The following is a 56,804-nucleotide window of genomic DNA, read 5'->3' as shown; positions in this document are numbered from 1 at the left end:
CCAACGAGGTCACCGTGCACGAGGTGGTCGGTGACGTCACCGGCCGTACCTGTGTGCTGGTCGACGACATGATCGACACCGGTGGCACGATCTGCGCCGCCGCCGACGCGCTGTACGAGAACGGTGCGGCCGACGTGATCGTGGCCGCCACCCACGCGGTGCTCTCCGGCCCCGCCGTGGACCGGCTGAAGAACTCGCGGATCAGCGAGGTCATCGTGACCAACTCGCTGCCGATCGAGGAGGAGCGTCGGTTCGACAAGCTGACCATCCTGTCGATCGCCCCGATGGTGGGCCGCGCGATCCGTGAGGTCTTCGAGGACGGTTCGGTCACGAGCCTGTTCGAGGGCCACAGCTGATCCGAAGGTCTTGTCGACATTCGGCACCTTAGCGGGATGCCGAGTCTCGACTGCTCCAACTCGCATACGCCGCCCGTCCGTTCGGCCGGGCGGCGTATGTGTGCCCGCTCGCTCTTCGCGGTATCGTGCCCCGACCGGGGGGCGCGCCATCACTCGTTCGAGTGGTGCTTGTCGCGACCCGATTTCGGGTCGACCGAGAAGAGCGGGTAGGCTAACGGGGTTGCCCGGCGAGGGATGCGCGCTACTTGCTCCGTGATCGACGCGGTAGTTGTGTGTCGTGTACTCCTCCAAGGCTTTTGCAGGGGACCCGGTGCCACTCGGGCACCTACGAACCGGCTCCGGCGATCACCGTCCGCAGTCGATCCGCATCATGGGGACCCCGCCCCGCCATCCGCCACCGCGTCGTTCGAGGAGTACCCGTCGTGTCCGAGGTCCGTATCGTCGCCGAGCCGCGTTCCGAGTTCGGCAAGGGTGCCGCCCGTCGCGCCCGTCGCGCGGGTAAGGTGCCGGCCGTCCTCTACGGTCACGGCTCCGCTCCGCTCCACCTTGCGCTTCCGGGCCACGAGCTCATGCTCGCGCTCAAGACCCCCAACGTGCTGTTCTCGCTGGACATCGACGGCAAGGCGCAGCTCGCCCTGCCCAAGGACGTCCAGCGGCACCCGATCAAGCGGCACCTCGAGCACGTCGACCTCCTGATCGTCCAGAAGGGCGAGACGGTCACGGTCGAGGTTCCGGTCAGCACCGTCGGCGAGATCGCCCCGGGCGGCCTGCTGGAGACCGTCGTCCCGGCGCTCCCCGTCGAGGCCGACGCCACCGCCCTCCCCGGCACCATCGAGATCGACGTGACCGGCCTGGAGCCGGGCGCCTCGGTGCACGCCAAGGACATCAAGCTGCCGAAGGGCACCGCGCTCGCGGGCGACCCCGAGGCCGTCATCCTGCACATCCTCACCCCGTCGGCGCCCGAGCCGACCGCCGAGGAGACCGCGGCCGAAGAGGCCTGAGTCGACACACGCGCAACGAACGCGGGGACAACGGCATCATGAGTGAGTCGCAGGCCCACGCCACCACGGACGACAGTCCCTGGCTGGTCGTGGGCCTCGGCAATCCCGGCCCCGAATACGCCGGGAATCGCCACAACGTCGGGTTCATGGTGGTCGACCTGCTCGCCGAGCGGGATCGGTCGAAATTCAAGGCACACAAGTCGCGCGCCCAGGTGGTGGAGACCCGGATCGGCCCACACCGGGTGGTGCTGGCCAAGCCGATGTCGTTCATGAACCTGTCCGGCGGTCCGGTGACCGCGCTGCGCGACTTCTACAAGATCCCGGTCGCGAACATCGTCGCGGTGCACGACGAGCTGGACGTCGACTACGGCGTGTTGCGGCTCAAGCGCGGCGGTGGCGACAACGGGCACAACGGCCTGAAGTCGATCACCAAGTCGCTCGGGCCCGACTACCTGCGGGTGCGGTTCGGCATCGGGCGACCCCCGGGCCGGATGGACGTCGCGGCGTTCGTGCTCAGGGACTTCTCCGCCACCGAGCGCAAGGAGCTGGGGTTCGAGGTGGACCGGGCGGCCGACGCGTGCGAGGCGCTGGTCCGCGAGGGGCTGGAGCGGGCGCAGAACCGGTTCAACACCTGAGCGAGCCACGACGACGCAGGGCGGCGCCCCCACGGGGAGCCGCCCTTTCGCATGCATACGCCCGCCCGCCCCGGCTACCAGCGTCCGTCGTCGCGGATGCGTACCGGGGCGTGCCCCAGGACCAGCGTGCTGATCGCGGCGTCCATCGACGAGCCGATGAACCACTCGCCGGTGTGGTCGAGGCCGAACACCCGACCGCCCGGGTCGATGGCCAGGTAGGCGCTGCCGCCGTCCTCGTCGCCGAGCGGCGCCAGCGGGGTGCCGAGCGCGCGGCCCACGTCGGTCAGCGTGCGGGGCAGGTGCAGCCCCCGGGTGGGATCGATGGTGAACGGTCGGCGCAGGACGTCCTTGCCCGCGCCGCCGATCGCGAAGTGCAGGGTGCCGAACTCGGCCCAGGCCACCAGCGCCGCCGGGAACACGCTGTGCCGGTGCCCGTCGGGCGACTCGTGGTCGCTGATCTGTCGGGCCCACGTCTCGGCCTGGGTCAGCCGGCGCCGGCCCACGGTCCAGCCGGCCCGCTTGAGTTCGTGCACCACGTCGGAGGAGAACCGGGACACGTCAGCCGCTTTCCGTCGGTGTGACGCCGAAGTGGTCGAGCATCGGCGCGCAGGATCGGCACGGCGGCTGGTAGGTGTCGTGCTGCGGGTCGCCGTCCTCGCGGATCCGGCGCAGCGTCAGCTTGGCCCCCTTGAGCGAGCGGCGCGCCTCCTGCACGGTGAACGGCCGCCGGGCCGCCCGTTTGCTGCGCGCCGCCTCGGCCTCGAAGAGGTGCTCGGAGACCAGTTCGACCTCGGGGCAGCGGCCCCGCCAGCGCTCGCGCGATTCGGGCGGCAGCGCCAGCAGGAAGTCCCGGACCAGCGGATGCGGGTTCGGCACGGTATCGCCCTTGGCGCCCGCCCGGGTGCTGATCCGCTTGCCGATGATCAGCGCGGCGGCCACGGCCGGGAGGATGCTCTCGCGCGTCCCCCGCGGTGTGCCCCGCTCCGGGGTCTCGGGGGCCGGTTCGATCGTCGGATCCACTTCCGCCGTACGTTCCTTCGCCAGTGTCGTCGTCGGGGTACCCGCGGCCACGTGGCGTTCCCTTCTCGTTCATGTGCTGCTTGCCGGGCGGGCCGCTTGTGTCGATGCTGGGATCGTGCCGGCGCCCGGATCGGTGACTGTGCGTGCAACAGCGTGCCAAACGCCTCGGCGTCACGTGCAACCGGGACTCCGCCAAGGATCTTCGCAGGCCGGTCCGACCCCCGCGGATTTCCCGGTTGACCGGCGCCGGGCCGGATCGGGCGCTAGCTTCGTTCGGGTGGGGGTGCCGTGCGGCGGCTGGGCCCGTGCGGCCGGGGGGTGCAGGGGAGTTGACGTTCCGTCATGTCGAATTCCGGGTCTGGTTCCGGATCCGGTCGGCCCATCGGGCTGGCCGTCATCGGGGCCGGCTACTGGGGGCCCAATCTGATCCGCAACGCGCAGGCCACGCCGGCGCTGCGGGTGGAGTGGTTGTGCGACCTCGACGAGGCACGGGCCAGAGCGGTCCTGGGCGAGTACAGCACGGTCCGGGTGAGCGCGTCGTATCGGGACGTGCTCGCGGACCCGGCCGTACAGGCCGTCGCCATCGCGACGCCGGCCGCGACGCACTTCGAACTGGTCGCGGCGGCGCTCGAGGCGGGCAAACACGTCCTGGTCGAGAAGCCGATCACGGCCGCGTACGCCGAGGCGGTCAAGCTGGTCGAACTGGCCGAGCGCACCGGGCTGACCCTGATGTGCGATCACACGTTCTGCTACATGCCGGTGGTCCGGCACATCCGCGAGTCGATCCACGGCGGCGAGTTGGGCGACATCCGCTTCTTCGACTCGGTCCGGATCAACCTCGGCCTGGTGCAGCCCGACGTGGACGTGTTGTGGGACCTCGCGCCCCACGACCTGTCCATCCTCGACTTCATCCTGCCGCCGGGGGTGCGCCCGGTGTCGGTGTCCGCGCACGGCGCGGACCCGCTGGGCACCGGCCGGGCCTGTCTGGCCTACCTCGTGCTGCGGCTGAGCAACGGCGCCATCGCGCACGTGCACGTCAACTGGCTCTCGCCGACCAAGGTCCGCACCACCATCATCGGCGGCTCGCGGCGCACGCTGGTGTGGGACGACACCAACCCGGCGGCCCGGCTCCAGGTGCACGACAAGGGGGTCGACCGGATCGAGGACACCGCGCTCGACCACGACGCCCGCCGGGAGAAGCTGATCTCCTACCGGATGGGCGACGTGGTGTTGCCGGCGCTGCCCGAACGCGAGGCGCTGCGCGCGGTGATGGCCGAGTTCGCCGAGGCGATCGGCGGGGCCCGACCCGCGCTGACCGACGGGCGGGCGGGACTGCGAGTACTGGAACTGCTGGAGGCCGCCTCGCGCAGCCTGGAACTGGGCGGCGTCACCGTCGCCGTGGGGGAACCATCGTGACGAGTGTCGAGATCGCCGGATCGCACTGCCTGGTCACCGGCGGGGCCGGGACCATCGGATCCACCATCGTGGACCGCCTGCTCGACGAGGGCGCGGCGAAGGTGGTCGTGCTCGACAACCTGACCCGGGGTCACCGGGGCAATCTGGCCCGGGCGTTGGCCGACGAGCGGGTCGAGTTGGTGGACGGCGACATCCGCGACCGGGCGCTGCTGGCCCGGCTGACGCCGGGTGTCGACGTACTGTTCCACCTCGCCGCGATCCGGATCACGCAGTGTGTCGAGGAGCCCCGGCTCGCCCTGGAAGTGCTGGTGGACGGCACCTACGACGTGATGGAGGCGGCGGTCGCGGCCGACGTGCGCAAGGTGGTCACGTCCTCCTCCGCGTCGGTGTACGGGCTGGCCGAGCACTTCCCGACCACCGAGCTGCACCACCCGTACGAGAACGACACGCTCTACGGCGCGGCCAAGCTGTTCAACGAGGGCCTGCTGCGCAGCTTCCGGGCGATGTACGGCCTGGACTACGTGGCGCTGCGCTACTTCAACGTCTACGGCCCGCGGATGGACGTACACGGCCTGTACACCGAGGTGTTGATCCGCTGGATGGAGCGGATCGGCAAGGGGGAACCCCCGTTGATCCTCGGCGACGGCCTGCAGACGATGGACTTCGTGTACACCGACGACATCGCGCGCGCCAATCTCCTGGCCGCGCGGGCGGACGCGAGCGGTGAGGTGTTCAACATCGCGTCCGGGAGCGAGACTTCGCTGGGCTCGCTGGCCGAGCGGCTGCTGGCGGTGATGGGCGCCGAGCACCTGGGCATCGAGTACGGGCCGGCCCGGGCCAGCGGCGGGGTGACCCGACGGCTGGCCGATACCACCAAGGCCGCACGGGAGTTGGGCTTCACCGCCGAGGTGGACATCGACGAGGGGCTGCGCCGACTGGTGGCGTGGTGGCGGGACGCGGTCTGAACCGATGGGCGCACCGGGGGAGTTCGGTGCGGCTCGGGCGTGCGGACGCGGAGCTGGGTCAAGGGTTCGGCGCGGACGGGGCTGGGGGAGGACACGATGGGCATGGAACGAATTCCGGTGATGCGGCCCTGGATGGGCGACGAGGAGGCGGCCGCGGCGGCCGACGCGGTGCGCTCCGGGTGGGTGGCCCAGGGGCCTCGGGTGGCGGCCTTCGAGCGGGCCTTCGCGGACCGGCTGGGGGTGCCGGAGGCGATCGCGGTGTCCTCGTGCACCACCGCGCTGCACCTGGCGCTGATCAACGCCGGGGTGGGGCCGGGTGACGAGGTGGTGGTGCCGTCGTTGTCCTTCGTGGCCACCGCCAACGCGGTGCGCTACGTGGGCGCGCGCCCGGTATTCGCCGACGTCGAGCGGGCCACCGGCAACCTGACGCCGGAGACGATCGAGCCGGTGCTGACCTCGGCCACGCGGGCGGTGATCCTGGTCGACCAGGGCGGCATCCCGGCCGACCTGGACGCGGTGCGGGCCCTGGTGGACCGCCGGGGCATCGTGGTGGTGGAGGACGCGGCCTGTGCGGCGGGTTCGACCTACAAGGGCCGGCCGGTCGGCGCGGGGGCGATGTCCGCGACCTTCTCGTTCCACCCGCGCAAGCTGCTGACCACGGGCGAGGGCGGCATGCTCACGCTGGCGCGCGCGGGCCATGCGCCCCGGTTGCGTCGGCTGCGCGAGCACGGGATGAGCGTGAGCGCGGCCGATCGGGACGCGGCGGACCGGGCGGGCGGGGCGCCGGTGGTGGAGAGCTACGACGAACTGGGCTTCAACTACCGGATGACCGACGTGCAGGCGGCGATCGGTCTGGTGCAGCTCGGCAGGCTCGCCGCGATGGTCGAGCGGCGACGGGAGTTGGCGGCCCGATACCGGCAGTCGCTGGCCGATGTGGCCGGCCTGGAGACGGCCGCGGATCCCGCGTACGGGCTGACCAACTTCCAGGCGTTCTGGGTGCTGCTGCCCGAGGACTTCCCGATGTCGCGCGACGAACTGCTCGGCGAGCTGGCCCGGGCCGGCATCTCCGCCCGACGCGGGATCATGGCCGCGCACCTGGAGCCGGCCTACGCCGACGTCGAGCACGTACCGCTGCCCGTCACCGAGCGGCTGACCCGCGACTCGCTGATTCTGCCGCTGTTCCACGAGCTGACCGAGGCGCAGCAGGACCGAGTGGTCGCCGCGGTGCGGGCGGCGGCGGGCGTGCGGGCGGCGGTCTAGTGTCCTTTCGCGATCTGCTCCTCGTCGGCGCCGGGGGGTTCGCCCGGGAGGTGGCCGCCGCACTGCCGGACTTCCGGGCCCCGCGCGGGAGTTCGGGTTGGCGGCTGCTCGGGTTCCTGGACGACGACCCGGCCCGGCAGGACACCGAGGTGGACGGCGTGCCGGTGCTCGGCGGGGCCGACGTGGTGCACAAGTGGCCCGACGCCCTCGTGGTGGTGTGCACCGGCAGCCCTGCGCACTGGTGGAGCCGGTCGCGGGTGGTGGCCCGGCTCGGGCTGCCGGCGGAGCGCTGGGCGACCCTGGTGCACGTGAGCGCGGTGGTCCCGCGGACCTGCGAGGTCGGCCCCGGCGTGGTGCTGATGGCGCAGACGGTGTTGACCACCGGGGTCCGGGTCGGCGCACACGCGCACACCATGCCGCAGGTGGTGTTGACCCACGACGACGACGTGGGCGAGTTCGCCACGCTGGCCGCGGGAGTGCGGCTGGCGGGCGGGGTCTCGGTGGGCCGGGAGGCGTACCTGGGGGCCGGTGCGCTGGTGCGCGAGCACCGGGTGATCGGCGCCCGATCGCTGGTGGGGATGGGCTCGGTCGTGACGCGGGACGTGCCGCCGGCCGAGGTGTGGGCGGGGGTGCCGGCGCGCCGACTGCGCGCGGCGCCGGACCTCGCCGAATCGGAGCGACGAGGTGGGGGAGACACGCATGAGTGCTGAGCCGAGCCGGATCCCGCTGGTGGATCTGGCCGCCGCGCACGCCGAGGTGGCGACCGAGGTGGCAGCCGGCATCGCCCGGGTCCTGGACACCTGCGCGTTCGTGGGCGGGCCCGATGTGGCGGAGTTCGAGGCCGAGTTCGCCGCGTTCACCGGCGCCGCGCACTGTGTGGGCGTGGCCAACGGCACCGACGCGGTGGAACTGGCGCTGCGGGTGCTGGGGGTCGGCGCGGGCGAGGGGGTGGTGCTGCCCGCCAACACGTTCGTGGCGACCGCGGAGGCGGTGGTCCGGGCGGGCGCGCGGCCGGTGTTGGCCGACGTGGACGAGGACCACCTCCTGCTCGACCCGCAGCGGGCCGCCGAGGCGCTGGGCGACTCGTCGGGCCCGCGGGCCCTGCTGCCGGTGCACCTGAACGGGCAACTGGCCCCGATGGGCGCGCTGCGGGCGCTGGCCGCGGCGCGCGGGGCGTTCCTGGTCGAGGACGCCGCGCAGTGCCAGGGCGCCACCCAGGACGGCGTGGCCCCCGGGGCGTGGGGTCCGGACGCGATCGCGGCCACCAGCTTCTACCCGGGCAAGAACCTGGGCGCGTACGGCGACGGCGGCGCGGTGTGCACCGGCAACGAGGAACACGCCCGAATACTGCGCGAGTTGCGCGATCACGGTTCCTCGCGCAAGTACGTGCACACCCGGCTCGGGTTCAACTCGCGCCTGGACACCATCCAGGCCGTGGTGCTGCGCGCGAAGTTGCGCCGGCTCGCCGACTGGAACGTGCGTCGGCGGGCGGCGGCGGCGCGCTACGACACGCTCCTGGCCGGCATCGAGGGCGTACGGCTGCCCCGGACCGCGCCCGGGAACGAGCACGTGTGGCACCTGTACGCGGTCCGGGTGCCCGAGCGGGACAAGGTGCTCGCGCTGCTGAACGAGGCGGGCGTCGGCGCCGGCGTGCACTATCCGGTGCCGGTGCACTTGCAACCCGCGTTCGCCGAACTCGGCCATGCCCGGGGCGACTTCCCGGTCGCCGAGCGGGCCGCCGAGGAACTGCTCTCGCTGCCGCTGTACCCGCAGCTGACCGCCGGGCAGCAGGAGCGTGTCGCGGAGGTGCTCGCGGGAGCGCTGAGCCGGCTGTGACGCCCGGGTCCGAGCGCCGCCGGGCGCGGCCGGTCGCCCCGAGGCCCGACCCGCCGGCGCCCGGCGCGATTTGCTATCTCGGCCACGCGGGCTTCGTGGTCGCGCACGCCGGGGTCTCGCTGCTGATCGACCCGTGGTTCCATCCCGCGTTCCTCGGCTCGTGGTTCCCCTTTCCGGACAACCGCGAACTGCTGCCGGAGGTGGTGGCCGCCCGGCCCGACTTCCTCTACCTCTCGCACCTGCACGAGGACCACTTCGACGAGCGGCTGCTCGACCGGCTGGACCGGGGTGTCACCGTGGTGCTGCCCCGCTACCGGTCCAAGTCGCTGGTCCGGCGGATGACCGCGCTCGGGTTCGGGAAGCAGGTGGTGCTCGGCCACCGCGAGTCGTTCACGCCCGTGCCCGGGCTGACCCTGACGATGTTCCTCGACACCAGCCACAAGGAGGACAGCGGACTGCTCGTCGACCTCGACGGATACCGCTTCCTCGACCTCAACGACTGCAACACCCCGCTCGGTGAACTCCCGGACGGGATCGACCTGTTGTCCGCGCAGTTCTCCGGCGCGATGTGGTATCCGAACGCCTACGCGTACCCCGAGGAGGTGCAGCGCAAGAAGACCGCGGAGGTGCGCTCGGACCTGTTCGACACGCTGGTGCGCAAGGTCCGGCTGACCGGCGCGCGGTCCTATCTGCCCTCGGCCGGCCCACCGGTGTTCCTGGACCCGGAACTGGCCCGGTACAACGACCGCGACGAGACCATCTTCCCGCTGTGGGAGGCGTTCGCGGCCGACTTCGCGGCGGCCTGCCCGAGAGTGCGGGTGATCGAGGCGGCGCCCGGCGACGACCTCGCGGCGCCGACCGGCCCGGTGGCGCACTGGCGCACCGACGCCTATCTGAGCGCCTATCGGGACCGCCGCGAGCGGGAGTGGCGGGCGTACGCCGAGCCGCCCTTCGAGCCGGTGACGCCGGCCGAACTGGACGCCTATTTCGCCCGGTTGCAGAGCTGGAACAGGCGTTTCCTCGGCGCGTGGCGCAAGGACGTGCGGCTGACCTCGGACGGCGGTTCGTGGTCGGTGCGGCTGGGCCGGATCGCGGGCGACATCGTGTTCGAGGACGAACCGGTCGACCCCGCCTACACGATCGAGGTGCCGCAGCGGGCGCTGCGCGCGATCGTGGACGGCGAGGTGGGCTGGGAGGAGGCACTGCTGTCCATGCGGCTCGGCCTGGCCCGCGATCCGGACGTGTTCGACCTGACCCTGATGAGCCTGCTGCGCTACGGCGAACACCCGGCGCAGACCATGCAGATGGTCCGCGAACGCGAATCGGCCGCGCACGGCGAGTCGATCGAGCGGTGCGGGGTGCGGATGCAGCGCTTTTGCCCGCACGCCGGCGAGGACCTGTCGCACGCGGACATCGAGGCGGGGGTGCTGGAGTGCCCCCGACACCACTGGAAGTGGCGGTTGGACACCGGGGAGTGCGTCTCGGGCGGGACGGTGCCGCTGCGCGTCGGCCCGGCCGCCGAGCCCGGTCCGCTCGCGGCCGTCGATCGTGCCGGTCCGCATGTCCCGAATCCGTGACATTCGCCGCCGGGGCCGAAGACATGCGTTCGAGGCGATCCGGTTGACATAACGTGTCGCGCTTATCGGCCATCGACCGCCGCTCCTTGCGCGTCGTCACCCCGGCGAGCTATCTCGTATCACTCTTTCGTCGTAATAGGCAGAAAAGATCATTGATCGCGGTATTGCATCCTTTGTATGTCGATAGCGAAGCGGTAAGCATTCAAAAGGAAAACGTTTTTCTCCGGAACGTCCGGGTTCCGTCACGAGCGTGTCATGACGTGTCGAGTGTCGGTCGCACGGCGGCCACAGGTGCTGCGGTGTGGCCGTCCAAGTCATTCGCGTCCTCGGTCGGGACGCGAGTGGCGCCTGTGATGTCTGGAGGTTGTCCATGAGTACCTGGGGATGGCTCTGCCAAGAAGGCGGTTGTCCGTCGAAGTCGGACGGCGCCCGCCAGCGGTACCGGTCGAAGGACGCGGCACAGGTGGCGGCCAAGGCGCACACCAAGGCCACCGGGCACAAGACGAAGATCATCGAATACAAGTAGGGGCAGGGGGAGCGACGCGAACGGGCCGCAGGGGCCCGGGACGGGCCGGAGCGGCGCGCGGTGGTCGACACCCCCGACCACCGCGCGCCGGCCGCGACGGGCCTACGACACCGCCTGCAACACCGCTACAGCACCTCGATGTTGGGCCCCGCGCCGAGCACCCGACGGCAGTCGAGCACGTAGTCGGCGGTGCGCAACAACTCCGGGTCCACGTCGTCGTGGTCGACGAGCAGGACGACCGCGTCGGCCGCGGCGACCGTCTCCGGCGTCAACTCCACCCGCCGCAACCGCGCGTCCACCACCTGGGACTGCTCCACGTGCGGATCCGCGGCGCTGACCTCGGCGCCCAGGTTCAGCAGCAGCCGGGCCACGTGCGTCGACGGCGACTCCCGGGCGTCGCCGGTGTTCTTCTTGTACGCGAGCCCCACCAACAACACGTGCGAGCCGTTGACCGAGCGCCGCCGGGCGTTGAACGCCGCGGTGAGTCGGCGGATCACGTAGTCGGGCATGTGGTTGTTGACGTCGTTGGCCAACTCCACGAAACGAAAGCTCTGTCCCAGCGCACGCTGCACCCGCCAGGACAGGTACGACGGGTCGATCGGCAGGCAGTGCCCGCCGACCCCGGGACCCGGGGTGAAGCGCAGGAACCCGAACGGCTTGGTGGAGCAGGCGTCGATCGCCTCCCACACGTCGATGCCCAGGTCGTGGGCGAACATCGCGACCTCGTTGACGAGCGCGATGTTCACGTGCCGGAAGGTGTTCTCGATCAGCTTGACCAGTTCGGCCTCCTTGGGCGAGGACACCGGCACCACCCGCTCGACCAGCGAGCCGTAGAAGCCCTCCACCACCGCGAGCGAGGCGGCGTCCACCCCCGAGACCACCTTCGGGGTGTTGACCAGGTTCCAGGTCGGATTGCCCGGGTCGATCCGCTCCGGGCTGTAGCCCAGGTGGAAGTCGCGGCCCGCGGTCAGCCCCGAGCCCTCCTCCAGGATCGGGCCGACCAACTCCTCCGTGGTGCCCGGGTAGGTGGTCGATTCGAGCACCACGCACGCGCCCGGGCGCAGATACCGCGCGAGCGTGCGGGCGCACTCCTCGATGTAGCTCAGGTCCGGTACGCCCTCGCGCAGCGGCGTGGGCACGGTGATCACCGCGATGTCGTAGCCGCCCAGATCCCTCGGCTCGCTCGTGGCGCGGTAGCGGCCCGCGTCCGAGATCGCGCGTACCTCGGCGGCGGGGATGTCCTCGACGTAGGACTCACCCGCCGCCAGCCGCTTGACCCGCTCCCGGTCGACGTCGTAGCCGACCACCTCGTGGCCCACCTGCGCGGCCCGAACCGCCAGCGGCAGTCCCACATATCCCTGACCGGCGATGACAACACGCATCCGAGAATCCCCCTCCTCGCGCAACCGCCCACCCCCGAGCGGCTGGTGATGCAACGTCAGGGGCGGCCGGGCACGTGATCGGCACGCGGCTTGGCCACCACCCAGGACGATACGAGCCCGGCCACCCGTTCGCCGCGGACCACCGATCCGGGAAAGCGCGAGGCCAACTCCGCGCGCCGGGCCGGGAACACCCTCGGCGCGGAGCCGTCGATCCGGGTCCGGACCCGACCGGGCAGCAGGTGCACGGCGGGCAGCGAGGTCTGCGGATCGAGCGGGTGCTCGCGGGCGGCGGTGCGCAGCCAGTAGCGCTCGGCCGAGGCGTGCACGACGTCGGCGAGCCGGGCCCGGTCGGTCGGCGCGGCCAGCCGGTCCAGCAGGCCGTCGCTCACCACCAGGTCGCAACCGCCGTTCCAGGCCAGCGGATCGCCGGCCTCGACGGCCAGCCACGGGGCCGGTTCGGCGGCCCGCTCGGCCGTCGTGATCACCCGCACGTGCGCGGGCCGCACCGGAGCGTGCCACCAGAACTCGGCGGAGCCGCCCAGGTCCACCACGCGCAACCGCTCGATGTCCGGGAACGCCTCGCGGAACCACAACCATCGTCGCGCCCGCACCCCGGCTTCCACCTGGGTACGCGCGGCCCCCGCGCGCACCGACCAGGCCCGGACCAGACGTTGCGGTTGCGACATTGCGAGAGATCCCCCCTGACGGGCCCGCGACCGAGCGCCGCGAACCGCCCCTCAGGTTATGGCCATGACCTCACCCCCACGCGGGAAACCGACGAACCCGAGACGTCCCGGACGCGAACACGAAGAGGCCGCCGGGAACGGGCGAGCGGCCCCGGGGAAGGATCCCGGGGCCGCTCGCGGTCCGTGTCGCGCCGGTCAGGCGCTGGGCCAGACGATGCTCTGGATCTCGCTGTAGGCGGCCAGGCCGTAGGAGCCGCCGTCGCGGCCGACGCCCGACTGCTTGAAGCCGCCGAACGGGGCCTCCATGTTGCGCCCGACGGTGTTCACCCCGACGCCGCCGGAGCGCAGCCGGCGGGCGATGCCGTAGGCGCGGGTGGTGTCCCCGGCGAAGACGTAGGAGATCAGGCCGTAGTCCGAGTCGTTGGCGATCCGGATCGCCTCCTCCTCGTCCCCGTCGAACGGGATCACCGTGACCACCGGGCCGAAGAACTCCTCGCGCGCGATGGTCATCTCGTTGGTCGCGTCCGCGAACAGCGTCGGCGCCACGTAGAAGCCCTTCGCGAAGTCGGGTCGCTCGCCGCCGACCACCAGGCGGGCACCCTCCTCGCGGCCCTTGGCGATCAGCGCCTCCACCCGGCCGCGCTGCACCGCGGAGATGACCGGGGTGACCTGCGTCGCGGGATCCAGCGGGCTGCCCACCTTCAGCCCGTTCGCGTGCTCCGCGAGCCGCTCCACGAGCCGGTCGTAGATGCCGCGCTGGGCGATCACCCGGGTCGGCGCGGTGCAGATCTGGCCCGCGTAGAAGCTCCACACCGTGCCGATGCCGTGCACCGCCGCGTCCAGGTCGGCGTCGTCGAGCACGATGCACGCGCCCTTGCCGCCCAGCTCCATCAGCTGACGCTTGAAGCCACGACCGGCCACCTCGGCGATCCGTGCGCCGACCGCGGTCGAGCCGGTGAAGCTGATCATGTCCACGTGCGGCGAGGCCACCGTCGCCTCGGACACGTCCACCCCCTGGCCGGTGACCACGTTCAGCACACCCGCCGGCAGCCCGGCCTCGGCCAGCGCCTCGGCCATCCGGTACACCGCCAGCGGGTCCTGCGGCGCGGGCTTGACCACGACCGTGTTGCCCATCGCCAGCGCCGGCGCGACCTTGCCCGCGGTGTTCGCCAGCGGGTTGTTGTACGAGGTGATGCAGGTGACCACGCCGACCGGCTGGCGCACCTCCACGGCGCCGAAGATGCCCGCCCGGCTCAGCGCGGTCTCGGGGGTCGGCTGCGGGGCGAGCGGGAACTCGGTCGGCTCCAGCGCGCCCTTGGCGTAGCGCTTGAACCGGGAGTACGTGGTGCCCAGCTGCATCATGCCCGCGACCGAGAGCGTGGCGCCGGTCTCGGCGGAGGCCAGCGGGACCACCTCGCCGCCCATCTTCAGGAACAGGTCCGCGGCCCGGTCCAGGATCCGGGAGCGCTCCTCGGGGGTGGTCCGCGACCAGGTGCCGAACGCCTCGGCCGCCGCCGCGGTCGCCGCGTTCGCCTGCTCCACCGACGCCTCGGGCGCCAGGCCCACGACCTCCTCGGTGGCCGGGTTGATCACCTCGTAGTGACCGCGCTCCGGCTCGACCCATTCGCCGCCGATGTAGAGCTTCTGCTGCGCGCTGCTCATCGTGTCCGTCGTCTCCCCTGGTCCAGCCGCTGCCCGGACTCCCGACGGCCGCCCGCCGGAAATCCGACGACCCGTCAGATTCCTGTTCGCAGGCCATTGGACCCCCTATCAGTCACATTGCCAAGGGGGAGGGGTGGGCGGTACTGGTCACAGTCACACGTTGTCATCGCGGGCGACACCGACCCCTTCGGGCGTAGGGTTGTCGGGGAACCCCGGTCCTTTTCCAAGGTCGGGGCCGTTCGCGTTGCGGAGGATCCAACCGGCCCATGAGTCTGACCGGTCTGCTAGACATCGTCGTCCAGGACCCCGCCGTCGCCGAGGCGGTGCGGGCCGCGTCCGAGGGCCGCGGTACCGCCCTCGACCTCGTCGGACCACCGGCGCTGCGCCCCTTCGTGGTGGCCGCCGTCGCCGCCCGCGCGGATCGACCCGTACTCGCGGTCACCGCCACCACCCGCGAGTGCGAGGACCTCGTCGCGGCTCTCGGGTCGCTGCTGCCCGAGGACTCCGTCGTGGAATACCCCTCGTGGGAGACGCTGCCGCACGAACGGTTGTCCCCGCGCTCGGACACCGTCGGCCGCCGGCTAGCGGTGTTGCGCCGGCTCGCCCACCCGACCTCGGGCGAGCGCGCCGACGCCGGCACCGGCACCCTCAAGGTCGTCGTCGCGCCCATCCGCAGCGTGCTCCAGCCGCAGGTCAAGGGCCTGGGCGAGCTGGAGCCGGTGGCCCTGGTGGCCGGGCAGGAGATCGACCTCGACACCGTGGTCGAGCGCTTGGCCGCAGCTGCCTACGCACGCGTCGACCTGGTGGAGAAGCGCGGCGAGTTCGCCGTGCGCGGCGGCATCCTCGACGTGTTCCCGCCGACCGAGGAGCACCCGCTCCGGGTCGAGTTCTGGGGCGACCAGGTCGAGGAGATCCGCTGGTTCAAGGTCGCCGACCAGCGCTCCCTGGAGACCGCCGAACACGGCCTGTGGGCACCGCCCTGCCGTGAGCTGCTGCTCACCGACGAGGTGCGCGAGCGGGCCCGCGAACTCCTGGTGGAGCATCCGGGGCTGGTCGAGATGCTCGGCAGGATCGCCGAGGGCATCGCGGTGGAGGGCATGGAGTCGCTGGCCCCCGCGCTGGTGGACGACATGGAGCTGCTGCTCGACGTGCTGCCTGCGGGCAGTCACGTGCTGGTCTGCGACCCCGAGCGGGTCCGCACCCGCTCCGCCGACCTGGTAGCCACCAGCCGCGAGTTCCTGGACGCGTCCTGGGCCGCGGCGGCGGGCGGCGGGGAGAGCCCGATCGACCTGGGCGCCGCGTCCCTGTGGAGCCTGGCCGACGTGCGCGAGCACGCCGCCGGGATCGGTGTGCCGTGGTGGTCGCTCAGCCCGTTCGGCGCCGACGCCGACGACTCCGGTACCGAGATCGGCGCGGTCGAGGTCGAGGCCTACCGCGGCGACGCGCAGCGGGTGCTGGCCGAGATCAAGGGCCGACTCGCCGACGACTGGCGCGTGGTACTGGTCACCGAGGGCCACGGACCGGCCGCGCGCTTCGTCGAGACGCTGTCCGGCGAGGGGGTGCCGGCCCGGCTCGACGCAGACCTCGCCGAGGTGCCGGAGACCGGCGTGGTGCACGTGACCACCGGCTGCATCGGACACGGCTTCGCCTCCGAGTCGCTGCGCACCCTGGTGCTGACCGAGGAGGACGTCTCCGGGCAGCGCACCTCGACCAAGGACATGCGCCGGCTGCCCAGCCGACGGCGCAACATGGTCGACCCGCTCCAGCTCAAGCCCGGCGACTTCGTGGTGCACGAGTCGCACGGCGTGGGGCGCTACGTGGAGATGGTCCAGCGCACGGTGCAGGGCGCGCAGCGCGAGTACCTGGTCCTGGAGTACGCCCCCGCCAAGCGCGGCCAACCGGGCGACCGCCTGTTCGTGCCCACCGACCAGTTGGAGCAGGTCACCAAGTACGTCGGCGGCGAGAGCCCGTCGCTGCACCGCCTCGGCGGCGCCGACTGGGCCAAGACCAAGGCCAAGGCGAAGAAGGCGATCAAGGAGATCGCGGGCGACCTGATCAAGCTCTACTCGGCCCGGATGGCCGCGCCCGGACACGCCTTCGGCCCGGACACCCCGTGGCAGCGCGAATTGGAGGACGCCTTCCCCTACGTCGAGACGCCCGACCAGCTCTCCTCGATCGAGGAGGTCAAGGGCGACATGGAGAAGCCGATCCCGATGGACCGGCTGATCTGCGGCGACGTGGGCTACGGCAAGACCGAGATCGCGGTGCGCGCGGCGTTCAAGGCGGTCCAGGACGGCAAGCAGGTGGCCGTCCTGGTGCCCACCACGCTGCTCGTCCAGCAACACTTCTCCACCTTCTCCGAGCGCTACGCGCAGTTCCCGGTGGTGGTGAAGTCGCTGTCCCGGTTCCAGACCGAGACCGAGGCCAAGGCGGTCCTGGAGGGCCTGCGCGAGGGCTCGATCGACATCGTGATCGGCACCCACCGGCTGTTCGCGGCCGAGACGAGGTTCAAGGATCTGGGCCTGGTCATCGTCGACGAGGAGCAGCGCTTCGGCGTCGAGCACAAGGAGCAGTTGAAGAAGCTGCGCGCCAACGTCGACGTGCTGACCATGTCCGCGACCCCGATCCCGCGCACCCTGGAGATGGCGGTCACCGGCATCCGGGAGATGTCCACGATCACCACGCCGCCCGAGGAGCGGCACCCGGTGCTCACCTTCGTCGGGCCGTACGAGGAGAAGCAGATGGGCGCCGCGATCCGGCGCGAACTGCTGCGCGAGGGGCAGGTCTTCTACATCCACAACCGGGTCGAGTCGATCGACCGCGCGGCGGGCCGGATCCGCGAACTGGTGCCCGAGGCCCGGGTGGCCATCGCCCACGGCCAGATGCACGAGAACGCGCTGGAGAAGGTGGTGGTCGACTTCTGGGAGAAGGAGTTCGACGTCCTGGTCTGCACCACGATCGTCGAGTCCGGCATCGACATCTCCAACGCCAACACGCTGATCGTGGAGCGGGCCGACAACTTCGGGTTGTCCCAGCTGCACCAGTTGCGCGGCCGGGTGGGCCGGGGCCGCGAGCGGGCGTACGCGTACTTCCTGTACCCGCCGGAGAAGCCGCTGACCGAGACCGCGCACGAGCGCCTCGCCACCATCGCCCAGCACACCGAGATGGGCGCGGGCATGTTCGTGGCGATGAAGGACCTGGAGATCCGCGGCGCGGGCAACCTGCTCGGCGGCGAACAGTCCGGGCACATCGCGGGCGTCGGGTTCGATCTGTACGTGCGCATGGTGGGCGAGGCGGTCAACCAGTACAAGGAACTCGCGGCGGGCGGCGAGGGCGCGGAGGAGGTCCCGGAGATCCGGGTCGAGCTGCCCATCGACGCGCACGTCCCGCACGACTACGTGCCCGGCGAGCGGCTGCGGCTCGAGGCATACCGGCGGATCGCGGCGATCACCTGCGAGGCGGACATCGACGCGGTGCGGGCCGAACTGGTTGACCGCTACGGGCCGTTGCCGCAGCCGGTGGAGAACCTGCTGGAGGTGGCCCGGTTCCGGGCGCACGTACGCACCGCGGGGATCGCCGACGTCACGCTCCAGGGCAACTTCGTCCGGTTCGGCCCGGTCGAACTGCGCGAGTCGCAGCAGTTGCGGCTCCAGCGGCTCTACCCGAAGACGCTGGTCAAGGCGGCGACCCAGCAGATCCTGGTGCCCAAGCCGATGACCGCCCGGATCGGCGGGCAACCGCTGCGTGACGGGGCGCTGTTGACGTGGGCGCGGGATCTGGTGGACGCGATCCTGCTGGAGCCGATCGCGGCGGCGAAGAAGTAGCCCGAGTCGGCTCCGCGGCTCTCGGACCGGCGTGTCGTCGGCGGTCCGGGAGCCGCGCCGGGTTGTCGGCCGGCGCGGATGATCTTGGCGAATGTGCGGACTTCGGGCGTGCCCACCCGTATCTTTGATCGTTGGTCATGGGTCGCAGTCCGCCGTGGCCGACAGTCGTACCGCCGTACAGCGCCATCGAGCATTGGGAGTTCGTGTGAGTCGCACGTCGCGTTCCGTCCCTGTCGATTCCGCGCACCGCCGGCGGCGGGCCGCGTCCCGGGCCCGGGTGGCCGCGGTGGGGCTGGTGCTGGTCACCGGCTTCGCGCTCTCCGGCTGCTCGGAATCCAAGACGGGCGCGGCCGCCATGGTCGGCGGGGAGCGCATCGAGATCTCGACCCTCAACGCCAAGGTCGACAAGCTGGAGCAGGCGTTCTCCCGGCAGAACCTGCCGCTCAACGGCACCAGTGCCCAACTGGAGGCCAACCAGGCCGAGTTGGTCCAGCTGATCTCGCGTCGGGTGATCGCCGAGGCGGCCGGGCGCAACCACGTCGCCCTGAACGCGACCCAGGTGCTCCAGGCCCGCCGCACGCTGGAGGCTCGGCTCGGCGGCCCGCAGAACCTGGAGGCCCGCCTGGTGCGGATCGGCGTGCTGCCCGCCGAGGTGGACGACTTCGTCCGGACCGAGGCGCTGAAGGCGGAGATCGCCCGGGTGCGCGGGATCGACCTGGGCACCGCCGACGGCCAGGCGCAGCTGGACGCCTACCTGGGCGACGTGGCGGCCTCGATGAAGATCAAGGTGAACCCGAGGTACGGCACCTGGGACTCGGCGAAGCTGACCACCACCGCCGCGACCTACTCGTGGCTGGCCCCGGGCACCCAGCCGGCGGCCGGTTCCGTGGACGCCCAACCCGGGGCGGCGAGCGGCACCTGAGCCGGACCGTAGGCTGGCCGGGTGAGTGATTCGCCTACCGCCGCGCCGCCCGCCCGCCTCGTCCTGCTCGCCGGCACCCACCGGGTCGCCCCCGGCCTGCTGAGCTGGCCCGCCTGGCGCACGCTGCGCGAGGCGGCCAGCACGCCGACCGGGTGCGTGCTGACCGCCGACGCCGACCACCCCCAGCTGCCGTATCTGCGCGAGGCGGGCGTCGAGGTCGACATCGCCGACCTCGACGCGGGCCCGCTCGCGCTCGCCCGGCACCTGCTCGACCGGGCCCGCACGGGCCTGGTCGTGTGGCTCGCGGCGACCGACGACGACCCCGGCCTGGGCCAGGCCCTCGCCCGCGTCGCGGCGGGCGACGAGGGCGGCGAGCCGGTCCCGGAGATCGAACTGCTGCCCGGCGCCTGGGACCTGCCGGGCGCGCGCCTGCTCGACCTGGTCGCGGTGATGGACCGGCTGCGCTCACCCGGCGGCTGCCCGTGGGACGCGAAGCAGACCCACGAGTCGCTGGCCCGCTACCTGGTCGAGGAGACCTACGAGCTGGTCGACGCGATCGACTCGGGGGACCGGGAGCACCTGCGCGAGGAACTGGGCGACGTGCTGATGCAGGTGTTCTTCCACGCCCGGGTCGCCCAGGAGGACGAGGCCGACCCGTTCGGCATCGACGACGTGGCCGGCGGCATCGTGGACAAGCTGATCAGCCGCCACCCGCACGTGTTCGCCGACGTGGAGGCCGACACCCCGGAGGCGGTCGAGGCCAACTGGGACGCGCTCAAGGCCGCGGAGAAGTCGCATCGCGCATCGGCCCTCGACGGCATCGCGATGAGCCAGCCGGCCCTGGCACTGGCGGCGAAGTTCCTGTCCCGCACCGGCAGGGCGGGCCTGACCGTGCCCACCCCGGCGCTGCCGACCGCCGTCGACGCCGACGACTACGCCGGCCCCGAGGCGATCGGCGACCTGCTCCTGGCCGTCACCGAACTGGCCGCCCGTCAGGGTGTCGACGCCGAGACCGCGCTGCGCGCCGCGACCCTGCGCCACGGCGAGCGCGTCCGCGCGGCCGAAGCGGGCTGACGCACACCGACCACGAACGCCCGAGGGCCCGGAACCGAAGCACGGTTCCGGGCCCTCGTCGGTGCGGATCGATCACACGCGGCGGAAGATCAGCGCGCGCTTGACCTCCTGGATCGCCTTGGTGACCTCGATGCCACGCGGGCACGCCTCGGTGCAGTTGAAGGTCGTGCGGCAGCGCCACACGCCCTCCTTCTCGTTCAGGATCTCCAGGCGCTCCTCGGCGCCCTCGTCCCGCGAGTCGAAGATGAACCGGTGCGCGTTGACGATCGCGGCCGGGCCGAAGTACTGCCCGTCGCTCCAGAACACCGGGCACGACGTGGTGCACGCCGCGCACAGGATGCACTTGGTGGTGTCGTCGAACCGCTCGCGGTCCTCGGGCGACTGCAGCCGCTCGCGCGTCGGTTCGTTGCCCGACGTGATCAGGAACGGCATCACGTCCTTGTACGCCTGCATGAACGGGTCCATGTCGACGACGAGGTCCTTCTCCAGCTTCAGACCCTTGATCGCCTCGACCGTGATCGGCTTGGCCATGTCCAAGTCCTTGACCAGGGTCTTGCAGGCCAGCCGGTTGCGCCCGTTGATCCGCATCGCGTCCGAGCCGCAGATGCCGTGTGCGCAGGAGCGGCGGAAGGTGAGCGAGCCGTCCTGCTCCGCCTTGATCTTCATCATGGCGGTCAGGATGCGCTCGGTCGGGTCGGCCTCGACCTTGAAGTCCTGCCAGTACGGCTCCGCGTCGGTCTCCGGGTTGAACCGGCGGATCCGCAGCGTGATCACGATCGGCGTGTGGTCGCGCTCGGCGGCCGTGCTGCCGTGCCCGGTGCCGGGCGCGGTCTCTTCCACTACGGCAGTCATCAGTACTTACGCTCCATCGGCTGGTAGCGGGTGACCACGACCGGCTTGTAGCCCAGGCGGATCGAGTGCTCGCCCTTCGCGTCGACCTCGCGGTACGCCATCGTGTGCTTCATGTAGTTCTCGTCGTCGCGCGCCTGGAAGTCCTCGCGGGCGTGGCCGCCGCGCGACTCCTTGCGGTTTTGCGCGCCGACGACCAAGACCTCGGCGAGGTCGAGCAAGAAGCCCAGCTCGATCGCCTCGAGCAGGTCGGTGTTGTACCGCTTGCCCTTGTCCTGGATGGAGACGTCGAGGTAGCGCTTCTGCAGGCCCTTGATGTCGGAGAGCGCCTGCTTCAGCGTCTCCTCGGTGCGGTAGACGCCGGCGTTGGCGTCCATCGTCTCCTGCATCTCGGCGCGGATCTGGCCGACCCGCTCGGTGCCCGAGCTGTCGCGCAGCCGCTCGATCAGCTCGACGACCGTGGCCTCGGGGGCCTCGGGCAGCTCGACGAAGTCGTGCGTGCTCGCGTACTCGGCGGCGGCGATGCCCGCACGCCGGCCGAACACGTTGATGTCGAGCAGCGAGTTGGTGCCGAGCCGGTTCGAGCCGTGCACGGACACGCAGGCGACCTCGCCGGCCGCGTACAGACCCGGGACCACCGTGGTGTTGTCCGACAGCACCTCGGCCTCGACGTTGGTCGGGATGCCGCCCATCGCGTAGTGCGCGGTCGGGTACACCGGGACCAGTTCGGTGGTCGGCTCGACGCCCAGGTAGGTGCGCGCGAACTCGGTGATGTCCGGCAGCTTCTCCTCGATCTGCTCCGCCGGCAGGTGGGTCAGGTCGAGGTAGACGTAGTCCTTGTTCGGACCGGCGCCGCGACCCTCCAGCACCTCCAGGACCATCGAGCGCGCGACGATGTCGCGCGGCGCGAGGTCCTTGATGGTCGGCGCGTAGCGCTCCATGAAGCGCTCGCCGTCGGCGTTGCGCAGGATGCCGCCCTCGCCGCGGGCGCCCTCGGTGAGCAGGATGCCCAGGCCCGCGAGACCGGTCGGGTGGAACTGGTAGAACTCCATGTCCTCCAGCGGCAGTCCCCGGCGCCACGCGATGCCCATGCCGTCGCCGGTGAGGGTGTGCGCGTTCGAGGTGGTCTTGAAGACCTTGCCGAAGCCGCCGGTCGCGAAGATCACCGACTTGGCCTGGAAGACGTGGATCTCGCCGGTGGCCAGCTCGTACGCGACCACGCCCGAGGTGGACTTGTTGCCCGCCTCGTCCTCGGCCAGGAGCAGGTCCAGGACGTAGAACTCGTTGTAGAACTCGACGTCCTGCTTGACGCAGTTCTGGAACAGCGTCTGGAGGATCATGTGGCCGGTGCGGTCCGCCGCGTAGCAGGAGCGGCGCACGGCCGCCTTGCCGTGGTCGCGGGTGTGCCCGCCGAAGCGGCGCTGGTCGATCCGGCCCTCGGGGGTCCGGGAGAAGGGGAGGCCCATCTTCTCCAGGTCCAGGACGGCGTCGATCGCCTCCTTGCACATGATCTCCGCGGCGTCCTGGTCGGTGAGGTAGTCACCACCCTTGACCGTGTCGAACGTGTGCCACTCCCAGTTGTCCTCCTCGACGTTGGCGAGGGCGGCACACATGCCGCCCTGCGCGGCGCCGGTGTGCGAACGCGTGGGGTACAGCTTGGTCAGTACGGCGGTACGGCTGCGCTTGCTCGACTCCAGGGCCGCGCGCATGCCGGCGCCGCCCGCGCCGACGATGACGGTGTCGTACTTGTGGGTCTGCATGATGCTCGTTCAGTCCTCGGGTGCTGGGATCGGCCGCGGTCAGTTGCCGATGTTGGGGTCGAAGGTGAAGATCACCAGCGTCCCCAGGAAAAGCACGATCAGCGCGGACGTGTACAGCAGCGCCTTGAGCCAGAACCGGGTCTGATCCCGCTCCGCGTAGTCGTTGATGATCGTGCGCAGACCGTTGACACCGTGCAGCTCGGCGAGCCACAGCATGATGAGGTCCCACGACTGCCAGAACGGCGACGCCCAGCGGCCCGCGACGAACGCGAAGCCGATCTTGGACACGCCACCGTCCAGGACGAGCTGGATGAGCAGGTGGCCCAGGACCAGGACGACCAGGAGCACGCCGGACAGCCGCATGAACAGCCAGCCGTACAGCTCGAAGTTGGTCTTGGTCGAACGCGGCGAACGCTTGCTGCGCGGCGACTCGATCGACGGTCCGCCGCCGTGGATCTTGGGTGCGTTTTCGATGGTGGCGGACACTTCAGCTCCCGAAGATGGTCTTGATCGAGTGCTGCAGGATCGGGTAGGCACTGCCGGCCATCAACACGACCCAGACGCCGACGACCGTCCAGAGCATCTGCTTCTGGTAGCGCGGGCCCTTCTCCCAGAAGTCCACCGCGATGATCCGCAGACCATTGAGCGCGTGGAACAGGATGGCCGCGACGAGCCCGTACTCGAGCAGGTTGACGAACGGGTTCTTGTAGATGTCGATCGTCTCGTCGTACGCCTCGGGGGATACGCGAACGAGTGCGGTGTCGAGGACGTGCGCGAACAGGAAGAAGAAGATGAGGACGCCGGTGACTCGATGAGCCACCCAGGACCACATGCCTTCCCGGCCGCGGTAGAGCGTTCCAGCCGGCACGGAAACTACCCTCCGGGTGCGGTACATGAGGGGACACGGCCGGCTGGGAGGGTGTCCGCGTTCGGTGTCGGACCCTCTGGTTGTCGGTCGGCCCGGCCGGGTATCGGTCGCCCGGCCCCGGCCATGGTAGCCACCGATCGGGGGCCCTCTTGTGCCAGGGCGCGCGATGTGATCCATTCCGCATGGCGGAGTGGAACCATCCGGGTGACGTGCGCGTAGCGGGGCACCATTTTCCTGACGCCCCGTCAGCACTCGTATGGGGGAAAGCGGGCCACGCCCGGACGAAAGATCACCGCAAGCACGAACGCGCAGGTCGGTGAGGTGACCCGCCGGTAGGGCTGACATCACATCAGTCGTGCGTATTCATCCGCCGCCTCGGTCCCTACGATGCGACGCATGACGGAGGCTACTGTCGATGGCGGCACGTCTACCGGATCCACCTTCGCTGGCCAATTCCCGCAACCCACGCGGGACCAATGGCAGCGCCTCGTGGCCGGCGTGCTCCGCAAATCGAAGGTGCTGGGCGAGAACGACACGCCCGAGCGCCCCGAAGACCTGCTCGCGACCACCACCTACGACGGCATCACGCTGTCCCCGCTCTACACCGAGGCCGCGGCGCGGCCGGGCCTGCCCGGCCTGAGCCCGTTCGTCCGGGGCTCGCGCGCGGCCGGTCACGCGGCCGACGGCTGGGACGTACGCCAGGCGCACGCCGACACCGATCCGGCGCGGGCCAACGAGAGCGTGCTCGCGGACCTGGAGAACGGGGTCACCTCCGTCTTCCTGTACGTCGGCGCCGACGCCCTGGCCCCGGGCGACCTGGCCCGCACGCTCGACGGTGTGCTGCTCGACCTGGCGCCGGTGGCCCTGGCCACCGGCGCCGACTTCGTTCCGGCCGCCGACGCCCTGCTGGCGGTGTTCCGGGCGAGCGGCGTGGCGCCCGCCGAACTGCGCGGCAACCTCGGCGCCGACCCGATCTCCTTGCACGCGCGCACCGGTTCGGGCGCCGACCTGGGCGCCGCCGCGCAGCTGGCGGCGCGCGCCCACGCGGAGTTCGCCGGGATCCAGGCGATCGTCGCCGACGGCCAGCCGTATCACGAGGCGGGCGGTTCGGACGGGCAGGAACTCGGCGCGGCCACCGCCGCCGGCGTCGCCTACCTGCGCGCGCTCACCGCCGCCGGACTCGACGTGGACACCGCCCTCGGGCTGATCGAGTTCCGCTTCGCCGCCACCGCCGAACAGTTCCCCACCATCGCCAAGCTGCGCGCCGCGCGCCGGCTCTGGGCCCGGGTGGCCCAGGCGTCCGGCGCGTCGCCCGCGGCCGGTGCCCAGCGCCAGCACGCGCTGACCTCGTGGGCGATGACGACCCGGCGCGACCCGTGGGTCAACATGCTGCGCACTACGGTCGCCTCCTTCGCGGCCGGCGTCGGCGGCGCCGACGCGGTCACCGTGCGCTCCTTCGACGCCGCGATCGGGCTGCCCGACGCGTTCTCCCGGCGCATCGCCCGCAACACCCAGGCCCTGCTCCTGGAGGAGTCGCACCTCGCACAGGTGATCGACCCGGCGGGCGGCTCGTGGTTCGTCGAACAACTCACCGACGACCTCGCCCGGGCCGGATGGGCGTTCTTCCAGGAGATCGAGCGGCGGGGCGGCATCGTCGCGGCGCTCGACTCGGGATGGCTCGCCGAGCGCCTCGCCGAGGTGCGCACCGAGCGGGACCGGGCGATCGCGACCCGGACCGACCCGATCACCGGGGTCAGCGAATTCCCGAACCTGACCGAGGCCCCCGTCGTGCGCGAACCCGCGCCCGAGATCCCGGTCTCCGCCGCCGGGCTGCCCCGGGTGCGCTACGCCGAGGCGTACGAGGCGCTGCGCGACCGCTCCGACGCCCTGCTCGCCGCCACCGGCGCCCGGCCGACCGTCTTCCTGGCCACCCTGGGACCGCTCGCGCAGTACACGGCGCGGGCCGGCTTCGCCGCCAACCTGTTCGCGGCGGGCGGCATCGCCACCGTGGAGGCGGGTACCACCGAGGGTGACGAGAGCGCCGCCGAGGCGATCGTCGCGCGCTGGACCGAAGCGGGCCGCCCGGCGACCGTGGTGCTGACCTCCTCGGAGAAGCTCTACGCCACCCTCGCGGCCCCGGTCGCCGCCGCGCTGCGCGCCGCCGGAGCGGGCCGGATCCTGCTCGCGGGGCAAAAGGCGCACGGCGCCGACGTGGACGGGTACGTGTACAGCGGATGCGACGCGCTCGACGTGCTGCACACCACGTACGACAACCTCTCGCCGACCCCGGAGGGGGCGAAATGAGCATTCCCGACTTCACCCAGGTCGAGCTCGACGCGCCCGCGTCCGGCGACCTCGACGCGTGGCGCGAGGTGGTGCGCGAGGAGACCGGCAAGGACGCCGACGCGCTGACCCACGACACCCCCGAGGGCATCCCGCTCAAGGCGCTGTACACCGACGAGGACCTGGAAGGGCTCGACTTCCTGGGCACCTACCCGGGCATCACGCCGTTCCTGCGCGGGCCGTACCCGACGATGTACGTCAACCAGCCGTGGACGATCCGCCAGTACGCGGGCTTCTCCACCGCCGAGGAGTCCAACGCCTTCTACCGGCGCAATCTCGCGGCGGGCCAAAAGGGCCTGTCGATCGCGTTCGACCTGGCCACCCACCGGGGCTACGACTCGGACCACCCGCGCGTGACCGGCGACGTCGGCATGGCGGGCGTGGCGATCGACTCGATCTACGACATGCGCCAACTCTTCGACGGCATCCCGCTGGACCGGATGTCGGTGTCGATGACGATGAACGGCGCGGTGCTGCCCGTGCTCGCGCTCTACATCGTCGCGGCGGAGGAGCAGGGGGTGGCACCGGAACAGCTCACGGGGACGATCCAAAACGACGTCCTCAAGGAGTTCATGGTCCGCAACACCTACATCTATCCGCCCAAGCCCTCGATGTCGATCATCTCCGACATCTTCGCGTACACCTCGCAGAAGATGCCGAAGTTCAACTCGATCTCCATCTCCGGCTACCACATCCAGGAGGCCGGGGCCACGGCCGACCTGGAGCTGGCCTACACGCTCGCGGACGGCATCGAGTACCTGCGCGCGGGCGTCGAAGCGGGCCTGGACATCGACGCGTTCGCGCCCCGCCTGTCGTTTTTCTGGGCGATCGGGATGAACTTCTTCATGGAGGTCGCCAAGCTGCGCGCGGCGCGCCTGCTGTGGGCCGACATCGTCAAGTCGTTCGGCGCGAAGAACCCCAAGTCCTTCTCGCTGCGCACCCACTCGCAGACCTCGGGCTGGTCGCTGACCGCCCAGGACGTGTTCAACAACGTGGTGCGCACCTGCCTGGAGGCGATGGCCTCGACCCAGGGCCACACCCAGTCGCTGCACACCAACGCGCTGGACGAGGCGCTGGCGCTGCCGACCGACTTCTCCGCCCGGATCGCGCGCAACACCCAGTTGCTGCTCCAGCAGGAGTCGGGCACGTGCGACGTGATCGACCCGTGGGGCGGCTCGGCCTACATCGAACGCCTCACCCACGACCTCGCGGTGCGCGCCCGGGAGCACATCGCCGAGGCCGAGCGGGCGGGCGGCATGGCGTCGGCGATCGCCGAGGGCCTGCCCAAGCTGCGGATCGAGGAGGCGGCGGCGCGCACCCAGGCCCGGATCGACTCGGGCCGGCAGTCGGTGATCGGCGTCAACAAGTACCTGGTCGCCAGCGACGAGGCGATCGACGTACTCAAGATCGACAACAACGCAGTACGCGAGGGCCAGCTGGAGAAGTTGCGCCGACTGCGCGAGGAGCGCGACGACGACGCCGTGCGCCGGGCGCTGGCCGCGCTTTCCGGCGCCGCGCAGGCGGACGTCGAGGGCACCAGGCCGCGTGATCTCGAACACAACCTGCTCGCGCTCGCCGTGGACGCGGCCCGGGCCAAGGCCACCGTCGGCGAGATCTCCGACGCGCTGGAGTCGGCGTACGGCCGGCACCAGGCGCAGATCCGCACGCTGACCGGGGTCTACCGGGAAGAGGTGGGCATGTCGGCCAACGTGGAGACGGCTCGCGGGCTGGTCGCCCGGTTCGAGGAGTTGGAGGGCCGCCGGCCGCGCATCCTGGTGGCCAAGATGGGCCAGGACGGGCACGACCGGGGGCAGAAGGTGATCGCCACCGCGTTCGCCGACCTCGGCTTCGACGTGGACGTCGGCGCGCTGTTCCAGACGCCGGGCGAGGTGGCCCGACAGGCGGTCGAGGCGGACGTGCACGTGGTTGGCGTGTCCTCGCTCGCGGCCGGTCACCTCACCCTGGTGCCGGCCCTGCGCCGGGAGCTGGCCGCGCTGGACGCCGAGGAGATCATGGTCGTGGTCGGCGGGGTGATCCCGCCCGCCGACGTACAGCCGCTGCTCGACATGGGCGCCACCGCCGTCTTCCCGCCCGGCACGGTGATCGCGGACGCCGCGGTGGACCTGCTCCGGGGCCTGTACAAGCAGCTGGACCACGAGCTGCCGGTCGACTGATGGCACGGGTGATCGACGTCGGCGCGTACGCCGAGGGTGTGCTCGCGGGCAATCGCACGATCCTGGCCCGGGCGGTCACGCTGGTCGAGTCCACCCGGGCCGACCACCGCGACCTGGCGCAGGAGTTGCTGGTCAAGTTGCTGCCGCACGCCGGCGGTGCCCACCGGGTGGGCATCACCGGCGTGCCGGGCGTGGGCAAGTCCACGTTCATCGAGACGCTGGGCACCCGGCTGACCGGCGTGGGCCATCGGGTCGCGGTGCTCGCCGTCGACCCGTCCTCCTCCCGGCACGGCGGCAGCATCCTGGGCGACAAGACCCGGATGGGCCGGCTCGCGGTGGACGACCACGCGTTCGTACGGCCCTCGCCGACCGCCGGCACGCTCGGCGGGGTGGCTCGGGCCACCCGCGAGTCGATCGTGTTGATGGAGGCGGCCGGTTACGACGTGGTCTTGGTCGAGACGGTCGGCGTGGGTCAGTCCGAGACGACCGTGGCGAACATGGTCGACTGCTTCCTGTTCCTGACCCTGGCCCGCACCGGCGATCAGCTCCAGGGCATCAAGAAGGGCGTCCTGGAGCTGGCCGACGTGGTCGCGGTGAACAAGGCGGACGGCGACTATGCCCTGGCCGCGCGCCGGGCCGCCCGCGAACTCGCGGGCGCGCTGCGGCTGATGCGCCGGGCCGGGGAGTCGTGGACGACGCCGGTGCTGACCTGTTCGGGGTTGTCCGGGGAGGGGCTGGACGAGGTCTGGGACACCGTCCTCAAACACCGGCGGACCCTGGAGGCCACGGGCGAGTTGGCCGAATTGCGTCGCCGCCAGCAGGTCGACTGGACCTGGGCGACGGTGCACGACGCGCTCCTCGCCGAGTTGCGCGAGCACCCCTCGGTACGGGCTATCGTGCCCGCCCTCGAACGCGACGTCCGGGCCGGCCATCTCACCGCGACCCTTGCCGCGTCTCGCATCCTGGACGCGTTCCATGGGCGGCAAGGGGAGTCCTGAGCAATCGGGCGCTTGGTTTATAGCGGCGCGAGTGGGCAGAAGTGTTCCAATGTGGGAACGAGCGGTAAGTCATACCCCTACCGGCCGTAGCGCATGCGCCGGCGGGAGGCTTTTTTCTCACCCGAACGGGGGTAATTCGCTCCCTACCACGTCGCGAAGACCAATGCAACGTACCCTTGCGTGGGTGAGCGACTCCCTCCACGCCCAGGCCGCCGGCAAGGCCGCGGCTTTCGCCGACGAGCTGATCGCGTTTCGGCGCGATCTGCACATGCACCCAGAGCTGGGTCGGGAGGAGTTCCGTACCACCGGGCTCGTCCGGGAACGGCTGGTGCGCGCGGGTCTGCGCCCGCGACTGCTGCCCGGGACGGGCCTGGTGTGCGACATCAGACCCGAACGTGCCTCACCCGGCGGTCGCGCCGACGAGGGTCTGATCGCGTTCCGCGGCGACATCGACGCGCTGCCGGTCGACGACGTCAAGGACGTGCCGTACCGCTCGACCGTGCCGGGCCGTGCGCACGCCTGCGGACACGACGTGCACACCTCGATCGTGCTCGGCACTGCTCTGGTGCTGGCCGAGTTCGCCCGCGAGGGACTGCTGCCGCGTCCGGTCCGGCTGATCTTCCAGCCGGCAGAGGAGAAGCTGCCGGGCGGCGCGCTCGACGTGATCAAGGCCGGCGGGCTGGCCGGCGTCTCGGAGATCCACGCGATCCACTGCGACCCCAAGGTGGAGGTCGGCCGGGTCGGGCTGCGCTCCGGGGCGATCACCTCGGCCTGCGACCGGGTGGTGATCACGCTCACGGGTGCCGGTGGTCACACCGCCCGCCCGCACCGCACCACCGACCTGGTCACCGCGCTCGCCAAGCTCGCCGCGGAGCTGCCCTCGGCGTTCTCGCGCCGGATCGACCCGCGCTCGGGCGCGAGCCTGGTGTGGGGGCGGATCGAGTCCGGCTCCGCGCCGAACGTGATCCCGCAGCACGGCGAGCTGGAGGGCACCCTGCGCTGCCTGGACCTGGAGGCGTGGCGGCAGGCCCCGGATCTGATGCACGAGCTGGTGGACGTGATCGCCTCGACCTACGGCGCGAAGTGGGAGCTGGAGCACCACCGCGGCGTGCCGCCGGTGGTCAACGACCCCGACGCGGTCGCCTCGATGCGCACCATCGCCACCGGCGTGCTGGGCGCGAGCGCGGTCGAGGGCACCGAGCAGAGCCTCGGCGGCGAGGACTTCTCGTGGTTCCTCGAACGGGTTCCCGGCGAGCTGACCCGGCTCGGCGTGCGACCGGTCGGAGATCCCGTATACGACCTGCACCAGGGGCAGTTCGACGTCGACGAGCGGGCGATCGGGATCGGTGTCGAGCTGTTCACCGGGCTCGCGCTGCGCCCCTTCCGCTGACCCCGACCGGACCCGGCGCCGCCCGTACGGCCGGCCGGGTCCGGAACGGACGTATGCGGAACTGTTAACCATCGCGACTCCGGTCCCCGTTCCTGTCGCGTTCGTGAGTCTGTAATGTTCCGACCCGGTGCCGTTCGACGTCGTGCGGCACCGGGTCTTTTCCGTCTTGTCACGTCTTGTCATGTCGCGGACTGCCCGGTTCCGCGCCGACCCGTCTCGGCCTCGTCAACTCGGCCGGGCTAACGGGGCGTGTTGCGGTGGCGATTCACGGTTTTTGTCGCTCATATTCTTTTACTAGGTATGCTCTCCGACGGTTAGCAGGTCTACGCGCGTTTACCAGGGATCCAAGCGCGTCAGAGTCTGCATCTGGGAGCAGCGCCCGAAGGGGCGCTCATCGGAAGGAGACACCCGTGCGCCGGGTATCCAAGGTGACCGCGGCTGCGGTCGGCGTCACTCTCGCCCTCACCGCCACCGCCGCGTGCGGTAGCAAGCCCGACGACAAGAAGTCGAACTCGGGCACCAGCGCCACCCCCGGTGGGACGCAGGCGGCGAAGATCGACTTCAAGGCATGCATGGTGACGGACACCGGCGGCATCGACGACCGTTCGTTCAACGCGTCGTCGTGGGCGGGCCTGCAGCAGGCCAAGCAGGAGCTGGGCGTCGAGGTGAAGTACATCACCTCGAAGACCGAGAACGACTACGTGCCGAACCTCAACAGCCTCGTGAACGACAAGTGCGGGCTGATCGTCGCGGTCGGTGGCCTGATGGCCGACGCGACCAAGGCCGCCGCGTCCACGCACAAGGACCAGAAGTTCGCGATCGTCGACTCGTCCAGCATCGAGCCGAACGTCCAGGGCCTGGAGTTCAACACGGCCGAGGCCGGCTTCCTCGGCGGCTACCTCGCCGCGGGCTACTCGAAGTCCGGCAAGGTCGCCACCTTCGGCGCGCTGCCGATCCCGCCGGTCACGGTGTTCATGGACGGCTACGTCCAGGGCGTGAAGTACTACAACCAGGTCAAGGGCAAGAACGTCCAGGTCATCGGCTGGGACGACGTCAAGGGCGACGGCTCGCTCGCGGGCAAGTTCGACTCGCCGGCCGACGGTGAGCGCATCGCCAACGACTTCATCGCCCAAGGCGCCGACGTGATCATGCCCGTCGCCGGCCAGACCGGTCTCGGCGCGGCCTCCGCGGTGCAGAAGAGCGGCGGCAAGGCGAGCGTCATCTGGGTCGACCAGGACGGCTACGAGAGCGCCCCGCAGTACAAGTCGGTGTTCTTGTCCACGGTGACCAAGGACATCAAGTCCCAGGTGTTCAACGCGGTCAAGGCCGCGGCGAACAACCAGTTCACCACCAAGGCCACCATCGGCACTCTCGCCAACAACGGCGTCGGCCTCGCCCCGTTCCACGACTTCGACGCGAAGGTCCCCGCCGACCTGAAGTCCGAGCTGACCGCGGTCAAGGGCGACATCGTCAGCGGAAAGATCAAGATCACCTCGAAGAACCAGCCGAAGAGCTGACTTAAGCGATCGGGCGCCGCGGAAGCAATTCCGCGGCGCCCGTGTCCGTCCCGCCCGGGCCCCGAGGGGACCCGGGTCGAACCCGTAACGGCCCCTCGCGGGGGGCATAGCCGAGGAGGTCTCCGCGTTGAAGCTCGAACTGCGCGGAATCACGAAACGGTTCGGGTCGCTGGTCGCCAACGACCACATCGACCTGACCGTCGAGCCGGGGGAGATCCACTGCCTTCTCGGTGAGAACGGTGCCGGCAAGTCGACCCTGATGAACGTGCTCTACGGGCTCTACGAGCCCAGCGAGGGCGAGATCGTCGTCGACGGGACCCCCCGCAAGTTCCGTACCGCCGGTGACGCGATCGACGCGGGCATCGGCATGGTCCACCAACACTTCATGCTGGTCCCGGTCTTCACCGTCGCCGAGAACGTCATGCTCGGCCACGAGGAAACCAAGCCGATGGGCTGGCTGGACCGCCGTCGGGCCCGCAAGAAGGTGCTCGACCTCGTCGACGAGTACGGCCTCAAGGTCGACCCGGACATGCTGGTCGAGGATCTTCCCGTCGGTCTGCAACAGCGGGTGGAGATCCTCAAGGCGCTGGTGCGCGACGCCAAGGTGCTGATCCTGGACGAGCCCACCGCGGTGCTCACACCCCAGGAGACCGAGGAGTTGTTCCGGGTGATGCGCGCGCTGCGCGAGTCCGGCCACTCCATCGTGTTCATCACGCACAAGCTCAAGGAGGTCAAGGCCGTCGCCGACCGGATCACCGTGATCCGTCGCGGCAAGGTCGTCGGCACCGCCGACCCGGCCTCCTCGGAGAAGGAACTCGCGTCGCTGATGGTCGGCCGGCCGGTCAAGCTGGTGGTCGACAAGACCGAGGCCGAGCCGGGCGCGGTGCGCCTGGAGATCAACGACCTGACCGTGCTCGACGTCAACGGCCAGGCCGTGGTGGACCGGGTCGACCTGCACCTGCGCGAGGGCGAGATCCTGGGCATCGCGGGCGTGGACGGCAATGGCCAGAGCGAGCTGACCCAGGCGATCCTGGGGCTGCGCACCCCCGCGGCCGGGTCGATCAGCCTGGACGGCAAGGACCTGGCGGGCATGAGTCCTCGGCAGATCCTCGGCTCCGGGGTCGGCTTCGTCCCCGAGGACCGGCAGCACGACGGCATCGTGAGCGACTTCACGGTGGCCGAGAACCTGGTCCTGGACATGGTCACCCAGGCGCCGTTCGGCAGGCGCGGGTCGATCGTGCCCGGCGCGGTGCGCGACAACGCGCGCAAGCGGGTCGAGGAGTTCGACATCCGCACCCAGACCATCGACTCGCCGGCCGGCACGTTGTCCGGCGGCAACCAGCAAAAGGTCGTCGTCGCGCGCGAACTCTCGCGCCCGCTGCGGCTGTTCATCGCCTCGCAGCCCACCCGAGGGGTGGACGTGGGGGCGATGGAGTTCATCCACAAGCGGATCGTGGCCGAGCGCGACGTGGGCACCCCGGTGATCATCGTGTCCACCGAGTTGGACGAGGTGGTCGCGCTGGCCGACCGGATCGCGGTGATGTACCGCGGCCGGATCGTGGACATCGTCTCGCCGACCACCTCGCGGGGCGACCTGGGCCTGCTGATGGCCGGCGTGCTGCCCGGCGCGGAGCATGCCGACGGCGCCGGAGCGACCCGCGCCGACACGGCCCCGGCCGGACCGGTCGAGACGAAGACGAACGAGAGCGACGCAACCCCGGGGGAGGAGGACCCAGCGTGACCGAGGACAACAAGAGCACGCCCGGCGAGCCGAGCGAGGCGAAGCCGGCGGCGACCGGGGCGAGCGCGACCGCGCCGCCCAAGCCGTCCCTGGGCCGAGCGATGCTCGACGCGATCATCACCGGCAACTCGGCCGTGGTGACCTTCCTGGCCATCCTGCTCGCCCTGGTGGTCGGCGGCGTCCTGATGATCCTCGCGGACCAGGACGTGCTCGACCAGTACAAGTACTTCACCGCCGCCCCCGGCGACGCGCTCTCCGCCTCGTGGAGCCTGGTCTCCGACGCCTACAGCGCGATGTTCAAGGGTTCGATCATGAACCCGGACCTGTTCGCCGACGGCTCGCTCGAGGACAACTTCCGGCCGATCTCCGAGACGATCACCCAGGCCACGCCGCTGATCTTCGGCGGTCTCGCGGTCTCGATCGCGTTCCGCACCGGGCTGTTCAACATCGGTGCGCAGGGGCAGATCATCGCCGGCGCGGTGTTCGCGTCGTGGGTAGGGTTCGTCGTCGACCTGCCGCCGGTGATCCACCTGGTGTTCGTGATCCTCGCCGGCGTGATCGGCGGCGGTCTGTACGCGGGCATCGCCGGTGTTCTCAAGGCCCGCTTCGGCGCGCACGAGGTGATCGTCACGATCATGCTCAACCACATCGCGGTGCTGATGCTCGGCTGGCTGCTGACCACCGACACCTTCCGGCGCGGCGGGCAGTCGCAGCCGATCGGCAAGGACGCGCACGACAACGCGGTGCTGCCGAACCTGTTCGGCGACAACCTGCGGATCCACTTCGGCATCATCCTGGCGCTGCTGGCGGCCGGGATCTACTGGTGGCTGCTCAACCGCTCCACGCTCGGCTTCGAGCTGCGCGCGGTGGGCTCCAACCCGGACGCGGCCCGTACGGCGGGGATGAGCGTGGCCCGGGCGCAGATCCTGGCGATGGTGATCGCCGGTGCGATGGCCGGTCTCGCCGGTGTCTCGCAGGTGATGAGCTCGACCAACCCGGCACACACGCTGACCCCGAGCATCGACGCCGGCATCGGCTTCGACGCGATCACCGTGGCCCTGCTCGGTCGGACCAAGCCGCTGGGCACGGTGCTGGCCGCGCTGCTGTTCGGCGCGCTGCGCGCGGGCGGTTCGGTCATGCAGGCGTCCGCGAACGTGTCCGTCGACATCGTCATCGTCATCCAGGCCGTGATCGTGCTGTTCGTCGCGGCGCCGCCGCTGGTGCGCTCGATCTTCCGGCTGCGCGGTGCCCGCACGGGCGCCGAGGGCGGGCCGCTGGCCGCCAAGGAGACCGTGGGGGTCCAGGCATGACCGAGCGGAATCCTGAAGGAGGCACGCAGGTGGCGGACACCGTGATCGCCCCCGACGTGGAGGCCCCGGTGAACCCCACCGGCGAGGCCGCCGACGTGGTGCGGGCCGCGGCCCGGAAGAAGGCCCTGATCACGGGCATCGGGTTCGTCCTGGTCGGGCTGTACGCGCTGTGGGCGTTCGGCTTCGGCACCTCGAGTGGTGAGGACGCGGTCTTCGGGATGACCGTGCCCAACCGCGACACCACCCACGTGGGCGACCTGTCGCTGCCCGCGCGCGGTGTGGCGATCGCGATGTCCCTGGTGTGCATGGTCGCGGGCGGGTTGCGGATCGCCTTGGACCGCTCGCGCCTGGCCACCCGGCTGAGCATCGCGCTGTTCCTGATCGCGTTCGTGATCGCGTTCCTGGTGTGGGCGGTCGCGGGCAAGCAGATGTCCTTCGCGGGCGCCCTGCAGAACACCCTGCTGGCCGCGGTGCCGCTGGTGCTCGGCGCGCTCGCGGGCGTGATCGGCGAGCGCTCCGGCGTGGTCAACATCGCCATCGACGGTCAGTTCTTGTTCGGCGCGTTCGCCGCCGCGCTGACCGGCTCGGTGACCGGGTCGTTGTGGGCCGGGCTGGCCGCGGGCGCGGTCGCGGGCGCGCTGATCGGCGGGCTGCTCGCGGTCTTCGCGGTGCGCTACCTCGTCGAGCAGGTCGTCCTCGGTGTGGTGATCAACCTGCTGGTCACCGGCATCACCGGCTTCCTCTACACACAGCTGCTGCAAAAGGACCCCGAGCAGTACAACAACCCGGGCGTGTTCGACAACATCCGGATCCCGGGCTTCGCCGACATCCCGGTGATCGGCCCGGTCCTGTTCGACGTGAACGTGATCGTGTACCTGATGTACGCGCTGATCGTGATCGTGCACCTGGGCCTGTTCCACACCCGCTGGGGGCTGCGCGCCCGCGCGGTGGGCGAGCACCCCACGGCGGCGGACACGGTCGGCATCAAGGTCAACGCGACCCGCTACCGCAACGTGATCATGGCGGGCGCGATCGCCGGTATCGGCGGCGCGTTCCTGACCATCGGCACGGTGGGCACCTTCTCGAAGGACATGACCTCCGGCGCGGGTTACATCGCGCTCGCGGCGGTCATCTTCGGGCGCTGGCGTCCGCTGGGCGCGGTGGCCGCGGCGTTGCTGTTCGGCTTCACCAGCGCGCTCGCGACCTCGTTGCAGCCGCTGAACACGTCGATCCCGAGCCAGTTCCTGCAGATGATGCCGTACGTGGTGACGATCTTCGCGGTGGCCGGTCTGGTCGGCAAGGTGCGCGCTCCGGCGGCGGCCAACAAGCCCTACACGAAGGGCTGACGGGCGTGTCGGAGATCGATTGGCCGGCGCTGCGGGACGCTGCGACGGCGGCGATGCGCGGTGCCTACGCGCCGTACTCGAAGTATCCGGTCGGCGCCTCGGCCCTGGTCGACGACGGCCGGATCGTGTCCGGGTGCAACGTGGAGAACGCGTCGTACGGCCTGACGCTGTGCGCGGAGTGCGGTCTGGTGTCCGCGCTGCACGCGAGCGGGGGCGGCCGGCTCGTGGCGTTTTGCTGCGTGGACGGCGAGGGTGCGGTACTGATGCCCTGTGGGCGCTGCCGGCAACTGCTGTGGGAGCACGGCGGCCCCGGGATGTTGCTGGAAACCAAGCACGGTATACGGCCGCTGCGGGAGATCCTGCCGGATGCCTTCGGGCCCGAGGACCTCGCGTAGCACCGTGTGTTCGTGAGTCGAACGGGCCGCCTCGGCGGCCGAGAGGAAATGGACGGCATGGACGCGATTTCGGTCATCCGAACGAAGCGGGACCGCGGTGAACTGACGGCGGCTCAGATCGACTGGGTGGTCGATGCGTACACCCGCGGCGAGGTCGCGGACGAGCAGATGTCGGCGCTCGCGATGGCCATCCTGCTCAACGGGATGAACGCGACCGAGATCAACCGCTGGACCGACGCGATGATCGCCTCGGGCGAGCGGATGGACTTCTCCACGCTGTCTCGGCCCACCGCCGACAAACACTCCACCGGCGGGGTGGGCGACAAGATCACCCTGCCGCTGGCCCCGCTGGTCGCCGCGTGCGGCGTCGCGGTGCCGCAGCTGTCCGGTCGTGGCCTCGGCCACACCGGCGGCACGCTGGACAAGTTGGAGGCCATCCCCGGGTGGCGGGCGGCGCTGTCCAACGACGCGATGTTGCGGGTGCTGGAGGACGTCGGCGCGGTGATCTGCGCGGCGGGCGACGGCTTGGCGCCGGCCGACAAGAAGCTGTACGCGCTGCGCGACGTGACCGGCACGGTCGAGGCGATCCCGCTGATCGCCAGCTCGATCATGAGCAAGAAGATCGCCGAGGGCACCGGCGCGCTGGTGCTCGACGTCAAGGTCGGCTCGGGCGCGTTCATGAAGGACCTGGACAACGCGCGCGAACTGGCCCGCACCATGGTCCGGCTGGGCGTGGACCACGGGGTCAAGACGGTCGCGCTGCTGACCGACATGTCCACCCCGCTCGGCTCGACCGCGGGCAACGCCCTCGAAGTCCGCGAGTCGGTCGAGGTGCTGGCCGGCGGCGGTCCGGCGGACGTGGTCGAGCTGACCGTGGCGCTGGCCCGGGAAATGCTGGCCGCGGCCGGGCAGACCCGGATCGACCCGGCCGACGCGCTGCGCGACGGCTCGGCGATGGACGTGTGGCGGCGGATGATCCGGGCCCAGGGCGGCGACCCGGACGCCAAGCTGCCGGTTGCGCGCGAGACGCAGGTGGTCACCGCCGCCTCGTCCGGCGTGCTGACCCGGCTCGACGCCTACGCGGTCGGCGTCTGCGCCTGGCGCCTGGGCGCGGGTCGGGCCCGCAAGGAGGAGCAGGTCCAGGCGGGCGCGGGCGTCGAACTGCACGCCAAGCCGGGCGACACGGTGGTCGCCGGTCAGCCCCTGCTGACGCTGCACACCGACACCCCGGAGCGCTTCGAGTACGCGACCGAGATCCTGTCCGACGCGGTCACGATCGCCCCGACGGGCACCACGTTCGAGCCGACCCCGATCCTGATCGACCGGATCGGCCCGACGGCCTGACCCTTCGGTACGCACACGCGAGCGGCCCTCGACCCCACCCGGGTCGAGGGCCGCTCGCGTGCGTCCCGGGATCGACCCGGTGCGTGCCGGGGGCGGGAAAACCGGCCCTACAGCAGGCCCAGCAGCACCGAGGCGAGGCCCGACACGGCCAGGCCGCCGAGGATCTCCGGCGACCAGTGCACCTGCACCGGGCCGGTGGACGCCTTGGCGAACTGTTCGCTCATCCCGCGCAGGTCGTCCACCACCTGGTCGGCGTGCGAGAGCTGGGGCAGGTCGTGCGCGCCGCCGCGGCCGTACGGGTCCTCGGCAGCGGCGCGGCCCTGCTGCCGCAGTGCGCGCTTGCGTTCGCGCAGCGAGACCGGGATCGCCCAGATGTAGAACGACCTGTCGTCCGCGCGCACCTCGATCGAGTATTCGGCGCGCACCCGCTCCACCGCGCCCCACGGCACCACGATGGTCCGGAAGGGGTTGCGGATCACCAACCGCTCCGGCCCGACCAGCACCGCCGAGCGCAGCGTGAGTGCGACCACCAGGATCGCGAAGAAGACCACGACGGCGATCGCGAGCCACTTGGTGTCCCCGTCGCCGCGGATCAACGTGTCGATCACCATCCACAGCCCGACGGCGATCAAAAGCACCCCGACGGCCATCGCCGGTCGGGAGCGGTACGTGGTGATGTCCTCGTCGCTGCTCATGACCGGTGATTGTGCCGCACGACGGCGCGCGGGTGTCGATGCCAGGGGATCGATCGCCTCGGCACTTTGCCTCGACCGGACCGCCGGCTGGGACGCTACGCGAGTAGATATGCTCGTCTTGTGAGCATGCCGTCTGCAATTCTCGCCGACCCGGCCGAGGTCACCTCGTCCGAAGCGGCCCTTCGACGCTTCCTGCACGGGCTTCCCGGCGTCGACAGGGTCGGAACCGAAGCGCGGGCAGCGATGCTCGCCACCCGCTCGATCAAGACGGATGCGAAGGTCGCCGCGATCGACCTCGCCATCCGGATGATCGACCTGACCACATTGGAAGGTGCCGACACCCCGGGCAAGGTCCGGTCCCTGTGCGCCAAGGCGCTGCATCCGGACCCGGGCGCCCCCGACGCCCCCCGACCCGCCGCGATCTGCGTCTACGGCGACCTGGTCGCCGAGGCCAAGGCCGCGCTCGGTGATTCCGGCGTACACGTCGCCGCGGTCGCCACCGCGTTCCCGTCCGGGCGCGCCTCGCTCGACGTCAAGCTCGCCGACGTGGCCTACGCGGTCGCCGCCGGCGCGGACGAGATCGACATGGTCATCGACCGCGGCGCGTTCCTGGCCGGCCGCTACCGCGACGTCTTCGACGAGATCGTCGCGGTCAAGGCCGCCTGCGCGCGCGGCGAGGCCGCGGGCGGCGGCAGTGCCCACCTCAAGGTGATTCTGGAGACCGGTGAACTGTCGACGTACGACAACGTTCGCCGCGCGTCGTGGCTGGCGATGCTCGCGGGCGCCGATTTCATCAAGACGTCCACGGGCAAGGTCGCGGTCAACGCGACACTGCCGGTGACACTGGTGATGCTCCAGGCGGTCCGCGACTTCCGCGAGGCGACCGGTCGCCAGGTGGGCGTCAAGCCCGCCGGCGGGATCCGCACCACCAAGGACGCGATGAAGTATCTCGTCCTGGTCAACGAGACGGTCGGCTCCGACTGGCTGGACCCCGACTGGTTCCGGCTCGGCGCCTCCAGCCTGCTCAACGACCTCCTGATGCAGCGCCAGAAGCTGGCCACGGGCCGCTACTCCGGCCCCGACTACGTGACGGTGGACTGACAGCCATGGGCAACCCATTCGAGTACGCGCCCGCGCCCGAGTCGCGCGCGATCGTCGACATCGCCCCGGCGTACGGGCTGTTCATCGACGGCACCTTCGCCGAGGCGGCGGACGGCGGCCGGCTCAAGACGGTGAACCCGGCGACCGAGGAGGTGCTGGCCGAGATCGCGGTCGGCGGCGAGGCGGACGTGGACCGTGCGGTCAAGGCCGCGCGCAAGGCGTTCAAGTCGTGGTCGGCGCTGCCCGGCGCGCAGCGCGCCAAGTACCTCTTCCGGATCGCCCGGCTGATCCAGGAGCACGCCCGCGAGCTGGCCGTGCTGGAGTCGATCGACAACGGCAAGCCGATCCGCGAGTCGCGCGACGTGGACATCCCGCTGGTCGCGGCGCACTTCTTCCACTACGCGGGCTGGGCGGACAAGCTCGCGCACGCGGGCCTGGGGCCCGACCCGAAGCCGATCGGCGTGGCCGGTCAGGTCATCCCGTGGAACTTCCCGCTGCTGATGCTGGCCTGGAAGGTGGCGCCGGCCCTCGCGGGCGGCAACACCGTGGTGCTCAAGCCGGCCGAGACCACCCCGCTGACCGCGCTGCGCTTCGCCGAGATCTGCGTCGAGGCCGGGCTGCCGAACGGTGTGGTGAACATCGTCACCGGCGCCGGGGAGACCGGGCGCGCGCTGATGGCCCACCCCGACGTGGACAAGGTCGCGTTCACCGGCTCGACCGCCGTGGGCAAGGAGATCGCCCGCACCATCGCGGGCACCCGCAAGCGGGTCACCCTGGAGCTGGGCGGCAAGGCCGCGAACATCGTCTACGACGACGCGGCGATCGACTCCGCCGTCGACGGCATCATCGAGGGCATCTTCTTCAACGGCGGCCAGGTCTGCTGTGCCGGCTCCCGACTGCTTGTGCAGGAGTCGGTGGCCGACGAGCTGCTCGCGAGCCTGACCCGGCGGATCAAGACGCTGCGCGTGGGCGACCCGCTGGACAAGAACACCGACGTCGGCGCGATCAACTCGGCCGCGCAGCTCTCCCGGATCCAGGAACTGGTCGCGGCGGGCGAGGCCGAGGGCGCCGAGCGCTGGTCCCTGGCCGGCGAGCTGCCGGGCAAGGGCTTCTGGTTCCCGCCGACGGTGTTCACCGGCGTCACCCAGGCGCACCGGATCGCCCGGGACGAGATCTTCGGCCCGGTGCTGACCGTACAGACCTTCCGCACCCCCGCCGAGGCCGTGGAGAAGGCCAACAACACCGCGTACGGCCTGTCGGCCGGGGTGTGGACGGAGAAGGGCGCCAAGGCCCTGTGGACCGCGCAGCGGCTGCGGGCGGGCGTCGTGTGGACCAACACGTTCAACAAGTTCGACCCGGCCTCGCCGTTCGGCGGGTACAAGGAGTCGGGCTTCGGCCGCGAGGGTGGCCGCCACGGGCTGGAGGCCTACCTCGATGTCTGAGCGCCTTGAGGTGTTGAAGACCTACAAGCTGTACGTCGGGGGCAAGTTCCCCCGGTCCGAGAGCGGGCGGGTGTACGCGGTGACCGACAGCAAGGGCCGGACCCTGGCCAACGCCCCGCGCGGCAGCCGCAAGGACGCCCGCGACGCGGTGGTCGCCGCGCGCAAGGCGTTCCCGGGCTGGTCGGGCGCCACCGCGTACAACCGGGGCCAGATCCTGTACCGGATCGCGGAAATGCTGGAGGGTCGGCGCGAGCAGTTCGCGACCGAGGTCGGCGCCGCCGAGGGCGTCAACCGGACGAAGGCGCTCGCGGCCGTGGACGCGGCCGTGGACCGCTGGGTCTGGTACGCCGGGTGGACCGACAAGCTCGCCCAGGTCGCGGGCGGCGCCAACCCGGTCGCCGGGCCGTTCGCGAACTGGTCGACGCCCGAGCCCACCGGCGTGGTCGCGGTGATCGCCTCGCAGCGCTCCTCACTGCTCGCCCTGACGAGCGCGGTCGCGCCGGTGATCGCCACCGGCAACACCGCCGTCGTGCTCGCGGCCGGCGCCTCGGCGCTGCCCGCGCTGTCCTTCGCCGAGGTCCTGGCGGTCTCCGACCTGCCGGGCGGGGTGGTCAACATCCTCACCGGGCACCCGGCGGAGATCGCCCCGACGCTCGCGTCCCACCAGGACGTCAACGCGATCGACCTGACCGGCGTCGCGCCGGACGCGGGCGTCGCGTCGGCGCGCGACCTGGAGATCGCGGCGGCGGACAACCTCAAGCGGGTGTTGCGCCCCGGCGCCAAGGAGCCGGACTGGACGACGGACCCGGGCACCGCGCGCATGCTGGCGTTCACCGAAATCCGCACGGTCTGGCACCCGACCGGCCACTGACCCCAGCCCGCCGACGCGGCCCCACGGATTCCGCGTCGGCGGGCTCGCGGGGCGGTGGGTTGCGCACCGGCGGATCGCGGGGCCCACGGGTTCCGCGCCGCCGGGATCGCGGGCGGGCGGGTTTCGCGCCGCCGGGCGCGAGTGCGGATCGGCGATCGGGACTCAGGCGGCGAGCACACTGTCGGCGCGGGTGCCGCTGCCGCCACCGGTCGCGGGGTCGGCCGAATCGGCCGGACGCCGGGCGAACGACCCGGACAACTTCCACGTGGCAAGCACGCGGGCGATCACGACGACGGCGAAGAGGGCGAGCAGAGCGGACATGTGATCAATCCTCGAAGGTGCGTTGGGCACGTCGAGCACGGTGCCCTCGACACCCGACGCTAGGCCCCCGAAGTCGCCCGCCGGGCCCTCTTGACGTGGCATCGACGCAGGTGGGGGCGTTTCTGACGGGATCTTGACGAACACCCCGGCGCGGCTCAGCGCAGCGCCAACACGGCGATCACCGCGGCGTGATCGGTGCGTGGCACCCGGTGCTCGGACACCGACACCACGTCGATCCCGCCCGCCACCAGCACGTGGTCGATCCCGAACAGCGGCGGCAGCCCGTGGAAGTGGGCCATCGGCCAGGTGCGGGTCAACCCCCGCCCGCGCTCCTCGTGCGCGTCCCGCAGCCCGGTGTCGGTCAGCGCGCGGAACGAGGCGTTGTCGAGCGTCGCGTTGAAGTCGCCCAGGAAGATCGTCGGCAGTGTGCGGTGCTCCGCCTCGCGGCGCAGCGCGTCCATGTCGTGCGCCCACTTCCCGGCCTGCCCGCGCATCGGCGGGATGGTGTGCACACCCTGGAGGCGGATCCGGTGTCCGTCGATCTCCACGGTCGCGCCGGGCATCGGCATCGTGGTTCGCTCCGGCAACAGCCGCGCGTCGGTCAGCGGCCGGCGTGCGTAGATCGCCAGCCCGCTCGCGCCCGGCTCGCCGCGCCCGGCGCTGTACGGCAGTTCCCGGGTCAACCCGGCCCGGTCCAGGCCCGCCGCCAACTCGGGGGTCAACTCCTGTACGGCCAGTACGTCCACCCGCTCTCGTACCACCAGTGCGGTGATCCGCGCCGCGTCGGCGGTGCCGAAGTAGGCGTTGGCGGTCATCACCCGCACCCGGGTACCACCCGGAGCGGGTGCGCCGGCCGGGGTCAGGCGCGGCAACATCCACAGGGTGTGGACGACCACCAGGCCCAGCGCGACGAGCAGGGTGATCCGCATCCGCAACACGGCCGCCCCGAGCAGCACGACCGCCGAGGCCGCCGCCGCGTAGGGGGCGAACACCGTCACGATCGCGACCGGCCACATCGCGTCGAAGACGAGCAGCCGGGCACCGGTCACCAGCACGGCACCGGCGAAGAGCAGGCCGATCACGCACCGTCCGAGGGCGCGCAACCGGCGGCGCAGCCGCCACAGTCGAGGCGGCGCCGGAACACCCTCCGCCGGTTCCTCCTCGACCTCGGCGGTCACGCTTCGGTCCGCCCGGGAGCCTGCGCGGGCGGCGGGGTCGTCGGTCGCGGCGGCACCACGCCCACCCCGCCGGTCGAGTCGGCGTCGACGGCGGTCGTGGCGGCGGTGTGCGCCCCGGTCGCCGGATACTGCCCGGTCGGCGCCGGGTGGGTCACGACCGGCGCTCCCGCGGCGGTCGTGTCACGTGCGTACGAGGGCCACTCCTGCGGCGGCAGCGAGCGGCCGCGGGTGACCGTCGGCGGGCTCGGCGCGCCGAGCACCACGATCAGGAAGTAGGCGCACAACGCGAACAACACCAGCACGCCCACGTTCAGCGCGCTCTGTTCCACCCGCGCTCCGGCCGGGATGTGGGCGAAGCCGCCGCCGTCGTAGGCGAGCGCGCCCAGGGCCGCGGTGAGCCCCACGATGCCCTGCACGGCGAGCACCCCGAGCGCCGTCCGGGTGATCACCCGGGCCCGCGGCGTGGGCCGCCCGGCATGGGTCACCAGGAGCACCGCGGCGGCGAGCAGCACCGGGGTGAGGACGTCGAGCAGCGTCGACTGGCCGCCGTAGGCGCGCGCCCGAAAGCCGTCCACGCCCGATCCGACGCCGAACAGGACGCGCAGCGCGTCGACCGCCAACCGCAGTGCCAGAAAACCGACCAGCGCCCATGCCGCCGGCTCCCGCAGACGATCCGTTTCCTGCCGCATCCGAATGCCTCCCCGTGGCCACGTTCGCGGCTCAGGGTAGACGGGCCTCGGCGCTGCGGCGGGAGAGCTCCCCCGTGCACGGCGCCCGGCGTCCGACTCGGACGGCTCAGAGCTTGTCGAGGGCCTGCTGCACGGTCATGCCCCGGGCCAGGTCGCCGGTGACCATGTCGGTGCCGACCGGCGTGTCGCCGACGTCGGTGCCGACGCTGTTGGACAGCGGGTTCAGACCGCCGCCGTTCATCGGATTGAGTTGCGCGCGCTGCACGACGCCGAGCACCGCCTCGGTCGCGGCGGCGGCACCGGTGCCGGCCGCGGCCACGTCGGGGCGGGACATCGCCTCGGGCGCGAGGGGCGAGGCCGTGGCGCTCCCGGCGAGGCCGAACGCGGCGGCGGCGCCGAGAGAGGTCGCGGCGATCGTGCGGAGAACGGAGGACATGGGGTGGCCCTTCCCGGTCGACTGGGGGCTTGACCACGCAACGTAGCCACTCGACTACGCCGAACGCAATTCGGCGCCCCGCGCACCGATGTCCCGAATCCGCATCGAACCCGACGGAAATTCGACGGAACCGTCACAGCCCCATCCGCCGTCCCTGCCGATGAGACCGACACGACCGGGGAGCGAACGGGATCGACGAGGTCGCCGGCCATGTGGACGACGACACGGACAACCGCACGGACGCGGAACAACTGCACAGTGGAAGAGCGGCGCGGGACCGGTAAACCGCGGGCGAGCGAACGACCGCACCCGGTCGGGCGCGAAGAGCGGGAAGAGCGGGAAGAGCGAAGCGCGGTGCGCTCAGGCGACCAGCTCGGCGAAGGCCTCGTCCGCGCCGAAGCTCAGCGCGTCGTCCTCGCGCAGCCGGCGCAACGCGCGCCAGATGCTCGACTTGACCGTGCCGACGCTGCACCCCAGCACCTCGGCCACCTCGGGGTCGGTCCGACCCTCGTAGTAGCGCAGCACCAGCATCGTGCGCTGCGGCTCGGGCAGCTTGGCCAGCGCCCGCCACAACACGGCGCGCAGCTCGGTGTCGCCCATCGAGTCGGAACCGTCCGGACGCTCCGGCAGCTCCTCCGAGGGGTACTCGTTGATCCGGCGGCGCCGCCAGGCGGATATGTGCAGGTTGGTCATCGTCCGCCGCAGGTAGCCGCCGAGCGCGGCCTTGTCCTGGATCCGACCCCACGCCTGGTACGTGCTCATCAGCGCGCTCTGCAACAGGTCCTCGGCCTCGTTGCGGTCACCGGTGAGGTGGTACGCGGTGGCGAACAGCGCCGACCGGCGCTCCCTGACGTACGCCGTGAATTCGTCGTCGACACTCTCCGTGCACGCGGCGCTACGCGCGTTCCCGGGCAGCGGGGCGAGGGCGACGACGGTACGACGGTTGTCCTTGCGGATGACCTGCGACTGCGTCCTGGTCTGCATGACTTCTCCCCCGGCTCGGCGCTCGTTCACGATGTACAGCCTGCTGGGCGGGCTTCATCGTCAGGTCGGCGAGCTGTCACAGGTATGCAACAGCGACCTCGGGCGGCGAACCGGAAGGGGGCTCCCCGTGTTCTTCCCAGCCGTGACGTCAGACACAATGGCCTGCGTGCCCTACCTGCTGCTTATCGAGGATGACGAGTCCGTACGCACCGGACTCGAACTCGCCCTGGGGCGCCAGGGCCATCGCGTGGTCACCGCGGCCACCGGTGAGGCCGGTCTGGAGCGGTGGCGCGAGCAGCGTCCCGACCTGATCGTGCTCGACGTGATGCTCCCGGGCATCGACGGGTTCGAGGTGTGCCGGCGGATCCGCCGCACCGATTCGCTGCCGATCATCCTGTTGACCGCGCGCAACGACGACATCGACGTGGTGGTCGGCCTGGAGTCCGGCGCCGACGACTACGTGGTCAAGCCGGTGCAGCCGCGGGTGCTGGACGCCCGCATCCGCGCGGTGCTGCGCCGCGGCGAACGTGAGGTGTCCGACGCGTCGGTGTTCGGCGACCTGGTGGTCGATCGCAACGCGATGACGGTGACCAAGGCCGGCGAGGAGCTTCAGCTCACCCCGACCGAGCTGCGCCTGCTGGTCGAGCTGAGTCGGCGCCCGGGCCAGGCACTGTCCCGCCAGCAACTGCTTCGCCTGGTGTGGGAGCACGACTACCTCGGTGACTCGCGCCTGGTCGACGCGTGCGTGCAGCGGCTGCGCGCCAAGGTGGAGCAGACCCCGTCCGCGCCGACGCTCATCCGCACTGTCCGGGGCGTCGGCTACCGCCTCGATCCGCCCCAGTGACGGCCCGTCCGCCCCTCGTCCGCAGGTTCGTCCGACGGGTCGCCCCGACCCTGAAGCTGCGTTCGTTGCGATTTCGGGTGCTCGTCGCGTTCGCACTGGTCGCGCTGATCGCGGCGGTGGCCGCCTCCGGCATCGCCTACTGGCTGACCCGCAACGCCGTGCTGGAGCGCGCGCAGGACTCCGTACTGACCGAGTTCCGGGACAACCTCGGCCGGGTCTCGGCCGGACTGCGGGAGAACCCGGACCAGGCCGACCTGGGGCCCGCCGTGGACCAGATGCGGGAGAGCAGCTTCGGCTACTCGGTGGTCCTGGTCGGCGCCGACGGTCGCCCGGTCGCCTCCAACCCCTCCCGCTTCCCGCTGGAGCGGGTGCCCGCCAAGCTCCAGCGCATCGTGCAGACCGCCGACAACAACGGCGGCTTCCACATGTACTTCCAACGGATCGACATCGACGGCCAGCCGTACCTGGTCGGCGGCACCCGAGTGGTGCCCAACGGCCCCACCGGCTACATGTTCAAGTCGCTCAAGGACGAACAGGCCGACCTCAACTCGCTGGCCCGCTACCTGATCGTCGGTACCCTGCTCGCGCTCGGCGCGGCGGCGGTGGTCGCGCTGTTCGCCGCCCGGCACATCCTGCGTCCGGTGCGCCGACTCGGCTTCGCCGCACGGGAGTTGGGCGCGGGGCGCCTGGACACCCGGCTCGACGTGCGCGGCTCGGACGAACTCGCCGACCTGTCCCGGACGTTCAACGACGCCGCGGAGAAGCTGGAGCGCAGCGTCGCCGAACTGCGCGCCCTGGAGTCCTCCTCGCGCCGCTTCGTCGCCGACGTGTCCCACGAACTGCGCACTCCGCTCGCGGCGATGACCGCGGTCAGCGAACTGCTCGAAGAGGAGGCGGACAGCCTCGGCGAGCAGGGCGCGCCGGCCGCGCGCCTGGTGGTCGCCGAGATCGAACGCCTCGCCACGCTGGTCGAGGACCTGATGGAGGTCTCCCGCTTCGACGCGGGCACCGCCGCCCTGGTGGCCGACGAGGTGGACATCACCGACCTGGTCACCGCGTGCCTGGACGCGCGGGCCTGGATGGACGCGGTGGACCTGCGGGCCCCGCGCGGCATCCTGGCCCGGGTGGACCCGCGCCGGCTGGACGTGATGGTCTCCAACCTGGTCGGCAACGCGCTGCGACACGGCGGCTCCCCGGTGACCGTGGAGATCCACCGCGAGCCGCGCCTCGCGCTGCCCGGCCTGATCGACTCGCCGATCGAGCAGGATCTGGTGATCGACGTCTCCGACACCGGCCCCGGCATCCCCGAGGATGTACTGCCGCACGTGTTCGACCGCTTCTACAAGGCGGACAGCTCGCGGGCCCGCTCCGAGGGCAGCGGTCTGGGCCTGTCCATCGTGATGGAGAACGCGCGCATCCACGGCGGGACCGCGTTCGCGTCGAACATGCCCGGCGGTGGGGCGAAGTTCACACTGCGCCTGCCGCTGGTGCCGCCGCAGCTCGAAGAGATAATCGACCCGGACGAGGGTGTCGAGGACGACGGGGTGCATGCCGACCTCGAAGCCGAGGACGCCGAACACAGCGGTCGTACCGCTCGGGCCGATCGGGCCGACGCGGATCTCGGTGATGTCTCGTCCGGTGGCAGGGACGAGCGAGGAGGCATGCGTTGAGACCCAGGCGGCGGCTTCCGATCGCGATCCTCGCGACCACCGGCGTGCTCGCCGCGCTCACCTCCTGCGGGATCCGACCGACCGAGGGCCCGGTCGGCGCCGGGAAGCCGGCCAACCGGACCGCGCCGTCCGTACAGAGCCAGCTGCCGGGCTCGGAGCGGCACATCGTGTATCTGGTGAAGGACAACCGGCTCCAGGCCCTGCCCAGGGCCGGCCGGCTCCAGCTGCGACCGAGCGAGGCGGTCCCGGACCGGCCGCGCACCGATCAGCTCAACCAGCTCCTGGAGGAGCTGCACCTGGGCCCGAACGACGCCGAGGCGCTGGACGGGTACACCACCGCGCTGCCGGCCGGCGGCCTGGTCGCGGCGGATCGGCGCGAGGGCGATCCGCCGACCCTGTTCCGACTGGACGCGCCGCTGGCCGCGCTGGCCACCATCGCGCTGGGCCAGGTGGTCTGCACGCTGCAGAGCGCGTCCGGGGGCAACACGGTGCTGCTCGCGGGCCGACGCACCGCGCCCGAGCAGTACCGGTGCGAGAGCTATCTCGACATCAGCCGCAAGAGCACCGCGACCCCGACCACCGGCAGCAAACCCACCGGCCCGCCGTCGGCGTTCGAGAAGGACTGGCCGCAGGCATCCCGCCCCTCCGGGAAGACCCTTACTCCCCAGGGCGGATGACCGGCAGGGTCCTGCGGCGGATGTGCCCGGGCCGGGACCGGCCTACCTTCGAAGGACGACGACGTTCCCTACGACGCCGTCGGATCGAGGAGGACCGTCATGAGCACCATCACCGCTCCCAGGCTCAGCCGCCCGCGCCACGGCCGCCGGATCGCCGGCGTCTGCGCCGGCATCGCCCGCCGCTGGGGCTGGTCGCCCACCACCGTGCGGGTGGCATTCCTGCTCTCCTGCCTGCTGCCGGGGCCGCAGTTCCTGCTCTACATCGCGCTGTGGATCCTGCTGCCCGAGGACTGAGCCCCCCGGGACGCCGCCCGCCCCGGTCGTGCCGGCGCCTATCATCCGATCAACGGATGGTCGGGCAGGTCGATCGGGCGGTCCGATGGGACCGAGAGGCTCCGGGCCGGGCGCTCGGTCGGGGGGCGGGGACATGCAACCGGGTACAACACACAACAAGAACCTCATCGTCACCGTGTCGGTGTTCGCCGGCGTGCTGGTCACGCTGGTGGGCCTGGTGCTGAGCGGCACCCTGGCGGTCAAGGCCGGGCGCACGCAGGCGATGAACTCCAGGCAGTACAGCGACGGCGACGTCGAGGACACGCGGGGCTTCTGGGACCAGGACCGGCAGGACGAGGCCAAGCCGCGCGGCGCGGAGATCACCCCCGGCCGGCCCGCACCGCAACTGCCCGACCAGGACCAGCAGCGCCCCGCCGCGGACTACCGGCAACCGCCGACCATCGAGGCACGCCGGGTGGCCTCGCCGTACACCCGGCCCGAGGTGGCGATACGCGGCAAGATCTTCTTCCGGATGCCCGAGGGCGTCGCCGAGTGCAGCGGCACCGTGGTGCACCACCCGAGCGGCAACATGGTGTGGACGGCGGCGCACTGCCTGCACGGTGGGCGCAACGGGGACTTCTACGACCGGGTCACCTTCGTCCCCGGGTACAACGGTGCGGGCCGCACCCAGGCCGAGCGCGAACCGTACGGGCGGTGGCCGGCGCGGCGCACCACGGTGAGCAACCACTGGGCGCAGAACGCCGATCCGAACGGCAAGGACGCGAGCGCGTCGCCGTACGACTACGGCGCCTTCATCGTCGACTCGCGCGGGGGCAAGACCCTGGAGGAGGCGGTGGGGCCCGGGGCGGACGTGTACTGGAACGCCCCCCGGCATCTTCGCGTGCAGTCGTTCGGCTACCCGGGTGACACCCCCTACGACGGCACCGCGCTCTACACGTGCTCGTCGCCCACCACGGACTTCCGCGAGGACGGCTGGCCGCAGCCGGACATGTTGTGGATGGGCTGCACGATGACCGGCGGATCCTCCGGCGGTGGCTGGTTCACCGAGGTGGACGGGCAGTTGCGGCTGGTCAGCAATGTCTCGCTCGGGGTGACCACCCCCGGGTCGCGCACCATGACCGGGCCCTATCTGGGCGACGTGGCGAAGGACATGTACGACTCGCTGTAGCGTCGGCGCGGCGCGGTCGGGCCGCGCTCGGCACCCTTCGATGCCCTCGATGTTCTCGGGTATGACGAAGCCGTGTCCTCGCGCAGGATCGATACGCGATGGACACGGCTCGTGCGACGGCGGGATCGAACGGGTTCCCCGGCGACGACCCGGCTCGGCGGCGAAGGCGGAACCCGGTGCGACGACCTACAGCGGCAGGCTCGACAGCGGCGACGTGCCGCCCGCGCCGGTGAGCTTGTCGGTGGGCAGGGCGTTGAGCGGCGAGCCCAGGCCACCCTTTGCCGGGCCGCTCTGCGCCGCCGTGTTGCCCATGTTCTGCTCCATGTCGCGGGCCATGCCCTGCGCCACGCCGGTCGCCAGGCCGTCGAGGGGGGCGTGGCCCGGGGTGAGCGCCTGGCCGACGGGGAGCTTGTCGGTGACCTGGGTCAGCGGGAACGGCGCGGCGGCGTCCGGCAGGGCCGCCTGCGCGGTGGAGGCGGCCGGAGCCAGCTCGTCGACCAGGTCGGTCACGGGCATGGCGCTCGCGGAACCCGCCGCGCCCGCGGCGATTGCCGCGCCGAGCCCGGCCGTGATGGCCGCCTTACGCGTTACCGATCGCATGTGCATCCTCGGTTTCTCGATTCGGGCGGGGCGGGATACACCCCGTAACGAAGTGAGTCCGCAAGGTAGCGAACCGGATGTGGAATGCGCAAAACGCCCTCTTCGCGGCGCGCCGGGTCGTTCGGCCCGAGGCGGCGGGGGTGGGGCGCGCCCGCGAGGCGGGTCGGGCGGGCGCGCCCGGAGGGGTCAGCTCCGGCCGAAAAGCCATTCCGACCTGAGCGCGGCGTAGCCCGGCTTGATCACCTCGTTGATCATGGCGAGGCGTTCGTCGAAGGGCAGGAACGCGCTCTTCATCGCATTGACGGTGAACCATTGCAGGTCGTCCAGGCCGTAGCCGAACGCCTCGACCAAGTGCTCGAACTCCCGGGTCATCGACGTGCCGCTCATCAAACGGTTGTCGGTGTTGATCGTGACGCGAAAATACAACCGGCGCAGTAGGCCGATCGGGTGTTCCGCGTACGAGGAGGCGGCGCCGGTCTGCAGGTTCGAGGTCGGGCACATCTCCAGCGGGATGCGCTTGTCGCGCACGTACGCGGCGAGTCGGCCCAACTCGACACCGCCGTCGTCCTTGACCGTGATGTCGTCGATGATCCGCACGCCGTGGCCGAGTCGGTCCGCGCCGCACCACTGGAGCGCCTGCCAGATCGACGGCAGGCCGAACGCCTCGCCGGCATGGATGGTGAAATGGTTGTTCTCGCGCTTGAGGTATTCGAACGCGTCCAGATGGCGCGTGGGCGGGAAGCCCGCCTCGGCCCCGGCGATGTCGAAGCCGACCACGCCCAGGTCGCGGTGCCGGTTGGCGAGTTCGGCGATCTCCAGCGAGCGGGCCGCGTGCCGCATCGCGGTGAGCAGCGAGCCGACCTTGATCCGGTTGCCGGCCGCCGCCGCGCGGCGCTCGCCCTCGCGGAAACCCTCGTCGACCGCCTCGACGACCTGGTCCAGGGTCAGGCCCGCTTCCAGGTGCTGCTCGGGGGCGTAGCGGATCTCGGCGTAGACCACGCCGTCGGCGGCCAGGTCCTCGGCGCACTCGGCGGCGACCCGGAACAGGCCCTCGCGGGTCTGCATCACCGCGACGGTGTGGTCGAAGGTCTCCAGGTAGCGCTCCAACGAGCCGGAGTCGGCCGCCTCGCGGAACCAGGTGCCGAGCGCGTCGGGGTCGGTGGTGGGCAGGCGGTCGTAGCCGACGGCCGCCGCGAGTTCGATGATCGTGGCGGGACGCAGCCCGCCGTCCAGGTGGTCGTGGAGCAGGACTTTGGGGGCACGCCGGATCTGTTCGACCGTGGGCGAGACAGCGGGCGTGTTCGGGTGGCTGCTGGACATGAAAGGACTTTACTGCCTACGCGCGTAGATCATGTGTCGACCACGTGAAGATTCGGCCATGTGCGCGCGAGCGATGCCCGATCGGCGCCCGCGACCACGATCCATCCCCACAAACGGCCTGCGCAGGGGCTTCGCACGCGGCGTGAACTCCCGCCCCGGACTCAGCCGTTGGCCGGATCCGGATGCAGCAGCCGACCCCGGCGGCCGAGTACGAATTCGCGGAACAGCCGTACCGGCGCGGTCTCCGGACGACTCGGCATCCAGGCAAGCCCGATGGTGCGGAAGGCGCGCGGCGCGGTGACGGTCAGATCCACCGTGCCCGGGCGCGGGGTGTCGGGCGCCGGCAGCAGGGCGACGCCGAGTCCCGCCGCGACCAGACCGCGCAGGGTGTCCGTCTCCTCGCCCTCGAACGCGACCTTGGGGACGAAGCCCGCCTCGGCGAACAGCGCGTCGGTGATCCGGCGCAGGCCGTAGCCCGGTTCCATGCAGACGAACACGTCCTCGGCCGCCTCGGCCAACCGCACCCGCCGCCGACCGGCGAGCCGATGGTCGGCCGGCACCACCAGGTAGAGCCGCTGATCGTCCAGCGCGCGCACGGCCAGGTCGGGCGCGTCGGGCAGCGGCGCGGTCAGGCACAGGTCCAATTCGCCCGCCCGCATCCGCTCCAGCATCACCGACGCCGACGCCTGGACCAGCTGGAAGCGGATGCCGGGGTGGTCCACCCGGAACGCGCGCAGCAGTTCGGGCACCGCCTCCGGCCCCATCGTGTGCAGGAACCCGAAGGCGACCTTGCCGCGTGCCTCGCCCGCGTCCTCGATCACCTCGTCGAGGCCGCGTTCGAGCAGGGCAAGTGCCTGCTCCACGTATCCCAGCAGGGTGTGGCCCTGCCGGGTGAGCGCCACGCCGCGCCCGGTCCGGGCCAGCAGCGGCACACCCACGTCGGCCTCCAGTCGGGCCATCGTGCGGCTGAGGGTGGGCTGCGGGATGCCCAGCCCGGCCGCAGCGCGGGTGATGTGCTCCTCCCGCGCGACCGCGGCGAACTGGGTCAGCAGCGGCGCGATGGCCGCGGCGACCTCGGAAACCTCTGCCGACCTGCTGTCATACGTCACAGCATGGATTCTCGCCGAAACATGCATTGGACGCATGAAACGGCGCGGTCTAGTTTCGTGGACATGCCTGCCTCGAACACCGCTTCGGACCCCGCCCCAACCCCCGCCCCGACCTCCGAACCCACCCGGCACGCGCGCGGCTCGCGCGGGTATCGCCGGGTCAACCTGGCGCTGTTCGCCGCAGGCTTCTCCACCTTCGCGATGTTGTACGCGACGCAGACGCTGCTGCCGGAGCTGTCGGCCCGCTTCGACCTGGACCCGGCCACGGCGAGCCTGTCGGTCTCGGTGACCACCGGTGCGCTCGCGCTCGCGGTGATCCCGGTGAGCATGATCTCCGAGCGGTGGGGCCGCTCGCGGGTGATGACCGTCTCGGTGTTCGCCGCCGCGCTGCTCGGCGTACTGGCCGCGTTCGCCCCGGACTTCGGCACCCTGGTCGTGCTGCGCGCGGTGCAGGGCGTGGCGCTTGCGGGGCTGCCCGCGACCGCGATGGCGTACCTCGCCGAGGAGGTCGACCGGCCCTCGCTCGGCGCGGCCATGGGGTTGTACGTGGCGGGCAACAGCATCGGCGGCATGGGCGGCCGGCTGGTCACCGGCCTGGCCTCGGATCTGGGCGGTTGGCGGGTCGCGCTGGTGGCGGTGGGCCTGTTGGCGCTCGGCTCGGCGATCGCCTTCCGGGTGCTGCTGCCTGCGTCGCGCAACTTCACGCCGTCGACGATGTCCGCGGCTCGGCTCACCGGCGTGTTGCGGTCGCACCTGGCGGATCCGGTGCTGCGCCGGTTGTACCTGCTCGGCATGATCTTCATGGCCGCCTTCGGCACGGTCTACAACTACCTCGGATACCGGCTCCTCGCCGAGCCGTTCGCGCTGCCGCAGACGGTGGTCGGTGCGATCTTCGTGATCTACCTGGCGGGCACGTTCAGTTCGGCCGCGTCGGGTCGGCTGGTCGGTCGGCTCGGGTACCGGGTCACGTTGTGGACGGCGGCGGCGATCACCGCGACGGGGGCGCTGCTGACCCTGCCGGACAACCTGGCCCTGGTCGTGGTCGGGCTCATCGTGCTCACGGCGGGCTTCTTCGCGGGCCACTCGGCGGCCAGTTCGGCGGTCGGGCTACGGGCGCGCGAGGGCCGCGCGCAGGCGTCCGCGCTCTACCTGGCGGCCTACTACCTCGGCGCGAGCGTGGGCGGGCCGGTCGGCGGGGTCGCCTTCCACGGGCAGGGCTGGACCGGCGCGGTACTGCTCGTGCTGGTGCTGATGGCCGCCGCGGGCGTGGTGGCGACGGGGCTGAGCGGCCGGCCGGCGAAGACCCCGAGCCCGGCCCCGGCCCGGGTGCGCCGGCCCCACGCCCACGCGCGCTCGACGGCCTGAGTCGACGGGCGGTGACCCGGTGATCCCCCGGCGACCCGGTGAAGCGGTGAAGCGGTGAAGCGGTGATTCAGTAGCCCTGGGTCGCCTTGCGCTCGGCGACCGCGACCCTGGCCCGCTCGATCTCGTTGATGTGCGTTTCGGTCCACTCGCGCAGCGCACGGATCGGCTCGCCCAGGCTGCGGCCGAGGTCGGTCAACGTGTAGTCCACCCGGGGCGGGATGGTCGGGGTCACCGTGCGCAGGACGAAACCGTCCGTCTCCAGGCTGCGCAGGGTCTGGGTGAGCATCTTCTGCGACACCCCCTCGATCCGGCGGCTCAACTCCGTGTAGCGCATGGGTCCGTCGCGCAGGACGTCCACGATCAGCACCGTCCACTTGCCGGCGATGTGGTCCAGGACCTGACGTGTGGCGCACTTGGCGCTGTAGACGTCGGCGGGAAGGCCGACCGATTCGACGATGGTCACCATGACCGGAGAGTAGCGCACCAATTAGTGCCTGCTTCCCGTTGGAGAGTGACGCACCCAAAATCATGTCCATGAGCACCTACACCATCAACGACCGGGTCGACGGCAACGACAACGCCGTGCACACCCCCGCGCCGAGCCCCGCGACCTCGGTCGCCGAGGCCATCCGCGCCCGCCGCACCATCCGGCACTACCGCCCCGAGCCGGTCCCGGCCGACCTGCTCGACACCCTGCTCGAACTGGCCGTCGAGGCGCCGACGAGTTGGAACCTCCAGGACCGCTCGATCGTGGTGGTGTCCGACGACGTCGACGCGCGTGCGGGTCTGATCGCGGCCACCGGCGGCCAACCGCAGGCGCACGAGGCCCCGGTTCTGCTCGTGTTCGTCGCCGAGCCGCAGGCCTGGCGCGAGGACCGCGCCGACGTCTACGAGCAGGCGCACCGCAACGGCGCGTGGAACGACGAGTTCGTGACGATGTTCGCGGCCGAGTCCGAGAGGTTCCAGCAGGGTCTGGCCGCGCGCGGGATGTTGCGCGAGTACGCGGTCAAGGACGCGATGATCGCCGCCACCTACGTACTGCTCGCCGCGACCGAACTGGGCCTGGCCACCTCGCCGATGAACGGCTGGGACGAGGACGCGGTCAAGCGGGCGATCGGCGTCGGCGACCGCGACGACCTGGCCGTCGCGCTGGTCGTCGCGGTCGGCTACCCGACCGAGGAGCGGCGCCACCCGGGGCGGCGCCCGATCGAGCGCAACGTCTTTCGGGGCCGCTACGGCACCCGGTGACCGGATGCCGTAGCGGCCCCGCTCACCGGGTCAGCGGTCGCGGCGCCGCCGGACCAGCCGGCCGGTGCCGAACAGCACGAGCAGACCACCGACCGCGAGCAGGGCCGCGCCCGCGATCGGAGCGGACCACGAGCCGCCGAGATCCGGGCCGCCGCCGACACCGGTGTCCGGCGTGAGGGTGTGCATGAGGGCGCTCGCGGCGTCCGAGCCGAACGCGTAGGCCAGGCCCGCGACGAGTACCGGCAGCAGCAGGACGCCGCCCACGAAGCTCGTCAGCGCGGGGATCGACTGCCCGGCCATCGCCCACCGCAAGACCTGCCGCGGACGGTGCGTGCCGGGTGCGGAAAAGCGGAACGGGGTGCTCATGACGACCTCTCGGGAATGGGTTCTGCCGACATACCCACCATCCGCCGGCGGACCCCTTGCGCACATCCGTCCCGAGGGCCAGACCAAACCCGTACGCAAGTACTACCCGATCCCGGGCGGGTCCGGGTCGGGGTGGACATGCGTGGGGCGGGGGCCCCCGGCGGGGGCCCCCCCCCCCCCCAGTCCCCCCCCCCCGTGGGCCGGGGGGGGGAGAAAAGGGACTTATAACATTCCCACCGGCGGTGGCCA

Annotated in this window: 53 protein-coding genes (1 of these 53 only partly in view); 33 read left to right on the top strand and 20 right to left on the bottom strand. The window is 71.3% G+C overall.

Annotated features, from left to right (window positions below):
- From ACFXKZ_RS32680 to pth, 3 genes are all read left to right on the top strand, one after another.
- Positions 1–356: the 3' portion of a ribose-phosphate diphosphokinase gene (locus ACFXKZ_RS32680; RefSeq protein WP_380005244.1), read on the top strand. The gene continues 622 nt to the left of window position 1, outside the view; the window shows 356 of its 978 coding nt (coding positions 623–978); the start codon falls outside the window, past its left edge; the stop codon is at positions 354–356.
- A 422-nt stretch (positions 357–778) separates the two neighbouring features.
- Positions 779–1,357 carry a 50S ribosomal protein L25/general stress protein Ctc gene (locus ACFXKZ_RS32675; protein WP_078975636.1) on the top strand — a complete coding sequence of 193 codons (579 nt, stop codon included), beginning with the start codon at positions 779–781 and terminating at the stop codon, positions 1,355–1,357.
- 38 nt (positions 1,358–1,395) lie between these two features.
- Positions 1,396–1,992 (top strand): aminoacyl-tRNA hydrolase, encoded by a 597-nt coding sequence (gene pth / locus ACFXKZ_RS32670; protein ID WP_380005242.1) that lies wholly within the window; start codon positions 1,396–1,398, stop codon positions 1,990–1,992.
- 74 nt (positions 1,993–2,066) lie between these two features.
- Here the strand turns inward: pth and ACFXKZ_RS32665 are convergent, their stop codons facing one another.
- Positions 2,067–2,549 carry an SUKH-3 domain-containing protein gene (locus ACFXKZ_RS32665; RefSeq protein WP_126637512.1) on the bottom strand — a complete coding sequence of 161 codons (483 nt, stop codon included), beginning with the start codon at positions 2,547–2,549 and terminating at the stop codon, positions 2,067–2,069.
- 1 nt (position 2,550) lies between these two features.
- On the bottom strand, positions 2,551–3,063 hold the full coding sequence (locus tag ACFXKZ_RS32660; protein WP_380005239.1) for a YwqJ-related putative deaminase: 513 nt from the start codon (positions 3,061–3,063) through the stop codon (positions 2,551–2,553).
- Positions 3,064–3,354: 291 nt separating this feature from the next.
- Between ACFXKZ_RS32660 and ACFXKZ_RS32655 the strand changes: the two genes are divergently transcribed.
- From ACFXKZ_RS32655 to ACFXKZ_RS32625, 7 genes are all read left to right on the top strand, one after another.
- Positions 3,355–4,428 (top strand): Gfo/Idh/MocA family protein, encoded by a 1,074-nt coding sequence (locus tag ACFXKZ_RS32655; RefSeq protein ID WP_380005237.1) that lies wholly within the window; start codon positions 3,355–3,357, stop codon positions 4,426–4,428.
- Positions 4,425–5,393: an SDR family NAD(P)-dependent oxidoreductase gene (locus ACFXKZ_RS32650; RefSeq protein ID WP_380005235.1), complete on the top strand. Its 969-nt coding sequence runs from the start codon at positions 4,425–4,427 to the stop codon at positions 5,391–5,393. The genes ACFXKZ_RS32655 and ACFXKZ_RS32650 overlap by 4 nt, the downstream gene beginning before the upstream one ends.
- 96 nt (positions 5,394–5,489) lie before the next feature.
- Positions 5,490–6,653, top strand: a complete 1,164-nt coding sequence (locus tag ACFXKZ_RS32645) for a DegT/DnrJ/EryC1/StrS family aminotransferase (RefSeq protein ID WP_380005233.1) — start codon at positions 5,490–5,492, stop codon at positions 6,651–6,653.
- Positions 6,653–7,363 carry an acetyltransferase gene (locus ACFXKZ_RS32640; protein WP_380005231.1) on the top strand — a complete coding sequence of 237 codons (711 nt, stop codon included), beginning with the start codon at positions 6,653–6,655 and terminating at the stop codon, positions 7,361–7,363. Before ACFXKZ_RS32645 ends, ACFXKZ_RS32640 begins: the two co-directional genes overlap by 1 nt.
- A complete protein-coding gene (locus ACFXKZ_RS32635) occupies positions 7,353–8,489 on the top strand; it encodes a DegT/DnrJ/EryC1/StrS family aminotransferase (protein ID WP_380005229.1) in 1,137 nt (378 codons plus the stop codon). Before ACFXKZ_RS32640 ends, ACFXKZ_RS32635 begins: the two co-directional genes overlap by 11 nt.
- Entirely contained in the window at positions 8,486–10,066 is a 1,581-nt protein-coding gene (locus ACFXKZ_RS32630) for an MBL fold metallo-hydrolase (RefSeq protein WP_380005227.1), read from the top strand. Before ACFXKZ_RS32635 ends, ACFXKZ_RS32630 begins: the two co-directional genes overlap by 4 nt.
- 370 nt (positions 10,067–10,436) lie before the next feature.
- A complete protein-coding gene (locus tag ACFXKZ_RS32625; RefSeq protein WP_380005224.1) occupies positions 10,437–10,592 on the top strand; it encodes a hypothetical protein in 156 nt (51 codons plus the stop codon).
- A 125-nt stretch (positions 10,593–10,717) separates the two neighbouring features.
- Here ACFXKZ_RS32625 and ACFXKZ_RS32620 read toward each other — a convergent pair whose 3' ends face one another.
- The 3 genes from ACFXKZ_RS32620 to ACFXKZ_RS32610 all read right to left on the bottom strand — a co-directional run bounded on the left by ACFXKZ_RS32620 (position 10,718) and on the right by ACFXKZ_RS32610 (position 14,322).
- Positions 10,718–11,974, bottom strand: a complete 1,257-nt coding sequence (locus tag ACFXKZ_RS32620) for a nucleotide sugar dehydrogenase (RefSeq protein ID WP_380005222.1) — start codon at positions 11,972–11,974, stop codon at positions 10,718–10,720.
- 56 nt (positions 11,975–12,030) lie between these two features.
- Complete coding sequence (locus tag ACFXKZ_RS32615) at positions 12,031–12,660, bottom strand: hypothetical protein (RefSeq protein ID WP_380005219.1); 630 nt, start codon at positions 12,658–12,660, stop codon at positions 12,031–12,033.
- Between the two features lie 195 nt (positions 12,661–12,855).
- Entirely contained in the window at positions 12,856–14,322 is a 1,467-nt protein-coding gene (locus ACFXKZ_RS32610) for an aldehyde dehydrogenase family protein (RefSeq protein WP_380005216.1), read from the bottom strand.
- A 266-nt stretch (positions 14,323–14,588) separates the two neighbouring features.
- On the opposite strand from ACFXKZ_RS32610, the gene mfd reads away from it, so the two are divergent.
- The 3 genes from mfd to ACFXKZ_RS32595 all read left to right on the top strand — a co-directional run bounded on the left by mfd (position 14,589) and on the right by ACFXKZ_RS32595 (position 20,142).
- Positions 14,589–18,146, top strand: coding sequence for a transcription-repair coupling factor (gene mfd / locus ACFXKZ_RS32605; protein WP_380005214.1), 3,558 nt, complete (start codon positions 14,589–14,591; stop codon positions 18,144–18,146).
- Positions 18,147–18,351: 205 nt separating this feature from the next.
- Positions 18,352–19,068 (top strand): SurA N-terminal domain-containing protein, encoded by a 717-nt coding sequence (locus tag ACFXKZ_RS32600; protein WP_380005212.1) that lies wholly within the window; start codon positions 18,352–18,354, stop codon positions 19,066–19,068.
- A gap of 21 nt (positions 19,069–19,089) precedes the next feature.
- A complete protein-coding gene (locus ACFXKZ_RS32595) occupies positions 19,090–20,142 on the top strand; it encodes a MazG family protein (protein WP_380005208.1) in 1,053 nt (350 codons plus the stop codon).
- Between the two features lie 72 nt (positions 20,143–20,214).
- Here the strand turns inward: ACFXKZ_RS32595 and ACFXKZ_RS32590 are convergent, their stop codons facing one another.
- Genes ACFXKZ_RS32590 through sdhC form a run of 4 tightly spaced genes read right to left on the bottom strand, consistent with a single transcriptional unit; the run spans position 20,215 to position 23,619 of the window.
- Complete coding sequence (locus ACFXKZ_RS32590; protein WP_371863005.1) at positions 20,215–20,997, bottom strand: succinate dehydrogenase iron-sulfur subunit; 783 nt, start codon at positions 20,995–20,997, stop codon at positions 20,215–20,217.
- Positions 20,994–22,751 (bottom strand): succinate dehydrogenase flavoprotein subunit, encoded by a 1,758-nt coding sequence (sdhA, locus tag ACFXKZ_RS32585; RefSeq protein ID WP_380005206.1) that lies wholly within the window; start codon positions 22,749–22,751, stop codon positions 20,994–20,996. Before sdhA ends, ACFXKZ_RS32590 begins: the two co-directional genes overlap by 4 nt.
- Positions 22,752–22,790: 39 nt before the next feature.
- Entirely contained in the window at positions 22,791–23,237 is a 447-nt protein-coding gene (locus ACFXKZ_RS32580) for a succinate dehydrogenase hydrophobic membrane anchor subunit (protein WP_126637499.1), read from the bottom strand.
- Position 23,238: 1 nt separating this feature from the next.
- Positions 23,239–23,619 carry a succinate dehydrogenase, cytochrome b556 subunit gene (gene sdhC / locus ACFXKZ_RS32575; protein WP_078979260.1) on the bottom strand — a complete coding sequence of 127 codons (381 nt, stop codon included), beginning with the start codon at positions 23,617–23,619 and terminating at the stop codon, positions 23,239–23,241.
- 396 nt (positions 23,620–24,015) lie between these two features.
- Between sdhC and ACFXKZ_RS32570 the strand changes: the two genes are divergently transcribed.
- The 10 genes from ACFXKZ_RS32570 (at position 24,016) to ACFXKZ_RS32525 (ending at position 38,177) form a co-directional block, all read left to right on the top strand.
- Entirely contained in the window at positions 24,016–25,923 is a 1,908-nt protein-coding gene (locus ACFXKZ_RS32570; protein WP_380005203.1) for a methylmalonyl-CoA mutase family protein, read from the top strand.
- Positions 25,920–28,136 (top strand): methylmalonyl-CoA mutase, encoded by a 2,217-nt coding sequence (gene scpA / locus ACFXKZ_RS32565; RefSeq protein ID WP_380005201.1) that lies wholly within the window; start codon positions 25,920–25,922, stop codon positions 28,134–28,136. The genes ACFXKZ_RS32570 and scpA overlap by 4 nt, the downstream gene beginning before the upstream one ends.
- Entirely contained in the window at positions 28,136–29,134 is a 999-nt protein-coding gene (gene meaB, locus ACFXKZ_RS32560) for a methylmalonyl Co-A mutase-associated GTPase MeaB (protein WP_380005198.1), read from the top strand. Before scpA ends, meaB begins: the two co-directional genes overlap by 1 nt.
- Before the next feature lie 184 nt (positions 29,135–29,318).
- On the top strand, positions 29,319–30,524 hold the full coding sequence (locus ACFXKZ_RS32555) for an amidohydrolase (RefSeq protein ID WP_380005196.1): 1,206 nt from the start codon (positions 29,319–29,321) through the stop codon (positions 30,522–30,524).
- Positions 30,525–30,934: 410 nt separating this feature from the next.
- Positions 30,935–32,041, top strand: coding sequence for a BMP family protein (locus tag ACFXKZ_RS32550; protein WP_380005194.1), 1,107 nt, complete (start codon positions 30,935–30,937; stop codon positions 32,039–32,041).
- A gap of 127 nt (positions 32,042–32,168) precedes the next feature.
- On the top strand, positions 32,169–33,782 hold the full coding sequence (locus tag ACFXKZ_RS32545) for an ABC transporter ATP-binding protein (protein ID WP_380005192.1): 1,614 nt from the start codon (positions 32,169–32,171) through the stop codon (positions 33,780–33,782).
- Positions 33,779–35,092 carry an ABC transporter permease gene (locus tag ACFXKZ_RS32540; protein ID WP_380005190.1) on the top strand — a complete coding sequence of 438 codons (1,314 nt, stop codon included), beginning with the start codon at positions 33,779–33,781 and terminating at the stop codon, positions 35,090–35,092. The genes ACFXKZ_RS32545 and ACFXKZ_RS32540 overlap by 4 nt, the downstream gene beginning before the upstream one ends.
- Positions 35,093–35,121: 29 nt before the next feature.
- Positions 35,122–36,438, top strand: a complete 1,317-nt coding sequence (locus ACFXKZ_RS32535) for an ABC transporter permease (protein WP_380005188.1) — start codon at positions 35,122–35,124, stop codon at positions 36,436–36,438.
- Between the two features lie 5 nt (positions 36,439–36,443).
- Positions 36,444–36,833: a cytidine deaminase gene (locus ACFXKZ_RS32530; RefSeq protein WP_126637490.1), complete on the top strand. Its 390-nt coding sequence runs from the start codon at positions 36,444–36,446 to the stop codon at positions 36,831–36,833.
- A gap of 57 nt (positions 36,834–36,890) precedes the next feature.
- Positions 36,891–38,177 (top strand): thymidine phosphorylase, encoded by a 1,287-nt coding sequence (locus ACFXKZ_RS32525; protein ID WP_380005185.1) that lies wholly within the window; start codon positions 36,891–36,893, stop codon positions 38,175–38,177.
- A 107-nt stretch (positions 38,178–38,284) separates the two neighbouring features.
- On the opposite strand, the gene ACFXKZ_RS32520 is transcribed toward ACFXKZ_RS32525, so the two are convergent.
- Positions 38,285–38,872 carry a PH domain-containing protein gene (locus ACFXKZ_RS32520; protein WP_380005183.1) on the bottom strand — a complete coding sequence of 196 codons (588 nt, stop codon included), beginning with the start codon at positions 38,870–38,872 and terminating at the stop codon, positions 38,285–38,287.
- A 126-nt stretch (positions 38,873–38,998) separates the two neighbouring features.
- Here ACFXKZ_RS32520 and deoC point away from each other — a divergent pair, with 126 nt between their 5' ends.
- The 3 genes from deoC to ACFXKZ_RS32505 are packed head-to-tail and all read left to right on the top strand — an operon-like array spanning position 38,999 to position 42,286.
- A complete protein-coding gene (deoC, locus tag ACFXKZ_RS32515; protein ID WP_380005181.1) occupies positions 38,999–39,973 on the top strand; it encodes a deoxyribose-phosphate aldolase in 975 nt (324 codons plus the stop codon).
- 5 nt (positions 39,974–39,978) lie between these two features.
- Entirely contained in the window at positions 39,979–41,415 is a 1,437-nt protein-coding gene (locus tag ACFXKZ_RS32510) for an aldehyde dehydrogenase family protein (protein WP_380005179.1), read from the top strand.
- Positions 41,408–42,286: an aldehyde dehydrogenase family protein gene (locus ACFXKZ_RS32505; protein WP_380005177.1), complete on the top strand. Its 879-nt coding sequence runs from the start codon at positions 41,408–41,410 to the stop codon at positions 42,284–42,286. Before ACFXKZ_RS32510 ends, ACFXKZ_RS32505 begins: the two co-directional genes overlap by 8 nt.
- A gap of 162 nt (positions 42,287–42,448) precedes the next feature.
- Here ACFXKZ_RS32505 and ACFXKZ_RS32500 read toward each other — a convergent pair whose 3' ends face one another.
- The 5 genes from ACFXKZ_RS32500 to ACFXKZ_RS32480 all read right to left on the bottom strand — a co-directional run bounded on the left by ACFXKZ_RS32500 (position 42,449) and on the right by ACFXKZ_RS32480 (position 45,894).
- Positions 42,449–42,607: a hypothetical protein gene (locus tag ACFXKZ_RS32500; protein ID WP_380005175.1), complete on the bottom strand. Its 159-nt coding sequence runs from the start codon at positions 42,605–42,607 to the stop codon at positions 42,449–42,451.
- Positions 42,608–42,762: 155 nt separating this feature from the next.
- A complete protein-coding gene (locus ACFXKZ_RS32495; RefSeq protein ID WP_380005172.1) occupies positions 42,763–43,785 on the bottom strand; it encodes an endonuclease/exonuclease/phosphatase family protein in 1,023 nt (340 codons plus the stop codon).
- Entirely contained in the window at positions 43,782–44,474 is a 693-nt protein-coding gene (locus ACFXKZ_RS32490) for a hypothetical protein (protein WP_380005170.1), read from the bottom strand. The genes ACFXKZ_RS32495 and ACFXKZ_RS32490 overlap by 4 nt, the downstream gene beginning before the upstream one ends.
- Before the next feature lie 106 nt (positions 44,475–44,580).
- Positions 44,581–44,910, bottom strand: coding sequence for a hypothetical protein (locus tag ACFXKZ_RS32485; RefSeq protein ID WP_380005168.1), 330 nt, complete (start codon positions 44,908–44,910; stop codon positions 44,581–44,583).
- 360 nt (positions 44,911–45,270) lie between these two features.
- A complete protein-coding gene (locus ACFXKZ_RS32480; protein ID WP_126637481.1) occupies positions 45,271–45,894 on the bottom strand; it encodes a SigE family RNA polymerase sigma factor in 624 nt (207 codons plus the stop codon).
- A 166-nt stretch (positions 45,895–46,060) separates the two neighbouring features.
- Between ACFXKZ_RS32480 and ACFXKZ_RS32475 the strand changes: the two genes are divergently transcribed.
- The 5 genes from ACFXKZ_RS32475 (at position 46,061) to ACFXKZ_RS32455 (ending at position 50,547) form a co-directional block, all read left to right on the top strand.
- Positions 46,061–46,738 (top strand): response regulator transcription factor, encoded by a 678-nt coding sequence (locus ACFXKZ_RS32475; RefSeq protein WP_174861367.1) that lies wholly within the window; start codon positions 46,061–46,063, stop codon positions 46,736–46,738.
- A gap of 56 nt (positions 46,739–46,794) precedes the next feature.
- A complete protein-coding gene (locus ACFXKZ_RS32470) occupies positions 46,795–48,408 on the top strand; it encodes an ATP-binding protein (protein ID WP_380005581.1) in 1,614 nt (537 codons plus the stop codon).
- Entirely contained in the window at positions 48,405–49,085 is a 681-nt protein-coding gene (locus tag ACFXKZ_RS32465) for a hypothetical protein (protein WP_380005166.1), read from the top strand. Before ACFXKZ_RS32470 ends, ACFXKZ_RS32465 begins: the two co-directional genes overlap by 4 nt.
- Positions 49,086–49,184: 99 nt before the next feature.
- Positions 49,185–49,379: a PspC domain-containing protein gene (locus ACFXKZ_RS32460; RefSeq protein WP_380005164.1), complete on the top strand. Its 195-nt coding sequence runs from the start codon at positions 49,185–49,187 to the stop codon at positions 49,377–49,379.
- A 133-nt stretch (positions 49,380–49,512) separates the two neighbouring features.
- The gene (locus ACFXKZ_RS32455) at positions 49,513–50,547 is read left to right on the top strand and encodes a trypsin-like serine peptidase (protein WP_380005162.1); all 1,035 of its coding nucleotides are present in this window, start codon (positions 49,513–49,515) and stop codon (positions 50,545–50,547) included.
- A 186-nt stretch (positions 50,548–50,733) separates the two neighbouring features.
- Here ACFXKZ_RS32455 and ACFXKZ_RS32450 read toward each other — a convergent pair whose 3' ends face one another.
- The 3 genes from ACFXKZ_RS32450 to ACFXKZ_RS32440 form a co-directional block, all read right to left on the bottom strand.
- Complete coding sequence (locus ACFXKZ_RS32450) at positions 50,734–51,147, bottom strand: hypothetical protein (RefSeq protein ID WP_380005160.1); 414 nt, start codon at positions 51,145–51,147, stop codon at positions 50,734–50,736.
- A 186-nt stretch (positions 51,148–51,333) separates the two neighbouring features.
- Complete coding sequence (locus ACFXKZ_RS32445; RefSeq protein WP_380005157.1) at positions 51,334–52,467, bottom strand: adenosine deaminase; 1,134 nt, start codon at positions 52,465–52,467, stop codon at positions 51,334–51,336.
- A 161-nt stretch (positions 52,468–52,628) separates the two neighbouring features.
- The gene (locus ACFXKZ_RS32440; RefSeq protein ID WP_380005155.1) at positions 52,629–53,576 is read right to left on the bottom strand and encodes a LysR substrate-binding domain-containing protein; all 948 of its coding nucleotides are present in this window, start codon (positions 53,574–53,576) and stop codon (positions 52,629–52,631) included.
- A 63-nt stretch (positions 53,577–53,639) separates the two neighbouring features.
- Here ACFXKZ_RS32440 and ACFXKZ_RS32435 point away from each other — a divergent pair, with 63 nt between their 5' ends.
- On the top strand, positions 53,640–54,941 hold the full coding sequence (locus ACFXKZ_RS32435) for an MFS transporter (protein WP_380005153.1): 1,302 nt from the start codon (positions 53,640–53,642) through the stop codon (positions 54,939–54,941).
- A gap of 67 nt (positions 54,942–55,008) precedes the next feature.
- On the opposite strand, the gene ACFXKZ_RS32430 is transcribed toward ACFXKZ_RS32435, so the two are convergent.
- Entirely contained in the window at positions 55,009–55,407 is a 399-nt protein-coding gene (locus tag ACFXKZ_RS32430) for a winged helix-turn-helix transcriptional regulator (protein WP_380005150.1), read from the bottom strand.
- Positions 55,408–55,475: 68 nt separating this feature from the next.
- Here ACFXKZ_RS32430 and ACFXKZ_RS32425 point away from each other — a divergent pair, with 68 nt between their 5' ends.
- The gene (locus ACFXKZ_RS32425) at positions 55,476–56,189 is read left to right on the top strand and encodes a nitroreductase family protein (protein WP_380005148.1); all 714 of its coding nucleotides are present in this window, start codon (positions 55,476–55,478) and stop codon (positions 56,187–56,189) included.
- Between the two features lie 30 nt (positions 56,190–56,219).
- On the opposite strand, the gene ACFXKZ_RS32420 is transcribed toward ACFXKZ_RS32425, so the two are convergent.
- Positions 56,220–56,555, bottom strand: coding sequence for a hypothetical protein (locus ACFXKZ_RS32420; protein ID WP_380005146.1), 336 nt, complete (start codon positions 56,553–56,555; stop codon positions 56,220–56,222).
- Positions 56,556–56,804: the final 249 nt, after the last annotated feature.

Origin of the sequence: Embleya sp. NPDC059237 (genome assembly GCF_042754105.1) — a bacterium.
Classification (GTDB): Bacteria; Actinomycetota; Actinomycetes; order Streptomycetales; family Streptomycetaceae; genus Embleya.
Note: the sequence above shows the minus strand (reverse complement) of the source record. Positions and strands in the feature narration are given on the sequence as shown.

Excerpts from the sequence above, each read along its gene's own strand:
- pth (WP_380005242.1), top strand. The coding sequence starts at position 1,396 with ATGAGTGAGTCGCAGGCCCACGCCACCACGGACGACAGTCCCTGGCTG.
- ACFXKZ_RS32655 (WP_380005237.1), top strand. The coding sequence starts at position 3,355 with ATGTCGAATTCCGGGTCTGGTTCCGGATCCGGTCGGCCCATCGGGCTG.
- ACFXKZ_RS32645 (WP_380005233.1), top strand. The coding sequence starts at position 5,490 with ATGGGCATGGAACGAATTCCGGTGATGCGGCCCTGGATGGGCGACGAG.
- ACFXKZ_RS32635 (WP_380005229.1), top strand. The coding sequence starts at position 7,353 with ATGAGTGCTGAGCCGAGCCGGATCCCGCTGGTGGATCTGGCCGCCGCG.
- ACFXKZ_RS32625 (WP_380005224.1), top strand. The coding sequence starts at position 10,437 with ATGAGTACCTGGGGATGGCTCTGCCAAGAAGGCGGTTGTCCGTCGAAG.
- ACFXKZ_RS32620 (WP_380005222.1), bottom strand. The coding sequence starts at position 11,974 with ATGCGTGTTGTCATCGCCGGTCAGGGATATGTGGGACTGCCGCTGGCG.
- ACFXKZ_RS32615 (WP_380005219.1), bottom strand. The coding sequence starts at position 12,660 with ATGTCGCAACCGCAACGTCTGGTCCGGGCCTGGTCGGTGCGCGCGGGG.
- ACFXKZ_RS32610 (WP_380005216.1), bottom strand. The coding sequence starts at position 14,322 with ATGAGCAGCGCGCAGCAGAAGCTCTACATCGGCGGCGAATGGGTCGAG.
- mfd (WP_380005214.1), top strand. The coding sequence starts at position 14,589 with ATGAGTCTGACCGGTCTGCTAGACATCGTCGTCCAGGACCCCGCCGTC.
- sdhA (WP_380005206.1), bottom strand. The coding sequence starts at position 22,751 with ATGCAGACCCACAAGTACGACACCGTCATCGTCGGCGCGGGCGGCGCC.
- ACFXKZ_RS32570 (WP_380005203.1), top strand. The coding sequence starts at position 24,016 with ATGACGGAGGCTACTGTCGATGGCGGCACGTCTACCGGATCCACCTTC.
- scpA (WP_380005201.1), top strand. The coding sequence starts at position 25,920 with ATGAGCATTCCCGACTTCACCCAGGTCGAGCTCGACGCGCCCGCGTCC.
- meaB (WP_380005198.1), top strand. The coding sequence starts at position 28,136 with ATGGCACGGGTGATCGACGTCGGCGCGTACGCCGAGGGTGTGCTCGCG.
- ACFXKZ_RS32525 (WP_380005185.1), top strand. The coding sequence starts at position 36,891 with ATGGACGCGATTTCGGTCATCCGAACGAAGCGGGACCGCGGTGAACTG.
- ACFXKZ_RS32520 (WP_380005183.1), bottom strand. The coding sequence starts at position 38,872 with ATGAGCAGCGACGAGGACATCACCACGTACCGCTCCCGACCGGCGATG.
- deoC (WP_380005181.1), top strand. The coding sequence starts at position 38,999 with ATGCCGTCTGCAATTCTCGCCGACCCGGCCGAGGTCACCTCGTCCGAA.
- ACFXKZ_RS32510 (WP_380005179.1), top strand. The coding sequence starts at position 39,979 with ATGGGCAACCCATTCGAGTACGCGCCCGCGCCCGAGTCGCGCGCGATC.
- ACFXKZ_RS32505 (WP_380005177.1), top strand. The coding sequence starts at position 41,408 with ATGTCTGAGCGCCTTGAGGTGTTGAAGACCTACAAGCTGTACGTCGGG.
- ACFXKZ_RS32500 (WP_380005175.1), bottom strand. The coding sequence starts at position 42,607 with ATGTCCGCTCTGCTCGCCCTCTTCGCCGTCGTCGTGATCGCCCGCGTG.
- ACFXKZ_RS32490 (WP_380005170.1), bottom strand. The coding sequence starts at position 44,474 with ATGCGGCAGGAAACGGATCGTCTGCGGGAGCCGGCGGCATGGGCGCTG.
- ACFXKZ_RS32485 (WP_380005168.1), bottom strand. The coding sequence starts at position 44,910 with ATGTCCTCCGTTCTCCGCACGATCGCCGCGACCTCTCTCGGCGCCGCC.
- ACFXKZ_RS32480 (WP_126637481.1), bottom strand. The coding sequence starts at position 45,894 with ATGCAGACCAGGACGCAGTCGCAGGTCATCCGCAAGGACAACCGTCGT.
- ACFXKZ_RS32460 (WP_380005164.1), top strand. The coding sequence starts at position 49,185 with ATGAGCACCATCACCGCTCCCAGGCTCAGCCGCCCGCGCCACGGCCGC.
- ACFXKZ_RS32455 (WP_380005162.1), top strand. The coding sequence starts at position 49,513 with ATGCAACCGGGTACAACACACAACAAGAACCTCATCGTCACCGTGTCG.
- ACFXKZ_RS32450 (WP_380005160.1), bottom strand. The coding sequence starts at position 51,147 with ATGCGATCGGTAACGCGTAAGGCGGCCATCACGGCCGGGCTCGGCGCG.
- ACFXKZ_RS32445 (WP_380005157.1), bottom strand. The coding sequence starts at position 52,467 with ATGTCCAGCAGCCACCCGAACACGCCCGCTGTCTCGCCCACGGTCGAA.
- ACFXKZ_RS32435 (WP_380005153.1), top strand. The coding sequence starts at position 53,640 with ATGCCTGCCTCGAACACCGCTTCGGACCCCGCCCCAACCCCCGCCCCG.
- ACFXKZ_RS32430 (WP_380005150.1), bottom strand. The coding sequence starts at position 55,407 with ATGGTGACCATCGTCGAATCGGTCGGCCTTCCCGCCGACGTCTACAGC.
- ACFXKZ_RS32425 (WP_380005148.1), top strand. The coding sequence starts at position 55,476 with ATGAGCACCTACACCATCAACGACCGGGTCGACGGCAACGACAACGCC.
- ACFXKZ_RS32420 (WP_380005146.1), bottom strand. The coding sequence starts at position 56,555 with ATGAGCACCCCGTTCCGCTTTTCCGCACCCGGCACGCACCGTCCGCGG.